The following is a 55036-nucleotide window of genomic DNA, read 5'->3' as shown; positions in this document are numbered from 1 at the left end:
CCAGTGCATCAAGGCCAGCCACGTCTTCAATCTGCTCGACGCACGCGGCGTCATTTCGGTCACCGAGCGCCAGAGTTACATCTTGCGCGTTCGCAATCTGGCCAAGGCCTGCGGCGAGGCGTTTCTGCTGACGCAGGCGGGCGGAATGGCGGCTTAGCTCCAGGCGGTTTCGGCAGGGGCGCTGATTGGCAATGCGCCCTGGCCGCTTGCACCGGCTATTGTCCGCAACGCTTGTCTGACGCCGGGCATCGAGAACGTGCCATGCACCTGCGCTGTAAAACAGGCGCTGAGCGCGAGGATCTGCAGGAATGTCGATGCCGTTTTCATGCTCGTTCAGCCAATAGCTCTCTGCCTGAGCGTTGGTCGCTTCAGCGCTGCGTTCGGTTCAGGGAAATCTTTGATCCAAGGACGGGCGGACCGGCGCGTGTCCGACAGGCGGCTGAATTTTTTCGGAATTCGCTGTTGGACGCCTTGATCGTGCTGGCCCGATCTTGCTGGGAAGGGTGACAGCAGCCGACCGAGTTGCTATGCCCCGCTTACCTTCGCCTCGATGGGGGAGGACGCCGCGAAGCGGCGGCTGTTTCTTGTCGCGTGAGCTCTTTCAATGCCTGACCTGCTTCTAGAACTTCGTTCCGAGGAAATCCCCGCTCGCATGCAGCGCAAGGCGGCCGGCGATCTCAGGAAGCTTTTGACCGACGGTCTGGTCGAAGCCGGGCTGACCTATGAGGCGGCGCGCGAATATTGGACGCCGCGCCGGTTGACGCTCGACATTCGCGGCCTCACCGCCCGCTCGAAGGACATCAGCGAGGAGATCAAGGGGCCCTCGACCAAGGCGCCCGAGGCGGCGGTGCAGGGTTTTCTGCGCAAGGCGGGCCTTGCCTCGATTGCCGAGGCGCATGTTCATTCCGATCCGAAGAAGGGCGACTTCTATGTCGCCCATATTTCCAGGCCGGGCAGGCCGGCGGAGCAGATCATCGCCGAGCTGGTGCCGGGCATCATCCGCACCTTCCCCTGGCCGAAATCGATGCGCTGGGGGCCGGCTTCGGCCAAGCCCGGCTCGCTGCGCTGGGTGCGGCCGCTGCAATCGATCCTGTGCACCTTCGGCCCCGAAACCGAGGAGCCGGTGGTCGTCGATTTCGAGATCGACGGCATCCGCTCCGGCAACGTCACTTACGGTCACCGTTTTCATGCGCCGGGCGCCATCACGGTGCGCCGCTTCGACGATTATGTAGCCAAGCTTGAGGCGGCCAAGGTCGTGCTCGATGCCGACAGACGCAAGGAGATCATTCTTGCCGATGCCAGGAACCTCGCCTTCGCCAGCGGGCTCGACCTCGTCGAGGACGAGGGGCTGCTGGAGGAAGTGTCGGGCCTGGTCGAATGGCCCGTCGTGCTGATGGGCGAATTCGAGCAGGATTTTCTGGCCATTCCGGCCGAGGTGATCCGGCTCACCATCCGCGCCAACCAGAAGTGTTTTGTGACGACGCGCCAAATCTCCCCCCTCGAGGGGGAGATGTCGCCGAAGGCGACAGAGGGGGTCGCCTCGCGTGGATCGGCGGCATCCCCTGTCCGCGATAGGGAGTCGCGTCAGGTCGTGCCGACCCCCTCTGGCCTACCGGCCATCTCCCCCTCAAGGGGGGAGATCAGCCAATCGCCGCTCTCCAATCGTTTCATCCTGACCGCCAATATCGAGGCCAAGGATGGCGGCAAGGAGATCGCCCACGGCAATGGCAAGGTGGTGCGTGCCCGCCTGTCCGACGCGCTCTATTTCTGGAAGACCGATCAGGGCGATCTGCCTGACCTCGACCAGTTGCAGGCTTCGGCGGAAAAATTCGGGCTCGATCTCAAAAAGCCGCTCGACCAGCGCATGGCCCGCCTCGACCACCTCGGCGTCACCTTCCACGCCAAGCTCGGCACGCAAGGCGAGCGGGTGGAACGGATCAAGCGATTGGCTGAGGAATTGGCGCCGCTCGTGGCGAGTTCAATCTCCCCCCTTGAGGGGGAGATGGCCGGCAGGCCAGAGGGGGTCGCTTCGGCTGGCGCGACGCGATCTGGCCTTTCGAAGAAAGAGGAAGTCGGCGCTCCACGCGAGACGACCCCCTCTGTCGCCTTCGGCGACATCTCCCCCTCGAGGGGGGAGATTACCGCGCTGGCGCGCCGCGCCGCCGTCCTCGCCAAGGCCGACCTCACCACCGAAGTGGTTGGCGAGTTCCCGGAACTGCAAGGCGCCATGGGCCGCAAATATGCGCTGCTGCAGGGCGAGCATCCTTCGGTCGCCGCCGCGATCGAGGAGCACTACAAGCCGCAGGGCCCGTCCGATCGCGTGCCGACCGATCCGGTATCGGTCGCCGTGGCGCTCTCAGACAAGCTCGATACGCTGGTCGGCTTCTGGGCGATTGATGAAAAGCCGACCGGATCGAAGGACCCCTATGCGCTCAGAAGAGCGGCGCTGGGGGTGGTCAGGATTTTGGTCGAGAACGGGATCAGAATTCGTCTTAAAACAAGCTGGAGAACGGCGTGGCTACTTTTTGCCGATCAGCGCTGGAATAGGGAACTGGGCGAGGCGGCTATTCGGTTTGCGGATGCTGAAACATTCACTGGTTTGGAGTTTGATGAAGTGCGTTTTGCCGCAATTGCTGCAAGCGTCGACTCGCTCCTCCGTAAGCAGATAGCCGTTTGGTTGCGTACCTTTGACGCTGGCCAAAACGACCTCCTCTCCTTTTTCCAGGACCGCCTAAAGGTCTATCTCCGCGACCAGGGCGCGCGGCATGATCTCATCGACGCCGTACTGGCGGCGGGCTCGCGCCCAATCTCCCCCCTAGAGGGGGAGATGTCGCCGAAGGCGACAGAGGGGGGCGCTGTCCCGCCGGCGTCTCAAGCTTCTGTCGAGGAAGTGCGCTCTACGGCGCCCCCCTCTGCCCTGCCGGGCATCTCCCCCTCTAGGGGGGAGATCGGCCAATCGTCCAACGACGACCTTCTGCAAATCGTCCGCCGCGTCGAGGCGCTCGGTTCCTTCCTCGACACCGAGGACGGCAAGAACCTGCTTGCCGGCACCAAGCGCGCGGCCAACATCGTGGCTGCCGAAGAGAAGAAGAAAACGACGATCGCCGACTATGTTGAGCCGGCTCTGTTCCGGGAGGGCGCCGAAAAAACCTTGTTCGCGGCGGTCAATCAGGCCGAGAGGCAAGCCGGCGAAGCAATTCAAAACGAAGACTTTTCCGCCGCCATGCTGGCGCTTAGCGTGTTGCGCGAGCCGGTTGATTCATTCTTTGAGAAAGTCCTGGTAAACGATGAGGACCAGGCGGTGCGCGCCAATCGCCTGGCATTGCTCGCCCGCATCCGCGCAGCGACTGACCGGGTCGCCGATTTCTCGAAAATAGCCGGCTGACATTCGCGAAAAAATCATCGCTTGTGGCGCTATTTCGGCTGGTCGGGAGCTGCTAGCGGCGCAGGCTGCGGCGCTGCCGGCTCAGGGGTTTTGCTGGCGACCTTTGGGTCGGCTTTGCCGCCCGCGGCGGGCGCGGCAGCGGTGGCCGGCGCGGCTTTGGGCGCGGACGTTGCAAAGGCATCGCCGACAATACCGCCGCGGATGATCATCGGGCTTCCGTCGAAGCCATGGTTCGGCTGGCTCGGGATCGCCGCGACCTTTTCATCGGCGACGTTTTCATTGACGTCAGGCAACTTCTCGCCGAGCGCGACGATCGACGGTGTTTTCGCCCGTTCGAGCGCGCCGGCACTTACAACCGAAGGCGTCGCCGTCGTTTGCCCGAGAAAAACCAGCGACGAGGCCTGTGCCGTGCCGGCCATAAACGCCAAACCAAGCGCTCCAAGGATACGCATCGAAAGCATGATAATTCCCCTTGCCCAACAAGACGGCACCCTAGCCGAGGGCAGTTGATGCCGGCTTGCGGGGAAACATAGCATTTTAGCGATTTGCGATTCGCCAATGCCTGGGCTTGCTCGCCCGGCGTCAGCGTATTAGGCACCCGCATCCGTGAGGTGACGACAGTGGCTGAAATTCGTGCCGTCGGCGAGGCGATGGAAAGGGCGTTGGCGCTGCTCGAGAGCGGCGATGTCGTCGCCATCCCGACCGAGACCGTTTATGGGCTGGCCGGCGACGCGACCAATGGCGTTGCCGTGGCTCGTATCTTCGAAGCCAAGGGCCGACCTCGCTTCAACCCGCTGATCGCCCATATAGCCGATCCGGCGATGGCCGAGCGCATCGCGCTGTTCGACCCGCTGTCGGAAAGATTGGCGCAGGCATTCTGGCCGGGGCCGCTGACGTTGGTGCTGCCGCAACGGCCCGGCAACGGCATTCATCCGCTGGTCACCGCCGGCCTGGAAACGATCGCGCTGCGCATGCCGAAAGGCTTTGGCGGCGAGCTGATCGCCAGGTTCGGCCGCGCGCTGGCGGCGCCCAGCGCCAATTCCTCGGGCAGGATCAGCGCCACGACGGCCGAAGCCGTGGCCGCCGATCTCGGTCCCCGGATCAAGCTTGTGGTCGACGGCGGCGCGACGCCGGTCGGGCTGGAATCGACCATCGTCAAGGTCGAAGCTGGAAAGCTGCGGCTGCTGCGGCCGGGCGGCATTGCCGCCGAAGAGATCGAAGCGGTGGCCGGGACAAAGTTGCTGCGCGGCGCTTCGGGCATCGAGGCGCCCGGCATGCTCGCCTCGCACTATGCGCCAGGTGCGGCAGTGCGGCTCGATGCTGCGGAGGTCGCACCGGGCGAAGCCTTGCTGGCCTTCGGCCGCCGCCGTGCCGAAGGCTGGCGCGATGCAGCCGCCCTGCGCAACTTGTCGGAGACCGGCGACCTACGCGAGGCGGCAAGCAATCTCTTCGCCCATCTGCAGGATCTCGATGGCAGTGGCGCCAAAACCATCGCCGTCGAGCCGATCCCGTTCGAAGGGCTGGGCGAGGCGATCAACGACCGGCTTTCGCGCGCCGCCGCCCCGCGTGACAAGATCGAACGAGCACCATAGTTTCCACCCATGAACGACATTTCCCCCGATCTCGACCCCGCCGTCGTCGCGCGCTTTGCGGCAATCGTCGGCGACAAATATGCGCTGCGCGACCAGCAGGACATCGCGCCTTACCTCACCGAGCGGCGCGGACTTTGGCACGGCAGGACGGCTTTGGTGCTGAGACCGGGGAACGTCGAGGAGGTCAGCAGCATCATGCGGCTGGCGACCGAAACCGGCACGCCCATCGTGCCGCAAAGCGGCAACACCGGGCTGGTCGGCGCCCAGGTGCCGGACGCATCCGGCCGCGAGATCGTGCTGTCACTGTCGCGGCTGAACCGCATCCGCGAGATCGATACACTGTCCAACACGGTGACGGTCGAAACCGGCGTCATCCTGCAGACGCTGCAGGAAGCGGCCGATGCCGCCGACCGGCTGTTTCCGCTGTCGCTTGCCGCGCAAGGCTCCTGCCAGATCGGCGGCAATCTCTCGTCCAACGCCGGCGGCACCGGCGTGCTTGCCTACGGCAATGCGCGCGAGCTCTGCCTCGGCGTCGAAGTGGTGCTGCCGACCGGTGAAGTGTTCGACGATCTGCGCAAGCTGAAAAAGGACAATACCGGCTACGATCTGAAGAACCTGTTCGTCGGCGCCGAGGGTACGCTCGGCATCATCACCGCCGCCGTGCTCAAGCTGTTCCCCAAGCCCAAGGGGCGCGAGGTGGCGTTTGCCGGCCTGTCATCGCCGGAGGCGGCACTGTCGCTGTTCAGCCTGGCGATGGATCGTGCAGGGGCAGCGCTCACCGCCTTCGAGCTGATCGGCCAGAGGCCCTACGACTTCACGCTTGCCCACGCACAAGGCGTGGTGCGGCCGCTGGCCGGCGATTGGCCGTGGTATGTGCTGATGCAGATATCGTCGGGCCGTTCGGCCGACGATGCCAGGGCCCTGATCGAGGAGGTGCTTTCGGCAGGCCTCGAGCAAGGGATCGTCGGCGATGCGGTAATCGCGGCAAGCATTGCCCAGGGCGATGCGTTCTGGAATTTCCGCGAGGTGCTGCCCGAGGCGCAGAAGCCGGAAGGTGCCTCGATCAAGCACGACATCTCGGTGCCGGTGGCGTCAATCCCGCCCTTCATTGAAAAGGCCGCCGGCGCCGTGCAATCGGTCAGTCCCGGCGCGCGCGTCGTCTGCTTCGGCCACATGGGCGACGGCAATCTGCACTATAACATCTCCCGGCCGGTCGACGGCGATGACGAGGCGTTTCTCGGCCTTTACCACGTCATGAACAAGGCCGTGCACGACGTCGTGCGCGCGTTTCATGGCTCGATCTCAGCCGAGCACGGCATCGGCCAGTTGAAGCGGGACGAATTGATCGCGACGGCGCCGCCGATGGCGATCGAGCTGATGCGCAGGGTGAAGGCCGCGTTCGACCCGGCCGGCATCATGAATCCGGGTAAGGTTATCTGATCCTTTCGCCGGCCTGCGCCGGTTCGCATTCCGATAACCATCTGCCCCGGATCAGCAAAATTTAACCGACTTTCTTAAGCGCGAGGATAAGAAGCCCGCGCTAATGTTTCTCCACAAACGAGGCTGGGAAAACCGGCCCGGAGAACCGGAAACACCGGCTCTCAGGAGAAACAGGAAAGGCACGATATGAACACTGGACTGAAGCCAGTCTGGGCCGGCCGCAATATGCGTCTCGACCCATTCCGCCTGCCGCAGGTGGTGAGCTACGCCACGCGCGACGACTATGGCGACGTCACCTTCACCATCGACCAGCGCGGCGCGGTTATCCGCCGCACGCTGGAGATGAGCGGCGTGCCGGCGATCATCGCTCTGCCCGCCAACGCGTTTCGCGGCGTCGCCGCCCGCGCCATGGAGGATCCGGATGGCAATGTCACAGTGACGCTTGAGCTTCTGCACAATGACCCGATGCTGTCGGTGCCGCTGCTGGTGGCCGACGATCTCGACGATGTCGCCGCTGACTGGCGCGCCTGGGCCGATGCCTACCGCCTGCCGATGCTGCTGATCGAGGCCGACGGCATTGCCCGCACGCTCGAAGAATCGCTCGGCGCTGCTATCAAGGCGCTGCCGGCGCAGGAGCGCCGCAAGGGTCGCGTCTCGACCATGCGCCGCCCGCGCTTCCTCGCCCGCCGCCGCGCCGGCGATCTCGGCCTCAGGCTGGTCATCGGCGGCGAGGAGCTCATTTCGCGGGAATAGCATGGGCTTGGCGGGCTTGCGCCGCCCTTCTTTCCTTCTCCCCTTGTGGGAGAAGGTGGCCGAGCGAAGCTCGGTCGGATGAGGGGTGTTCCAGGGAACGCCAACGCCTCATTTCTTCCAACACCCCTCAACCGTCTTGGCGCTACGCGCCAATCCACCTTCTCCCACAAGGGGAGAAGGGAACAGGCCGCTAAACCAGCGGCTTCAGCGCCACCCAAACCGCGCCGCCGATCAGGCCGAGGAAGATCAGCCAGCCGACCTGGTTGTTCGATCTGAACAGCCTCAGGCACTGGTCCGGATCGTCGATGTCGAGCACGGCGATCTGCCGTGCCATATGCGCGCCGGCGGCGATCAGCCCGGCGAGTGCAGGCACCGGTGCCTGTGCCGAGGCGAAAGCAATGGCGAAGCAGACCAGCGCTCCGCCATAAAGTCCGGCCAGCCAGGCTTTGGTGTTGTCGCCGAACAGGCGCGCCGTCGAGCGCACACCGACGATGGCGTCGTCTTCCTTGTCCTGATGCGCATAGATCGTGTCGTAGCCGATCACCCACAGGATCGAGCCGATATAGAGCATGATTGCCGGCCCATCGAGATCGCCGAACTCGACCGCCCATCCCATCAGCGCTCCCCAGGAAAAGGCAAGGCCGAGAACGAGTTGCGGCCAATTGGTGTACCGCTTCATGAATGGGTAGACGGCGACGATGCCCAGCGAGCCGATGCCGAGCGAGATGGCGAAGCTGTTGAACTGCAAAAGCACGGCAAGGCCGCCCAGTGCCTGCACGACAACAAACATCCAGGCCTGCCGGCGCGTGACCTTGCCGGCCGGCAGCGGCCGCGAGCGCGTGCGTTCCACCTGGTTGTCGATGTCCTCGTCGACCAGGTCATTGTAGGTGCAGCCGGCACCGCGCATGGCGAACGCGCCAAGAAAAAACAGCAGCAGATACCAAGGCGACGGCAGCAGCGAGAGCAGCGGATCCGCCGGACGCGGATAGGCGCTCGCGGCAAGGGCAGCCGACCACCAGCATGGCCACAGCAGCAATTGCCAGCCGATCGGCCGGTCCCACCGGGCAAGCTGCGCATAGGGCCACAACCCCCGCGGCAGCACGCGATAGACCCAGTGGCCGCTCGGCGCATCGGCGACGCGGCCCTGGGCCGCTTTCGACTGGACGGTTTCCATTTTGCTGGAGTGGCAGCAGAGGCGAATGCCGTCAAGCGTCAAGCAGCCCCCGCACGCTCGCCACGCGCAATCGGCGCTTCGGCAGCCAAATGTCTTGACCCGTCGCGCGCGGCGCAATAGCGCAGTCCTGGTCTTGGAATGACGAGGAATCTGGGCATGCGTGTTTTGCTGATCGGCTCCGGCGGACGAGAGCATGCGCTGGCCTGGAAGATCGCGGCGTCGCCGCTGCTGACCAAACTCTACGCGGCGCCCGGCAATCCGGGCATCGGCCACGAAGCCGAACTGGTGAGGGTCGATATTGCGGATCACGCAGCGGTGGTCCGGTTTTGCCGCGAGAATGAAATAGACCTCGTCGTGGTCGGGCCGGAAGGGCCGCTGGTCGCCGGCATTGCCAACGACCTGCGGGCCGAGGGCATCCGCGTCTTCGGCCCGTCAAAAGCGGCGGCACGGCTGGAAGGATCAAAGGGTTTCACCAAGGATCTCTGCGCCAGATACGGCATCCCGACCGCCGCCTATGGCCGCTTCGGCGATCTGGCTTCGGCCAAGGCCTATGTCGAGAAGACGGGTGCGCCGATCGTCATCAAGGCCGACGGCCTCGCTGCCGGCAAGGGCGTCACCGTCGCCATGACGCTTGACCAGGCGCTGGCCGCGCTCGAGGCCTGTTTCGACGGCTCCTTCGGCCAGGCCGGGGCGGAAGTGGTGGTCGAGGAGTTTCTCGTCGGTGAAGAAGCAAGTTTCTTCTGCCTGTGCGACGGCACCACCGCGCTGCCCTTCGGTACCGCGCAGGACCATAAGCGCCTCAGTGACGGCGACACCGGCCCGAACACCGGCGGCATGGGCGCCTATTCGCCGGCCCCGGTGATGACGCCGGAGATGATCGACCGAACCATGCGCGAGATCGTCGAGCCGACCATGCGCGGCATGGCTGAAACAGGCGCGCCGTTTTCCGGCGTGCTGTTCGCCGGGCTGATGATCACTGACAGCGGGCCGAAGCTGATCGAATACAACACCCGTTTCGGCGACCCGGAATGCCAGGTGCTGATGCTGCGGCTGAAGGACGATCTGCTCGTCCTGCTCAACGCAGCCGCCGACGGCCAGCTGGCGCATACTTCGGTGCGCTGGCGCGACGAGGCGGCGCTCACCGTGGTGATGGCAGCCAGGGGCTATCCCGGCACGCCGGAAAAGGGCTCGGTCATCCGCGGCGTCGAGGCAGCGGCAGGCGACGGCGTCGAGATCTTTCACGCCGGCACCGCCATCAACGGCGGCGCACTCGTCGCCAATGGCGGTCGCGTGCTCAACATCACGGCGACCGGCCGCACCGTCGGCGAGGCGCAGAAGAAGGCCTACGCCGCGCTAGACCGGATCGACTGGCCGCAAGGCTTTTGCCGCCGCGACATTGGCTGGCTGGCGGTGGCGCGCGAGCAGGCGAACTGATGCTTCGGGCGGGCCTTCGGCCTCAGCGCAAGCCGTGATCGAATTCGGTCGAGACGCTGCTGACCGCATCGGCGGTGGAGACAAATCCTGGCACCGATGCCGCACGCTTTTCGTTTCGCGTCCAGGCGACATATTCGGCAATCCCGCGCGGAAGGCCCGGCGCCGCTTTCGCCGCAGGCATTTGAAAGCCGCTGCTGAACCTGGCTAGGCGCGCCCTGAATACCGCGACCATCTCCTCGAAGCTTGCTGGCGTCACGCTAGCGTAAGCGATGGTGCCGCCGGCGAGCCCGGCTTCGCGTGAGAGCGGCACCGGTATCGAGGTGAGATAATCCGGCTGCACGTCGATCAGGCCGCCGAACGGCCACTGCGCGCGCAATTCCGTGGCGTTCATCGGCGCGACGCTGACGTCGATATCGTTGGGTGTGCCCGCGACCCTGTAAGGGCAGCGGAACCGGCCGCAATTTGCTCGCGCCGAAAACTGCCAGAGCGCATAACCCTGCCAGTTGCCCATCGGAAAATGCACGTCGATGTCGGGCTTGTAGCGCGCATACCACAGCGGCAGCCGCGACAGCAGCTGGTATTTGTATCTGTTGTCGGCGATGTGCCGGGCGGTCGTTCCATTGGTGTAGAGCACCGGAAAGCGGCCGAGCCGCCGATGCACCTGGCGGACGAATTCTTCGGCGTCGTTCAGCGACATCCACTGCGCCGGGTCGTCGTCCTCGATGTCGAGGGCAAGCAGGTCGTCCGGCCCGGGTTCGGCGAACTCGATGAAATGATTGGCCTGGCCGACCGGGTTGCCGGGGCGGGCGAGGTGATAGGCGCCCCATTTCAAGCCAAGCGCCTTGGCCACAACCTTGCGCGTCTGGAACAGCTCACGCGCCACCGCATGGCGCTTCCAAAGCGTCTTGCACAGCCGCGTCTCGGTCTCGTCGCCGAAACAGAAATAGGGTGGCGGCATTCCGTCGGATGCCTTGTTGATGAAGCCGACAAGACGCTTGTCGGTGGCAAGCCTGGTCCAGTCGATGGAATTGTATTCGTAGGCGTCGACGACCAGCGCCCTGTCGGCATCCTTCCACGGTTCGGAGAAATCCGAGGCCTTTGCCGGCGTCAGCATCAGGGTCATTGCGGCCGCGACAAGGAGAAGCGCTGAGCGGACAAGGGGGCGCGCCGGCGTTTTCAAACAGCAGATCCTTGCTGGCCAAAGCCAAATCCTGAACCGCCATGGTTAAGGAAATGCTTCGGGTGCCGAGTGGGCGAGTTGGAGCGCTGGCGAAGCGATCCTTGGTGCTCCTCAAGAGCAAAGCGATGGTTGCGATTGTCAGCCAAATAGCTTCAACGCTGTTGCTATGGGCAGGAACAGTGATGCCGGGCGGCTCTGAAACGAGGTGAAGCCATGCCTGCGATAATACGCGACCGCCTGGTCATCCTTGGCGTCGACAATCAACGCGAAGGCTGCTGGGGCAGCGCTGACGCTACGTCGTAGCGCATCCACGATCAGCGCCGACCCGACCCGCCGCCGCTGGTATCCGGCATCGACGGCCAGCCTGCCGACCAATATCGCGGGCAGAACCGGGTAGCGTGGCAGATGTTTTGTCTGTTCGTCAGGCAAGGACGCGATCGGTATGCTCGACGCCGCCAAAGTGTAATATCCGGCGATCGCGCCGCCATCGCGATCCACGGCAACGAAGCAATTGCCGACTCGGCGTTTGACATCCTGGCTGGCTTGCTCCCGAATGTAGCGGTCGAGCGCCGGTACCCCGCAGCTGAACGCCTTGCGATCATGCGATCCGCCGAGCGGTTCGATAATGACGGCGAAAGTCACCGGGTTTCGACGACCAGCCGTTTGTGGGCGTCGGCAGCCTTGCGCAGTGCCTCATTAGGCTCGGGCGGATTGAGAATCGCCTCCATCATGGCGCGCTGATCTTCGACGGAGATACGCATGATGGTGGTGTTCTCGATAGTACGCTGCGCCGCCTCTTGAGCGGCGGCGACCACGAAGTCGCTGACGCTGCGGCCCTGGATTTCGGCGGCACGTTTCACCACGTCCAGCATATCCGGCGAAATACGGGCTTCGAGACGGGCGGTGCGGGTCTGTTGGTTTGGCATTATCGTCACCCCTGATGCTGCCTTGTACGGGAACTAGCCGTACAAATCAAGTGCGTCGTCCGGCTCTAAGTAATTTTGCATACGAGCCAGCAATTGCAAAATCCGCGTGACAAAGTTTGACGTTTACGTAAAAAGAAGATGGACAGGGAACTCCGAAAGCAGATGATTTTGCATCGGCACAGGTCTTAAGTAGACCTGCCAGACTGGGGAGGGCCAGACTGGGGAGGGCCGGGCTGAGGAGGAGCGAACGCCATGTATCGGGCACCGGTCGAGGAGATCGCCTTCACCCTGAAGCATGTCGCCGGCTTGAAGCCGGCGCTCGATGCCGGCAATTTTGGCGAACTCGGCGAGGACCTTGTCGACGCCATTCTGGCCGAGGCCGGCCGCTTCGCCAGCGAGGAGGTGGCGCCGCTCTACACGGTCGGCGACCAGCACGGCGCGGTGCTCAACGGCGCTGCCGTCACTACCCCGCCCGGCTGGAAGGAACTTTATCGCCGCTGGATCGGCGGCGGCTGGAATGCGCTGTCCGCGCCGGAAGCGTATGGCGGCCAGGCGCTGCCGGCCATGCTCGGCGTCGCCGCGCTCGAAATGTGGAACTCCGCCTCGATGGCGTTCGGCATCGCCCCGACGCTGACCATGGCCGCGGTCGAAGCACTCGACAAGCATGGCTCGCAGGCACTCAAGGTCAAATATCTGGAAAAACTAGTCTGCGGCGAATGGATGGGCACCATGAACCTGACCGAGCCGCAGGCAGGCTCGGACCTGAATGCCTTGCGAACCCGCGCCGAACCGGCCGGCGACGGCACCTACCGCATCTTCGGGCAAAAGATATTCATCACCTATGGCGAGCACGATTTCACCGACAACATCATCCATCTGGTGCTGGCGCGGCTGCCGAACGCGCCGGCCGGCACGCGCGGCCTGTCTTTGTTCCTGGTGCCGAAATTCCTCGTTGGAGACGATGGCGCGCTGGGCAGGCGCAACGACGTCTTCTGCTCCGGGCTGGAGCACAAACTGGGCATCCACGCTTCGCCGACCTGCACGATGATTTATGGCGATGGCTTCGAAGGCAGCAGGCCCGGCGCGATCGGCTGGCTGGTCGGCGAGGAGAACAAGGGCCTCGCCTGCATGTTCACCATGATGAACAATGCGCGCCTTGCCGTCGGCTTGCAGGGCGTCGCGGTCGCCGAGGCGGCGACGCAGAAGGCGCTCGCCTATGCAAACGACCGCCGGCAAGGCAAAGCGGCGAGCTATCGCGGTGCCGGCATGGCGCCGATCGTGCATCACCCCGACATCCAGCGCAGTCTTCTGACCATGAAGGCGCTGACCCAGATTGCCCGTGCCATCTGCTATTCCTGCGCCCACGCCATCGATCTCGCGTCACAGACCGAAAATGCAAAGCACTGGCAGGAGCGCGCCAATCTGTTGACGCCGCTGGCCAAGGCCTTTTCGACCGATGTCGGCGTCGAGGTCGCCTCGCTTGGGCTGCAGGTGCATGGCGGCATGGGGTTCATCGAGGAGACAGGGGCCGCAGCACTTTATCGCGACGCGCGCATCGCGCCCATTTACGAAGGCACCAATGGCATCCAGGCGATCGATCTGGTGACGCGCAAGCTGCCGCTCGGCGGCGGCCGGCATGTGCATGGCTACATCGCCGAACTCAAGGCCGTCGCCGATGCGGTGCGAGCGTCGAACCTTGAAGGCTTCGGCCGCACCGCCGATCGCCTCGACCAGGCGCTCGACGACCTGTCACAGGCGAGCCGATTCCTGCAAGACCTGCAAGCCGAAGGCCGATCGGACGAGGCGCTGGCCGGCGCCACACCCTATCTCAGGCTGATCTCGCTTGCCGCAGGCGGCGCCTATCTGGCGCGCGGCGCGCTTGCCGACCAAAACCGCATCGCGCTTTGCCGGTTCTTCGCCGAGAACCTGCTTGGCGAAGTGGGCGCGCTGAAGGAGCGCGTCGTCGGCGGCGCCGACAGCCTTGCCGTTGCCGGCAAGGCGCTGATTTCAGCCTGACGTTCGCAACGCCCGAAATTCACCAAGGCCCGAAATTCACAAAGGACCAATCCGTGACAGACCACATCCTCGTCGAACGCCAGGGTGCCATCCAGATCATCCGCATGAACCGTCCGGACAAGAAGAACGCCCTGACCCGCGCCATGTACGCGACGATGTCGGCGGCTCTTGCCGGCGGCGACGCCGATCCGGCGATCCGCGTCCATGTCTTTCTCGGCGTGCCCGGTGCCTTCTCGTCCGGTAACGACCTTGCCGATTTCATGGTCGTCGCCTCGGGCGGCGAAAGCGGTACCGAAGTCTGGGATTTCCTGATGGCGCTGGCCAAAGCGGAGAAGCCGATGGTTTCCGGCGTCGACGGCATTGCGGTCGGTATCGGCACCACGCTCAACCTGCATTGCGACCTGACCTTCGCCACGCCGCGCACAATATTCCGGACGCCCTTCGTCGATCTCGGCCTTGTGCCGGAGGCCGGTTCGAGCCTGCTCGCGCCGCAGATCCTCGGCCGCCAAGGCGCCTTCGCGCTGCTTGGCCTCGGCGAGGGCTTTTCGGCCGAGAGGGCGAAGGCCGCCGGGCTGATCTACGAGGTGGTCGAGGAGAGGGAACTCGAAGCATCGGTATTGGCGGCGGCGGGCCAGATCGCCGCCAAGCCGCCGCAAGCGCTGAAGATCGCGCGCGACCTGATGCGCGGCTCGCGCGACGCCCTTGTCGAGCGCATCGGCCAGGAAAGCCAGCATTTCCGCGAGCGGCTCAAATCCGACGAGGCCCGCGCAGCCTTGACGGCCTTCATGACCAGGAAGAAGGCCTAGACCTTCTGGCCTTGTCTCGCACCGTGGACCCGCCGGCAGCAACCGGCGGGTTTTCTTGCCATGATCTCTTTGTCACATCGCCATTTTTTTACATTCGGCCTGGGCCTTTGGCGAAGACGTGTCGATCATGAATGTCTTGCCTTTGGCGTCGGTCATCAACATCATGCAATGCTTGATCGGTTTCGCCATTTTCATCATTTCGGCGCTCATCTTCGCGTCGGGCATCATGGTGCCCATATGCCCATCGGGCATGATCGCCATGACCTCCCCACCCTTCATCACCGTCATTGTCCCCATCGCGTCCTCCGCAAAGGCTTGCGAAGCGAAAAGGCAGGCAAGACCGGCCATCGTGACCAACCTGAGTGAATGCATTGCTTCCTCCTGAATTTGCGCCAGCGGCGCGTTGAGCCCTTCCCTGGTTCGTTCCGGCAAGCTGGAACGTTTCACGCACACGAGATCGTGATAGTGGGAATTGGAAATCCGGCAGAAGCGGCCCGGCCTTGGCCGCCTTCATGACCAGGAAGAAGGGCTGAAAAAATGGGCGCCGGTGCGGAAGCTGCCGATGTCCCCCTTGTGGGGGAGATCGGCGCTCCACCGTCGTGCCCTACGGATAAAGCCTCACCTTGTCCCAACCGCCCTCGGCGTTGCGCGAAAACACCACACGGTCGTGCAGCCGGAACGGACGGTCGTGCCAGAACTCGATGGTCTGCGGCACGATGCGGAAGCCTGACCAGTGTTTTGGCCGCGGGATCTCGCCGATCGCATGGCGCGCCGTATATTCGGCGACCGCCTTTTCCAGCGCGAAGCGGCTCTCCAGCGGCCGCGACTGTTTGGAGGCCCAGGCACCGATCCGGCTGCCGCGCGGACGCGTCGCGTAATAGGCGTCGGCTTCGGCGTCGGTGACGATCTCCACCGGGCCGCGCGCTCGCACCTGCCGGCGCAGCGATTTCCAGTGGAAGCACATCGCCGCTTTCATGCTGCCAAGAATCTCACGGCCCTTGGCGCTCTCGAAGTTCGTGTAGAAGACAAAGCCGCCCTCGTCGAAGCCCTTAAGCAGCACCATACGGACATTCGGCATGCCTTCGGCATCAACGGTCGCCAGCGCCACGCTGTTGGGGTCGTTGATCTCGCTCTTCGTCGCGTCGTCGAGCCACGCCGCAAAGAGCCGGAACGGCTCCGCCGCCTCGGTAAAGTCACCGCTTGTTAACCCGGTTTCGCTCATAGTTTTCCCAAATTTGTCGCCGGCTGGGGAGATTGCCGATTGTCGCGTATCGCGCAAGCTTTTGACAGTGGGCAATGGAGCGTTATCGCTTCGGCCAGCGCCAAAGCCATGATCGTGACAATCATCCTGCCGCTTGCCGCCTGTGGCGGCGGCGGCTTCAGCCTGGAGCAGGCGGAGGTCGACCGCTCGATACTGACCTCGAGCACGCCGGCCTCAGTCACGCCGCTCGATCAGGACCGCGCTTCCGACCAGGCCACGATCCGCAATGCCGTGTCCTCCGCCGACGTCGAGCAACTGGCCGGGCAGGCCGTTCCCTGGGCGAATGCCGACACCGGCTCGCGCGGCTCCATCACCGAGCTGGCGGAATTCAGGGCTAACGGCGAGACATGTCGTCGCTTCACCGCATCGCGCGAAAGCTTCGACGGCGTCGCACTGTTCAAAGGCGAAATATGCCTGGCCGGCGGCAGCATCTGGCGCATACAGGACTTCAAGGCGCTCTGATTTTCCGCCGGCGACATGGTGGTAAGCCACTGGAATTCCTTCCTATGCGAGCGCATATAGGAGGCGATCATGGAACCACTCCTTCTCCAGGGCAGTAAGCATGCGCGACCCCTATGAGGTGCTGGGCGTTGCCAAGAACGCATCGGCCAAGGACATAAAATCCGCATACCGGAAGCTCGCCAAGAAGTATCATCCGGACCAGAATCCGGATGATCCCAAGGCGAAGGACCGTTTTGCCGCCGCCAACCAGGCTTACGAGATCGTCGGCGACGAGAAGAACCGGGCGGCATTCGATCGCGGCGAGATCGACGCCGATGGCAAACAGCGTTTCCAGGGTTTCGAAGGCGCGGCTGGCGGCGCCGATCCTTTCGCCGGTTTCCGCCGGCAGCAAGGGCCGGGCGGCGCGCATTTCGAATTCCGCATGGGCCGTCCCGGCGGTGACCCGTTCGACGGCAACAGCGACATCTTCAGCCAGATCTTCGGCGATGCTTTCACCCAGCAGCGCGGCGCCGGCACCGGCGGCCGCCGTCAGGCCCCGACCGCCGCCGATCTCAACGTGACGCTGGACGTCACCATCGAGGAAGCCGCCACCGCGGAGAAGGTGACGGCGATGTTCCCCGACGGCCGCAAGATGGCGGTCAAGTTGCCGGCCTATGTCGAGGACGGTCAGACCATCCGGTTGAAAGGCCAGGGTGAGCAAGGACCGGGGCAGCCGGGCGATGCGCTGGTCAAGATCCGTTTCCGCCGGCACCCGCGCTACCGCGTCGAGGGCCGCGACCTGCATGTCGACCTGCCGGTGGAACTGGCCGATGCGGTGCATGGCGCCAAGGTGGCGGTCGAAACCCCGACCGGCAGGATCGCGGTCAACGTCCCCCCTTGGTCGAGCTCGGACAAGGTTCTGCGGCTGAAGGGCAGGGGCCTACCGGAAAAGGCCGGCGGTCACGGCGACCTCTACGCACACGTGCGGCTGATGCTGCCGGAAGGCGGCGACGCCGAGCTCGAGGCGCTGATGCGCCGGCGAAAGGGCTGACGGTCGAAAGGCCAGCGCTTGATACCATGTGTGAAAAGCGGGCACTCCGGGGGGGCATGCCCGCGACCATACGGATCACAATGGAAAGGGAACCTCGTTGATGGCCTGGGAAACTGATGGCTGCAAACCTAGGCGCACAGGAACATCATAGAGCCTGCCGCCGCCCAACCGGGGCTTGGTAGGACGAAGTCCAGGTACAAACACTCGTGCAACAGGCGATTCGGCGTTGTGCGTCAGGTTGACCGCGAAGATCTCAAGTTCCTGCTCGTGGCAGATGTCGAGGCAATAGTTCCAATCCAGTCGCAACTCGGCCGACGAGGCCTGAACTGCTGAATTGCCGGAAAGGTGAGGAAGGCGATGAATGTTCTCGTCCATGTGCCACCGATAGAGGTGCAGCGCGCCGGGGGTGAAGGCCGCCGTGCCGGACGTATCGGCGTTCCGTTTGAGCAGGGTAAGGTTCGCCTCACATTCTGCAAGTTCCCCCACCGCGCGCCGGGCCGCCTCCGACATGGATCGTCCGGCCGCAAATCCGAACGCAATCGCGCCACCCCCGACGTGATGAGAAATTGCAGCGACAATGGGGATGGGCAGGTCAAGCGTCAGGAGCAGAAGCCGCAATTCGCGGTTCTGCGTCAGCAGCCAATCGGCGTACTGGGACGCCAGTCCATCCGACAGCGAAGTCAGGTCTATCCGAGGCAGAACCAGCCGATTGTACCACCATATGGCTGTTGCATCGCGCTCCACGACTTCGCAGAAGCCGCGCACGACCGCGTCCTCTATGCTCGATCCCCTCGCAAGACCATTGGAGTCCGCCGGGGGCAGACCTGATGACTCATCGTTGGGATACCCGAGAAAGCACAATCCCGCAGGCACCCAGGCCTCGCTCGTGCTGAAGCGCGGATCGCTCCGGATCCAGTCCAGTGGCTGCGACCTGCGCCAGCGGATCGGGACCGCGCGGCTATCATCGACGTTTTTGTTCCAATGCAGCCGCTCGCAATACTGCGCATCACTGAAAAGTGTGAGTGCAGGCGGCTCGATCACGCGCCCGCGCAATTCGCCGGCGCGGGCGCGTGAGAGTCGCTCATGAGGGATCATCTGGGCGAAATAGGTTTCATCGGCCTCATACCCGCAGGCGGTTACCGCCTCCTGGGTGGTGTTGCCCCACCCTGACACAAAACGAGAAGGTCTGGCCCCTCGGACGGGGCCGACCGCGACCGTGATCGGGCATCTGAGCGTGGGATCGGTGATCACGATGGGGCCGTAAACCAGGCTTGACCCGCCGGCCCCTGCCTCGGACGCCCGCCGCTCCGGCATTATGGACCCTTCACCCAAGCACGGCCCTCACATGTTCAATCCTCTACAGTATCGGCACCAATTGCTCATTCGCACGCTGACACGCACTGGAGTATGATGCAAACTCCTGCGAGACGCTTTGATATCGTCAAGCCGACGTCGAACATAATATAACCCGCCGAGGGAGAGAATGAACGCGGGCGACAGCAATCTTCAGCGACGTCTGACGGCTATCCTGGCTGCTGACATGGTCGGTTACTCGTCGCTGATGGCCCGCGACGAAGAGCGCACCTTCGCGCTCGTCAAACATCTCATGCAGGACGAAATAGAGCCTAGGATCACGCAGCACCGGGGACGGGTTGTGAGAACGACCGGAGACGGGATGCTCGCCGAGTTTCCAAGCGCTTTCGGAGCCGTGCAGTCAGCAGTGGAAGTCCAGGAACTGCTTGTCGGCCAGTCTTCGGGGAAGGCCAGCCAGGAAATTTTTCTCCGGATTGGGATCAACTTCGGTGATATTATTGTCGATACCGATGGCGATGTGTTTGGAGATACCGTCAACATAGCCGCGCGCCTGGAACAGTTCGCCAGCCCGGGCGGTATCTGCCTTTCCGGAAAGGTACACGACGAAGTTCGCGACAAATTTAATCTTCCGTTTGAATATTGCGGCGAACAGCATCTCAAGAACATTCCACGCCCGATTCCCGTATACTCGTTGTTCCAAAAGCCCAAAGGGCTGCCACCTGCATCGACTGCGCAGGTGGCTGGTCCGAGCAAGCCCTCCATCCTCGTTCGCCCGTTCAAGAGCGCGGGCGACGTCCAACCCTATTTCAGTGGCGGCTTCACCGAAGACATCGTCACGGAATTGACGCGCTTTACTCAGCTTACGGTTGCGTCCCATTATACGTCGACGCGGCTCAAGGATGTGGACCTGGTCGCGGATAACGGCGTGGATTTCGTCATCGAAGGCGGGATCCGCCGCATGGGCCGGCGGATGCGCATTACATGCGAGCTGGTCGACGCAACCTCGGGTGAGTGCTTGTGGGCCGAGCGCTACGACGGGGACGAGCAGGACATCTTCGATGTCCAGGACGAACTGATCGGGAAGATCGTCGGGACCGTTATCGGCCGTCTTACGGCCGCAGGCGCCGAGAAGGCGCGGCGTAAACCACCTGCCAATCTCGCGGCCTATGAGTGCGTGCTCCGGGGCAATGCCCTGCCCCTGGGCGACATCGCGGCCGAAATGGAGGCTCGACAGTGGTATCAGCGAGCGATCGAGCTCGATCCATCCTACGGGCGCGCGTACGCAAAGCTCGCCCACTATAAGCAGCTTGAATGGTTTCGTGACATGGGGCCGTCGGATGCGGTGCTTGCCGAGGCTTATGACATCGCCAAAAAAGCGGTGGCGCTTTCCCCCAATGATCCAGTCTGCCTGAACATACTGGGCTGGGTGCTCCTCCACCGTCGTGATTTCGACGTCGCATCTCAGCTATACGCACGCGCGCTCGAACTCAATCCGCACGATCCCGAGCAGGTCTCCTATCAAGGGACTTATCAAACATTTGCCGGCGAGCCCCAAAGTGCCTTGGACTGGTTCGAACGGGCGCGAGTGCTCGATCCCCTGTACGAGCCTTCATGGTATTGGCCGTTCCGCGGTCTTGCCCATTTCATTGCCCACCGTCCGGATAAGGCAGTTGTCGATCTGGGCCGCTCGTCCACCATGCCGACCTGGGTTAAGGTCTATCTGGCCGCAGCGAACGCCCTACTTGGCCGAAGCCAAGAGGCGAAGAGCTACACGTTGCTGGTTCTGCGTGGCGCACCGGAGTTCTCCCGGCGGCGGTTCGCCGCCAAGGAACCTTACAAGCTGGACGGAGACCGCAACACGCTGCTCAACGGCATGCGGGAAGCGGGATTGCCCGAGTAGGGACTGGCGACTATCTGCAGCCAAAGAGCACGGCCGTGGCGAGCTCGTCATGGTAGTGCCTGCCCTGGGCGTATTTGTGATAGTCGTGGAGATAATCGATCAGATCGCTGCGGGTCAGGACCCCCCTCGGCACCTGGGGCACCACCACGTTGATCAAGTTCGGTTCGTCCACGTGAACTTCGACAGACACTCCCGTTTCCACGATGTCTTCCAGCACCAATTTGAGATCACGCTTCAGGTCCGCATACGCGGCAGCATTCGGGATCGCGTCGCCCCCGTCGAGAGGGTCATCCTCGTATTTTATGGCCTGACCATTCAGATCTTCTATCGTCAGCGTCTGCGAATGTGGCGCTGTTCCGGCGGCGGCGGTCCGGACCCTGATGTTGCCGATGGCACGGCCTGCTTCCGGCCGAAGTCTGATAGTATCACCGACGGCGAAAATCTGCCGATCAATGGTAATTGTTAGGGGATCTGTTGAATCCATGGACAAGATACGTGACGAGGCCGGCAAAAGCTTGAGCCAGGCCCCTACGATCGCTGCTCCGATCTCTTGGACTTGCCGACCTGGCTTCAATTCTGCCCTGGGCATCGCCGAGGCTCCCCTCCGAGGTCAATGCAAATAGCCTAAACGCATTTTGCATCTGTCGCAAGCAATGCGCAGGCGGCATGCTCGCATCGACTCGATGTTTTCATGGACAGAAAGCCGTATTGGGAGCATTCTGATCCTCGCGGTATCAGTAACGACAGCCGGAGGGTGTACGAATGATACTTGCTCAACTTCGTGTGCTGTTGCTCGGCTGTCTCCTCGCCGTTGTCGGAACAGCGAGACCGGAAGCGTCAGGCGAGGAGGGCTTCACCGACAGCGGTGACATCGAAAAGACTTTCATCGTCGACATCGCCAGGGCGGCGGAATTACGCAAGGATATCGGCGCGCTAAACAAGTTCATCGCAGGCAAGGGCAAGCTGGAAGCGGTGGATATGCCGGATATCGGTATCAGCATCGTGACGGGGACCTTTTCCGAGAGCGAGATCGAAGAACTGCGCTCCAGGGGATATGAGGAGCCGGATCCTTTCGTGGTGAACCTGTTCGATGGTGCCACCTGCGAGGGGCCGGAACTCCTGGGCATCTCGCCGACTGCGGATGTTGTCCCTCCCAGCGTCTGCAGGGTCGTCGGGTCACCACAGCCGGTGGCTTCAGGATCGCCCACCGTATGGATCATCGACAGCGGAGTGGATTGGAACGTTGTCACCGCCGGGCTCCTCAAGGTTCAGGAAGCCATCGATTGCACGAGCAGCCCATGCCAGACCGTGTCGAGCCTCGACGACACAGTAGGGCACGGGACGATGGTGGCAGCAGTTATCGGCGGAAAGCGTGTCAAGCAGGGCGACCAGTATATAGGTCTGGTTGGTGTCAGCCCCGACGCCCCGCTCAAGATCGTAAAGGCCTTCAGTAAGCTGAAGACCGAAATTTTCGGCCCGCCTCTTCTCGCGCTTCGCCATGTTCGGGACAACGCGGTCGCTGGGGATATTCTGAACTTGAGTTGGGGTGCATTATATCTGGAGAGCACCAGACGCGGAAGCACGTTGCAAGATCTTAAATTTCTCGACGCCCTTCTTTATCAGATCGCCGACCGTCAGGTGCGCGTTGTGGTAGCTGCGGGCAACCCCCGGGAAGACGAAGAGGGCCCTTGGGTACAGTCTTATTTCCCGGCCAATGCGGCGACTTATTTTTCGCCTGTGACGACAGGAAACAAGGTGGGAGCGATATACAGCGCTTCGGCTTCCAACAGCGAATATATTCAGGTGGCAACTCCTGGGAAATGCCAAGGCATCAGCAACGCCTGGTGCGACACGCTATGGCGCGGGGGGGCGTTCGGCGCGTCCTATGCCGAACCGGGCGTCAATGTCCTGTCACTGTGGAAGAGCCGAAAGAACGGCAAGCTCCGGAGGAACATCTGTTCGGGCACATCTTTCGCAGCCCCGGCACTTGCCGGCCTTTTGGTTCGCAACGCGCAGCCGACTAACAAGGCTCTGACAACGGGAAGTCTTAGCCCGAATACGGATCTGCTAGGGTATATGACCGCGGGTACGCCGGTGAACCCAAGTTCGGACGAGCCTAAATGCAACTGACCCGAAGGGCAGCGCTGCAAGGTTTGGCCTTGGCGTCCGCGTTCGGCAGCGTGCGTCTGGCCGGTGCCTCGCTTGTGGACGAAGATCCTCGCCTTCTGCTCGTCCACGTGCGTGGCGGACTCGATGCACTAGCTGCCGTGCCGCCCTACGGCGATCCGCATTTTGCCTCGGCGCGCGGGCCCCTCGTGCCTTTCCCGAACTCTGGCGTCGCCGAGATGCTCAAGCTCGACGGGCTCTTCGCGCTTCATCCGGCGCTCGGGTCTCTCCTGCCCCACTACTCGTGCGGCGAGTTGCTCATCGTGCCCGCGACCGCCATTCCGGATGCGGGTCGGTCCCACGCGACCGCCCAGGCGGCGCTGTTCGACGGCGATATTGACGGCGGCAGCGCCGGATGGCTCGACCGGGCTTCGTCTGTACTGTCGCGCCGGCAGAAGGCGGTGTGGCGGGCCAGACCGGCCGATCGATCGATGGACATGCTGGCCCATCTTGCGCTGGCCAATCCTCGGCTCGAACTCGTCCGCCTCTACGCCGAGGGCACTTGGCCGTCCGGCGCAAAGGGCAGCGAAAGCCTGCTGGAACAACATGCCGCATGCGACGCGGCTCGCTTCGGCGACGCGGCCAGGAGCGCGGCGCTTGCCCTGTCAGCTACGGGCGGACCGCGGATCGCGATGCTCGAGGTGGCCGGCTTCGACACGCATGTGGCGCAGGGAGCGGACTTCGGAAGGCTGGCGCGGAGTTTGAATGGGCTGGCGCGGGGCCTCATTGCATTTGCCCAAGCGTCCGGGCCTGCCTGGAACAGGACGGCGGTGCTGGTGGTCACGGAGTTCGGCCGTTCCGTGGTGCCCAACACCGACGGCGGCACTGATCACGGCGTCGCGAGTGTCACCTTGTTAATGGGTGGCGCCGTTGCCGGCGGGCGAGTAGGCAATCGCTGGCCCGGTCTTGCTCGAGACCTGCTTCATGGCGGAACAGACTTGGCTGCTACGACGGACGTACGATCGATCATAAAGGGCGTGCTGACGGAACACCTGCGTCTTCCTGACCGAGCAATGGCTGAAATTTTCCCAGGCGCTGCCGGGATACCGGCGGTGCATGGACTGTTTATCGGGAGCCGTTGTCCAGGCGGAGGTCGACTGGCTTCGATGTGATCTCCAGCGCGGTTTAGCTTCTTATCCGCGTCGGCTACGGGACGCATCGGACTGCAATAGGCGACGCCTAATCTTAAGTGGCCGCTTCTAAGAAGCTTCCGGAATCACGGCTATTGTGAAGGGTTTCGAATGCCGGCCCCCAGCGCGGTCGCCTATAATGTCCGGTTTAAGGCAATGGCCGAGCTAACTTGAATGGCCGAGATGAGGCGCAAAGCGATCGTCCACGGCCCAAAGTATGGAAGTCGGCTTGGGGTCATGAGCGTGACTTCGGCCGCTGGCCAACGAAACTTCCGCCAAAGGGTCATCTTCCGCCGTGCCACACGGACACTAAGTGTCGGATTTTCCCACCGGCCCACGACCGCAAGGTCAAAGCGCTACGGCGTCCTTTGCACGTCCAAAGGACGCGCGGCACTGCTGAGCAACCGCTTTGTCCCCCGAACTGTCCGCTTTGAACGCTTGAAGGGGCACTGTGGCTGTGCGATAGGCACTCCACAAAGTAGAGAACCTTGCGGAGAGCGCTGACATGGCGGGTGAACGGGGCCTTATGGCCGGCAAGCGCGGCCTTATCCTTGGCATCGCCAACAATCGCTCGATCGCTTACGGCATCGCCAAGGCCTGTGTCGACCATGGCGCCGAGATCGCGCTGACCTATCAGGGCGAGGCGTTCAAGAAACGCGTCGAGCCGCTTGCCGCGGAACTGGGCGCGCATGTCGCCGGCCATTGTGATGTGACCGACCCGGCCAGCCTCGATGCGGTGTTCGAAAATGTCAGCAAGCACTGGGGTGGCAAGCTCGATTTCCTCGTCCACGCCATCGCCTTTTCCGACAAGGACGAGCTGACCGGCCGCTATGTCGAGACGACGCGCGACAATTTCCTGCGTACAATGGATATTTCGGTCTATTCCTTCACCACCATCGCCAAACGTGCCGAGGCGCTGATGACCGATGGTGGGTCGCTGCTGACGCTGACCTATTACGGCGCGGAAAAGGTGATGCCGCACTACAACGTCATGGGTGTTGCCAAGGCGGCACTCGAAGCCAGCGTGCGCTATCTGGCCGTCGACCTCGGCGCCAAGAAGATCCGTGTCAACGCGATCTCCGCCGGCCCGATCAAGACGCTTGCCGCATCTGGCATCGGCGATTTCCGCTATATCCTGAAATGGAACGAATACAATTCGCCGTTGAAGCAGACGGTCACGCAGGAGGAGGTTGGCGATTCCGGCGTCTATTTCCTGTCCGACCTTTCGCGCGGCGTCACCGGCGAGATCCATCATGTCGATTCCGGCTATCATGTCGTCGGCATGAAGGCGGTCGACGCGCCGGATATTTCGACGGTCAAGGACTGACGCCACCGCCTGACCTCTTCCGGAAGACCTGATGTACCCGCTCGTCTATATCGTGCGCCACGGCCAGACGGCGTGGAACGCCGAGGCCCGGCTGCAGGGGCAGGCCGATACCGACCTCAACGAGCTCGGCCGCGAGCAGGCTAGCCGCAACGGGCGTAGGCTGGCCGAACTCATCGACAAGCCCGAAGATTTCGACTTTGTCGCCAGCCCGATGCGGCGCACGCGCGAGACGATGGAGCGCCTGCGCGCGGCGATGAAGCTCGATCCGCACGCCTATCGTACCGAGCCGCTACTCGTAGAATTGAGCTTTGGCGACTGGCAGGGTTTCACCTTTGCCGAACTCGAGGCGAACGATCCCGGTTCGACCAGGCACCGCCGCCTCGATAAATGGAATTTCCAGCCGCCCGGCGAAGGCGCCGAAAGCTACCAGATGCTGCTCGAACGGGTGAAGCCGTGGTTCGACGCGCTCGATCGCCAGACGGTCTGCCTGACCCATGGTGGCGTCATGCGCGTAATGTTCCGCTTCGTGCTGGGGATGTCCGAACAAGATGCGGTCAGCATGGAAGTGCCGCAGGACCGCGTGCTCAGGCTGGACGGCCGGCGCCTGGAGTGGCTTTGAGACCGATGACGTAGCGTATGTTGAGATCAGGTCGGGCCGGCATCAGCTGAATATCGACGCGTCCTACTCGGTCGATCCGGTGTCCGGCAGTTCCATGTCGGTGACGACGTTCTCGCCATTCGTCACGTCGTAGGCGAGGACGATGTCCATGCCTGGCTTCAGCGCATCGAGGTCGGTTTCGGCGTTCAGCTTGTAGGACTTGCCGTCGTCCAGCGTCAGCGTCAGCGCATCCTTGTCGACCTTCTTGATCAGGCCTTCGGTCTGGCCGGCGAAGGCGGCGGTGGAAATCAACAGCGTGGCGGCAACAGCGCCAATCAGGATACGCATCATCGTCCTCTTTAATCATTGCCGGTACAGCGGCTCGGTCCAACGGAACGGAACTGAGCAGAAACCAATCGAATGTGTCAAAACTAAATCCGCGGGATCACAGTTTGACCACTGTGGAAAACGCCAATAGAAGGCAGGCTACAACGCCGCGCGTCCTCCTGGACGCGGAAGGGACGCTGTAGCACTTTTGATTTTGTGCATGATCCTTGCCGAAAATCGCTCCGATTTTCGGGGTCATGCGCTGAGCCGGCTCCGACGCCGGCAGGGCTGGTTCCATGTCGCACAACACGTTCGGCCATCTTTTCCGCGTCACCACCTGGGGCGAAAGCCATGGGCCGGCGCTGGGCTGCGTCGTCGACGGCTGTCCGCCAGGCATCCGCTTCACTCGCGACGAGATCCAGGCCGAACTCGACAAGCGCCGCCCCGGCCAGTCACGTTTTGTGACGCAACGTCGCGAACCGGACGAGGTGAAGGTCCTGTCCGGCTTCATCCTCGATGAGGACGGTGAGACGATGATCACCACCGGCACGCCGGTGTCGATGCTGATCGACAATGTCGACCAGCGCTCCAAGGACTATGGCGACATCGCCCGCCAGTTCCGGCCGGGCCATGCCGACTACACTTACGAGGTCAAATACGGCCTGCGCGATTACCGCGGCGGCGGCCGCTCCTCGGCGCGTGAGACGGCGGCGCGGGTGGCGGCCGGGGCGCTTGCCCGCAAGGTCGTGCCCGGCATGGTGGTGCGCGGCGCGCTGGTGTCGATGGGCGATAAATCGATCGATCGCGCCAATTGGAACTGGAATTTCGTCGGCGACGCTGAAAACCCGTTCTTCACGCCTGATCCGGCGTCCGTCGCCGTCTTCACCAAATATCTGGACGGCATCCGCAAGGCGGGCTCCTCGGTCGGTGCGGTCATTGAGATCGTCGCCGATGGCGTTCCGGCGGGGCTTGGCGCGCCGATCTATGCCAAGCTCGACCAGGACATCGCCGCCGGCCTGATGTCGATCAACGCCGTCAAGGGCGTCGAGATCGGCAACGGTTTCGGGGCCGCCCGCATCACCGGCGAGGAGAATGCCGATGAGATGCGCATGGGCAATGACGGCAACCCGGTCTTCCTGTCCAACAATGCCGGCGGCATCCTCGGCGGCATCTCGACCGGCCAGGCGATCGTCGCGCGTTTCGCGGTCAAGCCGACCTCGTCGATCTTGACGCCGCGAAAGTCTATCGACAAGGACGGCAACGACGTCGAGATCATGACCAAGGGCCGCCACGATCCATGCGTCGGCATCCGCGCCGTGCCGATCGGCGAGGCGATGGTTGCCTGCGCCATTGCCGATCATTATCTGCGTCATCGGGGACAGACAGGTAGGGGAGTAGGGCAGTAGGGCAGTATGTTTATGTTAATGCCCGCCAGGCAGCCATTTTCGCTTTCCCCTACTGCCGTACTGCCCTATTCCCCTACTCCCTGCGAGCGAAGCGAGCACTTATGCCTTACGACCAGAAGAAGATCGTTGAAGCCCTGCGCGCCTTCGAGCGCGGCGAGATCGTCGTCGTTATGGACGATGACGGCCGCGAGAACGAGGGCGACCTGATCGTAGCCGCCGTCCATTGCACGCCGGAAAAGATGGCGTTCATCGTTCGGAACACGTCGGGCATCGTCTGCACGCCGATGCCGCGCGAGGAAGCAAAGCGGCTCAACCTGTCGCCGATGGTCGCTGACAATGATTCGGCTCACACCACCGCCTTCACCGTCAGCGTCGACTTCAAGCACGGCACCACGACCGGCATTTCGGCCGACGACCGCACGCTGACGGTGCGCAATCTCGCCAACGGCAATGTCGGCGCGTCCGATTTCGTGCGCCCCGGCCACATCTTTCCGCTGATCGCGCGCGAAGGCGGCGTGCTGATGCGTTCGGGCCATACCGAAGCCGCTGTCGATCTCTGCAAGCTCGCCGGCCTGCCGCCGGTCGGCGTCATTTCCGAGCTGGTCAACGATGACGGCACCGTCATGCGTGGCCCGCAGGTGCAGGCCTTCGCGGAAAAGCACGGGTTGAAGCAGATTTCGGTTGCCGACCTCATCGCCTACCGGCAACGCAAGGAAACGCTGGTCGAACGTGTCGCCTGTTCGGACATCGAGACGCCCGGCGGCAAGGCACAGGTCTTCACCTACACGCTGCCCTGGGATTCCATGCATCACGTGGCGGTCGTCTTCGGCGATATCCGCGACGGCGTCGAGGTGCCGGTGCGCCTTCATTCCGAGGACGTGGTCAGCGACGTCTTCGGAACCAGCCACAGGCTGGACGCCATCATGAAGGCGATGGGCGAGCGCCAGCGCGGCGTCATCGTCTATCTGCGCGAAGGCTCAGTCGGCGTCGCCCATCAGGAACGCAAGCGGCCGGCTGCCGGCGACCGCGAGGATCATGAAGAGGCGCGCCGGCGCGAAAACGAATGGCGCGAGATCGGCCTCGGCGCGCAAATCCTCAAGGATCTCGGCATTTCCTCGATCAATCTAATCGCCTCGCGCGAGCGCCATTATGTCGGCCTCGAAGGTTTTGGCATCCACATCGCCAAGACCGAGATTCTTTAGGCCATTCTCACGATGCTGGTATGCGTCCGGCCCCGCCTCGGGACCGGACGCGCCGGAAACTATTCCGCAGCGACCGCGGCTGCGTCGCATGCAGCCATGTCGCAGTCCGGCGCGACAAGGCTGCGCTGGCCGGCGAGCACGATGACCAGCGCGATTGTGCCCGATGCCACCGATACCCAGAACCCGTTCTGCGCGCCGAAAGCGTCCACCACCCAGCCGGCGGCGAACGAGCCGAGCGCCATGCCGATGCCGATGCCGGTCATCACCCAGGTCACGCCCTCGGTCAGCACCGCCTCGGGCACGCGCCGTTCGATCAGGCCAAATGCCGTGATGAAGGTCGGCGAAATCGCCACGCCGCTGACGAAGACGGCCAGTGCCAGCAGCGGTACTGTGTCGGCGACGAGCAGCGGCAGCGTGGTAAGCGCAATGATGGCGATTGCGATGGCAAGCTGAATTTGCAGCGGCAGTTTCAGGTTCAGGGCGCCGATGATGATGCCGACGACGAACGATCCGAGCGCGTAGACGCCGATGACGAAGCTGGCGGCCCCTGGCTGGCCAAGCTCCTTGGTGATCGCCACCGTGCTCACCTCCGTGGTGGCGAAGGTCGCGCCGATGAAGATCAGGGCCAAGGTGATGATCTGGACCGGCCGCAGGCGGATTGCCGAGCCGCCTGAACCATGTTCCACCGGTCGGGCTCGCGGTTCGGTCGAGCGCTGCAGGATGAAGGCCGTCGAACCGAAGGCGAGGAACAATGTGCTCGCGAGCACTCCCGCTTCCGGGAAAAGCGCGACGCTCAGCCCTACCGACAGCGATGCGCCGGCGATGTAGACCAGTTCGTCCGCCGCCGACTCGAAGGCGAACGCCGTGTTCAGCTCGGGGCGGTTGCGAAAAATCTCGGTCCAGCGTGCGCGCACCATTGCCGGGATGCTGGGCATGACGGCGGCGAGCAGCGCCGAGACGAATAGCGTCCATATCGGCCAATGCTGATTGGCCGCCGCAATCAGGATCGCGAAAGCGAGCGCGGAAATCACAGTGGTCGGCACCACAATCCGCGTCTGGCCGAGGCGGTCCACCAGCCGTGATACCTGCGGGGCGACGAAAGCGTTGGCCAGCGCATATGTCGCGGAGACGGCGCCGGCCAGCCAGTATTCGCCATCGGTCTGCGACAGCATCGCGACGATCCCGATCGGAGCCATGGCGATCGGCAGCCGGGCAGCGAAGCCGGCGGCGGCAAAGCCCTTGGCGCCGGGCGCGCGAAAGATCTGGGAATAGGGATTTTGCATGGTCTGGCTCCTCGACAACGGCCGGTTCGGCGATTACATACGTGGCGTATGAGTTTAAATAGATCATACGCGGCGTATGTCAATTGGCATACGAGACGTATGTTAATAGGGCCAGAGCATGCATAGACCACGCAAGGAGATGATTGCCGAAACCCGCGCAAAGCTGATCAGGGCGGCGCGCCAGGCCTTCGGCACGCTCGGCTATGCCGAAGCCTCGATGGATGACTTCACGGCATCGGCCGGGCTGACGCGCGGTGCGCTCTATCATCACTTCGGCGACAAGAAGGGCCTTCTCCAGGCGGTCATCGCCGAGATCGACGCCGAAATGGCAGCCCGGCTGAAGGTCGTTTCGGCCAAGCCGGACAATCTCTGGCAGGGCTTTGTCGACGAATGCACCGCCTATATCGAGATGGCGCTGGAGCCGGAGATCCAGCGTATCGTGCTTCGTGACGGGCCGGCGGTGCTCGGCGATCCATCGCAATGGCCAAGCCAGAGCACATGCATCCGCTCGATGACAGAGAGCCTGCAAAGACTGAGCGACGAGGGGACAATTCTCGCCGTCGATCCCGAAGCCGCGGCAAGGCTGGTCAGCGGCGCCTCGTTGCATGCGGCGCAGTGGATCGCAAATTCGAACGATCCCGAAGCGACGTCGAAGAAGGCAGTGAAGGCGTTCAAGGTTCTTCTGGAAGGGCTGCTCAATCGCACCGGCAAGCTGCCTAAGCCTGATCGATCGTCAGCGAAGCAGCCCCAGATTGACCGATCACCGGCCTGAGATCATTCTTTTCGCCGATCCCAGGCGGCTCGCGGTGGGTTCAGCCGACGCCGGTTGCCTAAACCCTGTTGAACATCGCCTCACCAGCGCGCGAAAACATGGCCAAAGCGGCGAGGCGCGCCTATATCGGGGCATGGTCACGAGACTTTACACCCACCCGATTTTCCTCGAGCACATAACACCGCCCGGTCATCCGGAGCGGCCGGACCGTTTGCGCGCCATAGAGCGTGTGCTTGACGACGAGGCCTTCGCGGCGCTCGATCGCGTCCAGGCGCCCGAAGGCGACGAGGCAACCATCCTCTACGCGCATCCGCCCGAATTCGTCGAACGTGTCCGCGCAGCGATACCGGACACCGGCATCGCCCGTATCGACGCCGATACCACCGCCAGCCCAAAGAGCTGGCAGGCGGCCGTGACCGCGATCGGCGCAGCCAACGCCGCGGTCGACGACGTCTTCACCGACCGTGCCGAAAACGTCTTCGTCGCCGCACGGCCGCCCGGCCATCATGCCGAAAAGACCACCTCCATGGGTTTTTGCCTGTTCAACACCGCCGCGATCGCGGCACGCTACGCGCAGAAGAACCATGGCGCCGACCGCGTCGCCGTCGTCGACTGGGATGTGCATCACGGCAACGGCACGCAGGACATTTTCTGGGACGATCCATCGGTGCTCTATTGCTCGACACACCAGATGCCGCTTTACCCGGGAACCGGGGCCGTGAGCGAAACCGGCGCCGGCAACATCGTCAACGCTCCGCTGGCGCCGCAGAGCGGCAGCGATAGTTTCCGCGACGCCTTTCTGTCGCGCATCCTGCCGGCGCTCGACAATTTTGCGCCCGACCTCATCATCATCTCCGCCGGTTTCGATGCCCACCACCGCGATCCGCTGGCCGAGATCAACCTGACCGAGGATGATTTCGACTGGGCGACCGGCCAGTTGCTCGAACGAGCCGGGCGCCATAGCCGCAACCGGCTCGTCAGCGTGCTCGAGGGCGGCTACGATCTGCAGGGATTGGCATTTTCAGTCGCCGCCCATGTCGGGCGGCTGATGAAGGGATAGACGATGGCTGGTGAGACCAACGAGGACGTCAAGGCGATGAGCTTCGAGCAGGCGCTCGAGGCGCTGGAGAGGATCGTCGACGATCTGGAGCGCGGCGACGTGCCGCTCGACCAGTCGATCCGCATCTACGAGCGCGGCGAGGCGCTGAAGGCGCATTGCGACCGGCTGCTGAAGGCGGCCGAGGACAAGGTCGAGAAAATCAGGCTGTCGCGTGACGGCAAGCCGGTGGGGACAGAGCCGTTGGACGCGGATTGAGGCGCGGCCTCGAACGACAATTTTGCTTACCGGCTTTGGACATCATCACGATTGAGGATAAAACTCATCCCGTTTGAAACGGCTCCAGGACGAGAGGAGATTGCGAAGGATGTGCAGAAACATCAAGACCCTGTTCAATTTCGATCCGCCGGCAACCAATGACGAGGTCCGCGATGCCGCACTTCAGTTTGTCCGCAAGCTGAGCGGAACGACGCGGCCGTCTAAACAGAACCAGCATGCGTTCGACCATGCCGTCGAGGCCATTGCCGCCTCGGCGCGCGAATTGCTCGACAGCCTCGAGACGACACAGCATCCGCGCAATCGCGAAGAGGTGGCGGCCAAGGCGAAAGCCAAATCTGCACTTCGCTTCGCCTGAGGGGACCGCGTGAGCTTCTTTCCCGGAAACGATCCGCAGATGGGCGATGCCTTCGCCAGCGATCAGATCGAGCTGATGGTCATTCCGAACGCCAAGGATATTGGCGGATTTCAGGTTCGCCGCGCCTTGCCGACGGCCAGGCGCCGGCTGGTCGGACCCTTCATCTTCTTCGACCGCATGGGTCCAGCCGTTCTGCGAGCGGGCCAGGCGCTCGACGTGCGTCCGCACCCACATATCGGCCTGTCTACGGTGACTTACCTGTTCGACGGCAAGATCAGGCATCGCGATTCGCTCGGCACCGAGATGGTAATCCAGCCCGGCGACGTGAATTTGATGACCGCCGGCCGTGGCATCGTCCATTCGGAGCGCACGCCGGAAGAACTGCGCGGCGCGCCGATGTCGGTTTCCGGCCTGCAGACATGGCTGGCGCTGCCGGACGGCAAGGAAGAAGTCGCGCCGGTCTTCGAGAACACCGCGGCCCTGCGCCTGCCCGAAATCGATGCGGAGGGCGTTAGCGGCCGCGTGATCATCGGTGCGTTTTCCGGACTGCGCTCCCCGGTCGCCACCGCTTCGGACACGCTTTATGCCGATCTCAGGCTGGCGCCGGGTGCCAGCGTGAAAATCCCGGCCGATGCCGAGGAGCGCGCCATCTATACGCTGGAAGGCGAGGTTTCGATATCCGGTGACCGCTTCCCGGCCGAGCGGCTGCTGGTCTTCCGGCCCGGCGACGAAATCGTTGTCTCATCGGAACGCGGCGCCCATTTCATGCTGTTTGGCGGCGCCTCGCTCGGTTCGAAACGCTATATCTGGTGGAATTTCGTATCGTCCTCAAAGGAACGCATCGAGCAGGCGAAAGAAGAATGGAAGACAGGCCGCTTCGATATCGTTCCTGGAGACGAGCAAGAGTTCATCCCGCTGCCCGAAAGCTGATGCGCGTTACCGCCACATTTACATTCGCCGGCCAGCGGCATATTTCACGATGAACAGAAAATCTGACCAGGCTCGCAAACAGTGAACGCAAAGCCCGATACGCCGCTTCTCGACAAGGTCCGCGTCCCAGCCGATTTGCGCACGCTTGCCGAAGGCGACCTGCCGCAGCTGGCGTCAGAGCTTCGCGCCGAACTGATCGACGTCGTTTCCCACACCGGCGGCCACCTCGGCGCCGGCCTTGGCGTCGTCGAACTGACCGTCGCGCTGCACTACGTCTTCAACACGCCGGACGACCGGCTGATCTGGGACGTCGGCCACCAGGCTTATCCGCACAAGATCCTGACCGGCCGCCGCGACCGCATCCGCACGCTGCGGCAGGAGGGCGGCCTGTCCGGCTTCACGCGTCGCGTCGAGAGCGAATACGATCCGTTCGGCGCAGCCCACTCCTCAACCTCGATTTCAGCCGGCCTCGGCATGGCGATGGCGCGCGATCTGTCCGATGGCCGCAACAATGTCATTGCCGTCATCGGCGACGGCGCCATGTCGGCCGGCATGGCCTATGAGGCGATGAACAATGCCGGCGCACTCGATGCCCGGCTGATCGTCATCTTGAACGACAACGATATGTCGATCGCTCCGCCGACCGGCGCAATGAGCGCCTATCTGGCCCGTCTGGCGTCGGGCAAGACCTATCTGGGCTTGCGCGATTTCGGCAAGAAGCTGACGTCGTATCTCGGCGAGCGCGCCGATCGCGCCATCAAGCGAGCGGTCGAGCATGCGCGCGGTTACGTCACCGGCGGCACGTTGTTCGAGGAAATGGGGTTCTACCACATCGGCCCGATCGACGGTCACAACCTCGAGCACCTGATCCCGGTGCTGAAGAACGTCCGCGACAATGCCGACGGCCCGGTGCTGATCCATGTCGTGACCCAGAAGGGCAAGGGCTACGCCCCGGCCGAGGCGGCGGCCGACAAATATCATGGCGTCAACAAATTCGACGTCATCACCGGCGCCCAGGCCAAGGCGCCCGCCAATGCGCCGAGCTACACCAAGGTGTTTGCCGAAAGCCTGATCCAGGAGGCCCGAGAGGACGACCGCATCGTCGCCATCACCGCCGCCATGCCGAACGGCACCGGGCTTGATCTGTTCGGCGAAGCGTTTCCGGCGAGGACCTTCGATGTCGGCATCGCCGAGCAACATGCGGTGACCTTCGCCGCCGGCCTTGCCACGGAAGGCTTCAAGCCTTTCGCGGCGATCTACTCGACCTTCCTGCAGCGCGCCTACGACCAGGTCGTCCACGACGTGGCGATCCAGAAATTGCCGGTGCGCTTTCCGATCGATCGCGCCGGCTTCGTCGGCGCCGATGGTGCCACCCATTGCGGCGCCTTCGACACGACCTTCCTGGCGACGCTGCCCGGTTTCGTCGTCATGGCCGCGGCCGATGAGGCCGAGCTGCGCCACATGGTACGCACCGCCGCAAGCTACGATGACGGCCCGATCGCCTTCCGCTACCCGCGCGGTAACGGCGTTGGTGTCGAGATGCCGCAACGCGGCTCGGTATTGGAGATCGGCAAGGGCCGGATCGTCAGGGAAGGCACCAAGGTTGCGCTGCTTTCCTTCGGCACCAGGCTGCAGGATTGCCTGGCCGCGGCCGAGGAGCTTGGCGCGGCCGGGCTTTCGACCACGGTCGCCGATGCCCGTTTTGCCAAGCCGCTCGACGAGGACCTGATCCGGCGGCTGGCCCGTTCACACGAGATACTGGTGACGGTGGAAGAGGGCGCGGTCGGCGGCTTCGCCAGCCATGTGCTGCAGTTCCTGGCCCATGAAGGGCTGCTGGAGAGCGGCCTGAAGGTGCGCCCGCTGGTGCTGCCCGATACATTTGTCGACCATGCCAAGCCGGAAAAGATGTATGCCGATGCCGGGCTGGACAGCGCCGGCATCGTGCGCACCGTGTTCGTGGCGCTGGGGCATACCGCGCAGGCCCAGCGCGCCTAGCTTTTAGACGCATTCCCGCGACGCCGACGCGATTCAACTTGGCTGCAAGATGCTAGTCTGAATCAATATCTCAAACGCTTGAATCAAATTACCGGCGAACAATCGTAACATGCTGTTTACGCTGCCGTTTGGCGATTTGCTTACCGTGTCCTTTGGCCGTTCTTCAACGCTGCCCTGCTAGAAGGCAACAGGCAGGGGAAAGCAGACCAATGAGATCGCTTTTGGGCGGCATCGCGCTTGCGGCCATCTTCGTCTTGTCGGCTACAGCCGAAACGCGCTACGACCGCAAACTCGAAGAGGCGGTGATGGGCGTCGTCGCCGGCAAGATCGGCGAAATCCGTGGCGGCTTCTCCTACAAGCAGGCGCCGCAATTCGTCGTCGTGCCCGATACCTTGCCGAAGGCGTCCAGTTCCGCTGACCGGCGCGCACACAGGTGTCCGGCGACAGCAGCGACGGTCTGACGCCGGCCGTCGAACGGCGGGTTTCGCGGACCATATTCTAAAGCATGATCCCGAAGAGACTCTAGAAACTAGAACCACATGTCCCGCACACAGCGACCATCTCTCGGCAAATCCTCGAATGTATCGAGACCCTCGAAATGGTCGATCGGGAGATCGGCGACGGCCTCGGGCGGCGCAAGCCTCACATTGACGGCGATGCGGTAGCGCCCAGCCGCCTCGGGATGCAAACCGCGCCAGGCCAGGACGCAAGCGCAGGTTGGGCAGAAGAGAATCTCAAGCGAAGGATGAGCCTTTCCGACGCGCCGATAGGCGCTTACGGGCCCGGCAAGGCGGATGCGTTCGTCGACATAGTCGTAAGCCCAGAGCGTGCCGTAGCGACGGCAAAGTGTGCAATTGCAGGCAGTGATCGAACCGGGATCGCCCTCCAGGGTCCAGTGGGCTGCGCCGCAGTGGCAGGTTCCCGTCAGCATGTTCCTCCTCCACGTTTCGACGGCTAAACGGCATCTCTTTCTTAGCATTGCGTCGGGTCTCGTGCGAGGCTCGACAAACAGCGCAGCGGCTTGATGCGCTCACCGCCTTTCCAACTATGCCTTGTCTGATCGCCAAATTCCTTGCCATCATCGTTGGCTTTCGCCATGAAGGCCGATGACTTCCCTTCCGCCAGCCAGCATACGCCAGCGGCTCGACGAATTGCTCGTCCAGCGCGGCCTGTTTGCCAGCCGCTCGCGTGCCCGCGACGCGGTCGAGCGCGGCACCGTGACGGTCGATGGCATCGTCGCCCTCAAGCCGGGCCAGGCCGTTCTGCCTGAGTGCAACATCGTCGTTGACGATCCGGCGCAAGGTTACGTGTCGCGCGCTGCACTGAAGCTGAAGGCTGGTCTCGACCATTTCGCCCTCGACCCCACCGGCAACGAAGCGCTCGATGTCGGCGCCTCGACCGGCGGCTTTACGCAGGTGCTGCTCGAACGCGGCGCGGCGCATGTCACGGCGATCGATGTCGGGCACGGCCAGATGCACTCCGACATTGCCGGCGATCCGCGCGTGACGGTAATTGAAGGCCTGAATGCGCGCGAACTATCGGCCGCCGATCTCGGCGGCCGTGTGCCGGATTTCATCGTCTCGGATGTCAGCTTCATATCGCTGAAACTGGCGCTGCCGCCGGCGCTTGCCTTGGCCAGGAATGGCGCAAAAGCTGTGTTTCTGGTCAAGCCGCAATTCGAGGCCGGCCGCGAGGCGATCGGCAAGGGCGGCCTGCTGAAGGACCCCTATGATGCGGCGCGCATTGCCGGCCTGATGCAGGACTGGCTCGATGCCATTCCCGGCTGGCGCTCGCTGGGGCTTCATCTGTCACCGATAGAGGGCGGCGACGGCAACCGCGAGTTCCTGCTCGGCGGCATCAAGGACGTCGAGACCCAGAGGCGATGAGCACCCGTTTCACGATCGCAAGGTTGGGCTCGCAGGGCGACGGCATCGCCGAGACGGAAACCGGCGAGGTTTTCATTCCGTTCGCGCTGTCGGGAGAGGTCGTCACCGCCGCGCGGGAGAAAGATCGCGCCACCTTGATGTCGGTCCTTGAGGCTTCGCCGTTGCGGGTCGATCCGCCGTGCCGGCATTTCGGCGCGTGCGGCGGCTGCGCCGTCCAGCATCTCGAGACTGAAGCCTATCACCGGTGGAAGCGCGAAAAGGTCGTGCATGCGCTGAAGAGCAAGGGCATCGCTTGCGATGTCGGGGCGCTGGTGCCGTGCGCGCCGCACACACGCCGCCGTGTCGTCTTCACCGCCCGGCGGAGCGAGGCGGGAATGCAGTTCGGCTTCGTTCGCGCGCTGTCATCCGAGATCATCTCGATCGAGGAATGCCCGATCTCGGCGCCGCAGATCGTCGCTGCGCTCGACCGTTTGAGGATGCTTGCCGGACTGATCTGCACCACGACCAAATCGTTCCACATGACGGTGACGGTGACCGGTTCCGGCCTCGATGTCGCGGTTCACGATTCCGGCAAGCTCGGCGAGAACCAGCGCCGCGTCGCTTCCAACTTCGTCATCGCCGAGCGGCTAGCCAGGCTGTCGGTCGACGGCGAGGTCATTATCGAACCAAACAAACCGGTCGTCCTGTTTGGTGGCGTCGCCGTCGCAGTGCCTCCGGGCGCTTTCCTGCAGGCGACCGAGGCTGCCGAACAGGCGATGGCCAACATTGTCGTCCAGCATTTCGCGCGCGCCAAAAAGGTCGCCGATCTCTTCGCCGGCTGCGGCAGCTTCGCGCTGCGCCTAGCCGCAAGATCGGAGGTTCATGCGGTGGAAGGCGATGCGGCAGCACTCGCGGCGCTCGACCGGGCATTCCGTTTCGCCAGCGGCCTGAAGCGGGTGACCGGCGAACGTCGCGACCTGTTCCGGAGGCCGCTGACATTCAAGGAGTTGAATGCCTTTGACGGCGTTGTCTTCGACCCGCCTCGCGCCGGCGCCGAGGACCAGTCGAAGCAGATCGCGCGCTCCGACGTGCCGCTCGTCGCCGCGGTGTCTTGCAATCCGGTAACGCTGGCGCGGGACCTACGCATCCTCATGGACGGCGGCTACGCCCTGAAGAGCGTGACGCCGATCGACCAGTTCCTGTGGTCGCCGCATGTCGAGGTCGTGGCGCTGTTGGAGAAGCCGAGACGAAGGCGCTAGCAGCCAGGGCCTGAAACGCGCACCAAAAAAGCACATTTTGAACGCACGTCGTTCAGACTGTGCTAGGGAATTGCCATGAGCACCGCAGCCTTCGAAATTTCGGCATGGCGCTTCGGCGAGGAGCGGGCGCGTTTCTCTCGCCAAGGCGGGTCGCTGAACTGCTAGGGGTTAATATGACAGAACTGGCGGGGCTGACCGGTCTCGCGCGCAACACGCTTGCCGCCAAGTCCGGTGCGCGCAAGGTCGACGCCGCATTGAGTCCCATCGTCCGTATCCTGGCGACGGCCGGCGAGATGGCCGGTGATGAACATCGTGCGGCGATCTGGTTCAAGCATCAGCCGATCCCCGGTTGGGCCGGAAAGACCGCCTACGATCTGGTTCGCGAAGGCAAGACGGACAAGGTGCTTGCCTATCTGGAGGCAGTCCGCTCCGGCATCTATGCCTGAAACCAGGCTGACCCTGTGGCGCGCTTTTGTGCCGCGCTGGGCCGCTGTGAGCTGCTATGCTTCTTGCACGCGTTCGTATCCGGCCGCCTTCGCGGCCCTGACGAACTTGCGGTCAAAAGTCGCGAAGCCAGCGCAGTGAGCGGACTTGCCCAGATGCAGCGCGTCAGCGAAATCCAACCCCTGTTCCGAGAGGTCGAGCGCGGACGACACGACCGCCCCGTCTTCCACCTCTACCGTGGGAAGCCCGCTAAACACCCGTAGCGTACGGGCGATTTCAAGCGGCGCAAAACCGTAGGCGCTGCGCAACACCCATTCGACTTCCAGCATCACCGTGACGGCGACAAAGACCGGCTGGCTATCGATCAGCGCCCGGGCGCGGGAAGACTGCGACGGGTGATCGCCCGTCAGGTAGCGGACGATCAGGTTGGTATCAATTGCGAGCATGGCGCCGCCGCGCTTCGGCGAGCACGCCCGCGTCCATTTCTTCCAACGTCTTCGGCCTGCCGCTATAGCGCAGCGATCCAAACACGTCCTCTGGCCGCGTCTCGGCGAAGACTGGCGCAGGCTTCAGTAGCACGCCCTCCGGGGTATCCTCGACCAGAAGGCGTGTGCCGGCATGCCATTCCCTCCGTTTCCGGATCGCGCTGGGCAGGATGACCTGTCCCTTGGTCGAGACCGTAGTTACGAGCTTCTCTGCGGCAGCCATCTCGGCACGTCCTTAGGTGTAAGACGAATGTAAGATAGTCGAAGCTCTCGGCAAATTCAAGGCGCAAGCTACTCCTACTTAAAGCGATGACAAGGCAGTGGGCGGCGGGGATTGGTTGTTCCGGAGCGGCGATAATTCGGCGTCAACTCCATCAAACCCTGGTGCCGCCGACTGTCATCTGGTTCATCCTGAGATGCGGCTGGCCGACGCCGACCGGCACGCCCTGTCCGGCCTTGCCGCACATGCCGATGCCGGTGTCGAGCTTCATGTCGTTGCCGATCATCGCCACACGATGCATGGCATCCGGCCCGTTGCCGATCAGCATGGCGCCCTTGATCGGTTGCGTCACCTTGCCGTTCTCGATCATGTAGGCTTCGGTGCAGCCGAACACGAACTTGCCCGAAGTGATGTCTACCTGGCCGCCACCGAACGACACGGCATAGATGCCGTTCTTGACCGAGGCGATGATCTCGTCCGGCTCCATGTCGCCTGCTGTCATGTAGGTGTTGGTCATGCGCGGCATCGGTTCGTGCGCATAACCTTGGCGTCGCCCGTTGCCGGTGGCTTTCATGCCCATTAGCCGGGCGTTCTGACGATCCTGCATGTAGCCGACCAGCTTGCCATCGTCGATCAGCACGTTATGGGCCGATGGCGTGCCCTCATCATCGACGGTAAGCGAGCCACGCCGCTCGGGCATGGTGCCGTCGTCAACGACGGTGACGCCTTTCGCTGCCACCTGCTGGCCAAGCAGGCCGGCAAAGGCCGACGTCTTCTTGCGGTTGAAATCGCCCTCCAGCCCGTGGCCGACCGCCTCGTGCAACATGACGCCCGGCCAGCCGCTCGACAGCACGATGTCGAAAGTGCCGGCAGGTGCTGGAACCGCTTCGAGATTGACCAGCGCTTGCCGCAATGCCTCCTTGGCCGCGTGCCGCCAGCTGTCCTCGATCAGGAATTCACCAAAATCCTTGCGGCCTCCCATGCCGTAGGAGCCGCTCTCCTGGCGGTCGCCGTCGCCGACCACCACCGACACGTTGATCCTGACCAGCGGACGGATGTCGCGCACCATCTGGCCGTCGGCGCGCACGATCTCGACATGCTGCCAGGAGGCGGCGAGCGACGCCGTCACCTGCCTGACGCGCGGATCCTCGGCCCGCAGCCATGCATCGATTTCCTGAAGCAGCTTGGCCTTGGCCTCGAAGGAAGGCGAGGGGATAGGGTTTCCGTCGCCGTAGAGATGGCGGTTGGTGCGGGCAGGCGCTGCGGCAAGCGTACCGGAATAGCCGCTCTTCACCGTCGAAACGGCATCGGCGGCGCGCAGCAGCGAGGCTGCGGAGAGATCGCTGGAATGGGCGTAGCCGCTGGCTTCGCCGGCGACGGCGCGCAGGCCGAAACCCTGGTCGGTGTTGAAATTCGCGGTCTTCAGCTTGCCATTGTCGAACATCAGCGATTCGCTTTCGCTATATTCGAGAAACAGTTCGCCGTCGTCGGCGCCGTTAATAGTCTCGGCAACGATTTGCTTGATGCGATCGTCGGAAATGTCAAATTGGCCGATCAGGCTGTTCATGGCAGGTCCATTCGCAGGAGGATTGTTTCCCACGATGTAGGCGCGAAGGCCCGCACAGACAATCTGAAATGAGATTTGCCGTGACCTCGGCCGGTCAACATCACTGGATCATGCTACAAGACCCAGTCTCAAGGCAGGGCGGCGAAGCCGTCGGCGAAACCCTTGAGGTCGACGGGAATGCCGATGCCCTCTTCCGGCGTCTGGAAGACGATGAAGGTGGCGGACGTACCGGTCTTCAGCGTGTCGAGCAGCGGCTTTTCCAGGATGACCTCGGCATAGCAGCCGTCCTGGAAACAGCGCACGAAATAGGCGCGGCCGATATCCTTGCCGTCGACATTGAGGCCGAGGCCGTTGGGCAACAGGACGCCGAGCGGCGCCAGCACACGCAGGATTTCGGCCTTGTTGTCGGCTGTGCGCAGCACGACAACGGAAAGACCCATTTCCGGACGGTCCTCGGCGACGACGTTCTGCATCATCACGCATTGTTCGGATGTAGCACCGGCGGGCGTATCGCAGATGATCGACCACGCCCCATGCGTTGACTTCACCGTGCCGCTTGGCTGCGCGGCATTGGCCAGGCCGGCGCCGGACAAGGCTATTGCGGCGGCAACAAAGATGACCTTCGCCAAGGTTCTCGAAAGCCAAGGGTTCATGACGGCTCCATTGCGAATCACGGCACTTTAAGCCGCACTAAACCCAAGTAAAGGACGAGACCCCAGCGATCTGCCCCGACACAGGCGACAATGCGCTTTTCAGTGCCAATTTCGCCCTAATTGCGACGGCTCCGCACGCCGCGCGGCTCATTCTACCCGGATGCCGCTCCGGTGATTCGCGGCAAGCAGTCACCGCACGAAGCCACAGCCGCGCTTGCGCGCAAAAATGCCGCACGGGTTCCGGCGCTCCTTTCTTGCGGAGGCAAATAGAGTATGGTTTGAACCAGCCTTGAATTGTCCGGGATTCCCGTCCCGGCATTGTTCGACATTCTTGCGGTCCGATCGCGAGGAACTGGGAGATGACGAGGGCGATGAGAAAATTCCTGGCAACCGCCAAAATCGTAGCTAGTGCCGCCGCCACGTTGTTTGCCGCTGCATCCGCTCATGCAGCCCAGCCCCAACCTTGGGAAACCAGTTTTCAGCCTCCGGCAACCGACATTATGCGGCAGATCGAGTGGTTCGGGAACTACTCTTTCGCGTTCATCATTGTGATCACCGCCTTGGTGCTTTTCCTGATCGCCTACTGCATTTTGCGGTTCCGGGCGAGCGTCAACCCGACGCCGTCGCGCACCAGCCACAACACGCTGATCGAGGTCATCTGGACTGTCGGTCCCGTGGTCATCCTGCTCTGTCTCGCCATTCCCTCGTTCCAGCTGCTGACCGCGCAATACACGCCGCCGGAAGAAGCCAAGCTGACCGTCAAGGCGACCGGCAATCAGTGGAACTGGGACTACGAATACCAGGTCGACAACACGCTTTCCTTTAATTCCGCGATCCTTCAGGATGCCGACAGGGCTGCTGCCGGCAAGGAAGATCGCGCCGAGTATCCGCGCCTGCTCGCCGTCGACAATGAGATGGTGGTGCCGGTCAGCACCATGACCCGCGTGCTGGTGACGGCGACCGACGTCATTCACGCCTTTGCCATGCCGTCCTTCGGCATCAAGACCGACGCGGTGCCGGGCCGCATCAACGAGGTCTGGTTCAAGGCCGACAAGGAAGGCCTCTATTACGGCCAGTGCTCGGAACTCTGCGGCAAGGACCACGCCTTCATGCCGATCGCCATTCGCGTCGTCTCCGATGCACAATACAAGACCTGGCTGGCGGCAGCCAAAACCGACCTTCCCGGCGCCAACAAGGCGCTGATGGCCGAGGTCGATGGCACGAACAAGGTAGCGGCCGCCGGCAATTGATGCCGCGACCAGAAAAGATTCAGGGAACGGAGCCGACCATGGCGCACGCTGCAGCTCACGACGACCACGACCACAAGCCGTATCATGGCTGGGTCCGGTGGGTGTATTCGACCAACCACAAGGACATCGGTACGCTTTATCTGATCTTCGCGATCATGGCGGGCTGCATCGGTGGCGCCTTGTCGGTCGTCATGCGCATGGAATTGCAGGAGCCGGGCATCCAGATATTCACTGGCCTGGCGCAGATGGTCTACGGCATGAATGGCGACGCCGCCATCGACGGGGGCAAGAGCATGTACAATGCTTTCACCACCGCGCATGCGCTGATCATGATCTTCTTCATGGTGATGCCGGCGCTGATCGGCGGCTTTGCCAACTGGATGGTGCCGATCATGATCGGCGCGCCGGATATGGCCTTCCCGCGCATGAACAACGTCTCGTTCTGGCTGCTGCCGCCGGCTTTCATCCTGCTGATTTTCTCGGCCTTCGTTCCGAGTGCGCCCGGCGCCTACGGCGTCGGCGGCGGCTGGACGCTTTATCCGCCTCTGTCGACATCGGGCCAGCCCGGACCGGCCATGGACCTGGCGATTCTGTCAATCCACATCGCCGGCGCCTCCTCGATTCTTGGCGCCATCAACTTCATCACCACCATCTTCAACATGCGCGCGCCCGGCATGACCATGCACAAGATGCCGCTGTTCGCCTGGTCGGTGCTGATTACCGCCTTCCTGCTGCTGCTGTCGTTGCCGGTGCTGGCCGGCGGCATCACCATGCTTTTGACCGACCGCAATTTCGGCACCACCTTCTTCGCCCCGGACGGCGGCGGCGATCCGATCCTGTTCCAGCACCTGTTCTGGTTCTTCGGCCATCCGGAGGTCTACATTCTGATCCTGCCGGGTTTCGGTATCATCAGCCATATCATCTCGACCTTTTCGAGGAAGCCGGTGTTTGGCTATCTCGGCATGGCCTATGCGATGGTTGCCATCGGCGCGGTGGGCTTCATCGTCTGGGCCCACCACATGTACACGACGGGCCTGTCGCTCGACACCCAGCGCTATTTCGTCTTCGCCACCATGGTCATCGCGGTGCCGACGGGTGTGAAGATCTTCTCGTGGATCGCCACTATGTGGGGCGGGTCGATTTCGCTCAAGACCCCGATGCTGTGGGCGATCGGCTTCATCTTCCTGTTCACTGTTGGCGGCGTCACCGGTGTGCAGCTGGCCAATGCCGGCCTCGACCGCCCGCTGCACGACACCTATTTCGTGGTCGCGCACTTCCACTACGTGCTGTCGCTGGGCGCGGTCTTCGCCATCTTCGCCGGCTGGTACTACTGGTTCCCGAAGATGACCGGCTACATGTATTCGCCGGTGATCGCCAACACCCACTTCTGGGTCACTTTCGTCGGCGTCAACCTGGTCTTTTTCCCGCAGCACTTCCTCGGTCTCTCCGGTATGCCACGTCGTTATATCGACTATCCGGATGCCTTCGCCGGCTGGAATATGGTGTCGTCCTACGGCTCGTACATCTCGGCTGTCGGCGTCGTCATCTTCCTGTTCGGCGTCTTCGAGGCGTTCCAGAAGAAGCGGGTCGCCGGCGCCAATCCTTGGGGCGAGGGTGCGACTACGCTGGAATGGCAGCTGCCTTCGCCGCCGCCGTTCCACCAGTGGGAACAGTTGCCGAAGATCAAGTAGGCGGTTGCCTCCTTAATACGGAACCGCCGGCCGGCCGGCGGTTTTGGCCAACGGAATGATGGACTTTAAGTACGCATGGCCCTTGCCGAAGACAGACTGATTGACGAGCCGGGCTTCCGCATGTCGGAAGCGACGGCGGGCGATTTCTTCGCCCTGCTGAAGCCGCGCGTCATGTCGCTGGTAGTGTTCACCGCGTTTGTCGGCATGGTCGCCGCCCCGGTGACCATCAATCCGCTGCTGGCGGTGATCGCGATCCTGGCTATTGCCATCGGCGCCGGCGCCTCCGGTGCGCTCAACATGTGGTATGACGCAGATATCGATGCGGTGATGACGCGCACCGCCGGCCGTCCCGTGCCGGCCGGCCGCATCCGGCCAGGCGAGGCATTGAGTTTCGGGCTGGTGCTGTCGGTTCTGTCGGTGATGACGCTCGGCGTGCTGGTCAACTGGTTGGCAGCATCGCTTCTGGCCTTCACCATCTTTTTCTATGCCGTCATCTATACGATGTGGCTGAAGCGCTGGACGCCGCAGAACATCGTCATCGGCGGGGCTGCCGGTGCCATTCCGCCAGTCATCGGCTGGGCGGCGGTAACCGGATCGGTCAGCCTCGAAAGCTTGGTGCTGTTCCTGGTCATCTTCCTGTGGACGCCGCCACATTTCTGGGCGCTCGCGCTGTTCAAGTCGGAGGACTATGCGAAGGCAGGCATTCCGATGATGCCGAATGTCGCCGGCCAGGCCTCGACCAGACGCCAGATCTTTGCCTATGCGCTGGTCCTCGCGCCGGTTGGCGTGCTGCCCTGGGTTCTCGGGTTCACCACGCCGGTCTATGGCATCCTTGCATTGCTGCTCGGCGCCGGCTTCGTCTGGTATGCGTGGAAGGTGCTGCAAATGGCCGATGACGACCGGGCGATGAAGCCGGCCAAGGCCTTGTTCGGCTATTCGCTGCTCTATCTCTTCGCCATCTTCGCCGCCTACCTTGGCGATTGTGTCGTCTCGCGCGCGCTGACCATTGGTGGAGCATGAGCATGGCCGAAAAGAAGCTTGAACTGGTCACGCTGACCGAACGTCAGCAGAAGGCCCGCCGCAATCGCTCGGCCGCAATCGGTTTCGCGCTGGCGGCGCTGGTCGTCATATTCTACGTCGCGAGCATCGTGAAATTTGGTCACAGTTTCCCCGGCTCGATGTGAGCTCACAATGACCAGGCAAACAGTCACCGATCCTACGAAGAAAAACACGAACCGCGTCGTCGCTGGCGTCTGCATCGCGTTTTTCGGCGGCATGATCGGCATGGCCTACGCCGCGGTACCACTCTATGCGATGTTCTGCCAGGCGACAGGCTACGGCGGCACCGTCAAACGGGCGACCCAGCAATATGCCGATCGGGTGCTCGATCGCGACATCACCATCCGCTTCGACGCCAACACCGCCGGCGTTCCCTGGCAATTCCAGCCGGTCGCCCGCTCGATCACCATCAAGATCGGCGAAACCGCCGAGGCGCATTTCAGCGCGACCAACAAATTCAACCGTCCCATCACTGGACGCGCCACCTTCAACGTGCAGCCGGAACTGGCCGGACCTTACTTCAACAAGGTCGAGTGTTTCTGCTTCACCGACACGACGCTGAAGCCGGGCGAGACACTGGACATGCCGGTCGTCTTCTATGTCGATCCCGACATCGTCAACGCGCCGGAATTGAAGGATCTGACGACGATTACCCTGTCCTACACGATGTTCCCGGTCGACAAGACCAAGCCGGTCGCATCATCGGTGCCGGCCGACGGCCGCCGCAACAAGATTTCAGATACCGAAGCAAGCCTCGGGGGTTGATATGGCAGACGCACACGCAAAACCACAACATGACTACCACCTTGTCGACCCGAGCCCGTGGCCTTTCCTGGGCTCCGTCGGGGCGCTGGTGACCGCGTTCGGCGGCGTCTGTTACATGCAATACCTCAAGGGCGGCGATTTCCCGATCTTCGGTTTCAATGTCGCCAATCCATGGCTGTTCTTCATCGGCCTGCTGATCGTCATCTACACGATGTTCGCCTGGTGGTCGGATACGATCAAGGAAGCGCATGAGGGACACCACACCCGTGTCGTGTCGCTGCATCTGCGCTACGGCATGATCATGTTCATCGCCTCCGAGGTGATGTTCTTCGTCGCCTGGTTCTGGGCCTTCTTCGACGCCAGCCTGTTTCCGGGCGAGGTCCATCAATACGCCCGTACCGCCTTCACCGGCGGCGTCTGGCCACCCAAGGGCCTCGAAGTTCTCGACCCTTTCCATCTGCCGCTCTACAACACCGTCATCCTGCTTCTGTCAGGTACCACGGTGACCTGGGCGCACCACTCGCTCATCCACGGCGACCGCAAGGGCCTGATCAATGGCTTGGTGCTGACCGTCGGCCTCGGCATGCTGTTCACCATGGTGCAGGCCTACGAGTACATGCACGCGCCGTTCGGCTTCAGGGATTCGATCTACGGCGCCACCTTCTTCATGGCGACCGGCTTCCATGGTTTCCACGTCATCATCGGCACGATCTTCCTGTTGGTCTGCCTGATCCGCGCCATGAAGGGCGACTTCACGCCCAAGCAGCATTTCGGCTTCGAGGCCGCCGCCTGGTATTGGCACTTCGTCGACGTGGTGTGGCTGTTCCTGTTTGCCTCGATCTACGTCTGGGCATCGAACGGCGCGATGATCGAACCGCACTGAGATCGAGCTGAGGAAATCGACAAGGCGGCTGCGGCGACGTGGCCGCCTTATCTTTTGCGGCAAATGCTCCTAGGATGGACCTCATGAGCGACGACAAGGCGATCTGGCCACCAATCGATCCGATCTCGGCCGGCTTGCATGGCCGCTGCCCCCGCTGTGGCGAGGGCAAGCTGTTCTCCGGGTTCCTCACGGTCGATGATCGCTGCTCCAATTGCGGCCTCGATTATTCCTTCGCCGATGCCGGCGACGGGCCGGCGGTGTTCGTTATCCTGATCATCGGCTTTATCGTCGTCGGCCTGGCGTTGTGGATGGAGGTGACGCTCAATCCGCCGCTCTGGCTGCATCTGCTGCTGTGGATTCCGCTGACGCTGGTGCTTTGCCTGGCGGCGCTCCGGCTGATCAAGGGCGTGCTGCTGACGCTGCAATACCGCAACAAGGCGGCCGAGGGCCGGCTGGACCGCGGCGAATGAGCGAGGCATCCGGTTCGGTGGCCGGCCGGTCGCGGCCGAAGCGCGCATTGGCACTCGGCCTGGGTATCGTCGTGTTTTTGATCCTGCTGGCGCTCGGCACCTGGCAGGTTCAGCGCCTGCACTGGAAAGAGGGCCTTGTCCAGACGATAGACCAGCGCACGCATTCGGCGCCTGTGCCATTGGCCGAGCTCGAAAAGCGGTTTGCTGCCGCCGGAGACGTGGACTACACGCCGGTGATAGTGACCGGCACTTTCCTGCATCAAGACGAGCGGCATTTCCTCGCCACCTGGGAAGGCCAGTCCGGTTTCAACGTCTTCACGCCGCTTCAGCTCGACGATGGCCGTTTCGTGCTGATCAACCGCGGCTTCGTGCCTTACGATTTCAAGGACCCGACCAAGCGGCCGCAGGGGCAGGTAACGGGCAAAGTGACGGTGACGGGGCTCGCCCGCAACCCGCTGCCGGCCAAGCCCTCGATGATGCTTCCCGACAATGATCCGCAGAAGAATATCTTCTACTGGAAAGATCGTGACGCGATGGCCTCGAGCGCTGGCCTGCCGACAGGTGCGGCGCTGGTGCCGATCTTCATCGATGCGAACGCCACGCCCAACCCCGGCGGGCTGCCAGTTGGCGGTGTCACCGTCATCGACCTGCCGAACAGCCATCTGCAATATGCGATAACCTGGTACGGCCTTGCCGCCGCCCTTGCCGGCGTCCTGATCTCCTGGCTCCGCCGCCCGGCGAAAGACCAATGATCGCCGCCACTACCCTTGACAGGGCAGGGCCGCGCACCTCATTTCGCGCCTTGAGCTCAGAAGTCATAGTCCGATCAACCGGCCTACAATCAGCGTAAGATGCAATCATGCTTCACACAAAGCCGCCGCTGACCATCCGGCTCTGCCAGCCCCGCGGTTTCTGTGCGGGCGTTGACCGTGCCATCCAGATCGTCGTGCTGGCGCTGAAGAAATACGGCGCGCCGGTCTATGTCCGCCACGAGATCGTGCACAACCGCTACGTCGTCGAAGGGCTGCAAAGCCTCGGCGCGGTGTTCATCGAGGAGCTCTCCGAGATCCCGCCCGAGCATCGCCAGAGCCCGGTCGTCTTTTCGGCGCATGGCGTGCCGAAATCGGTGCCGGCCGACGCCCAGTCCCGCAACCTGTTCTATCTCGACGCGACTTGCCCGCTGGTCTCGAAAGTCCATAAGCAGGCGATGCGCCATCAGCGGCTTGGCCGCCACGTGCTCTTGATCGGCCATGCCGGGCATCCGGAGGTGATCGGCACAATGGGCCAGTTGCGGGACGGCGCGGTCACTCTGATCGAGACCGAGGCCGACGCCGCAAGCTTCGTGCCTGCAGACCCGCAAGCGCTCGGCTTCGTCACCCAGACGACGCTGTCGGTCGAGGACACCGCCGGTATCATCCGCGCCCTGCAGCAGCGTTTTCCCGAGCTGCACGCGCCGGCGGCGGAATCGATCTGTTATGCCACCACCAATCGCCAGGAAGCGGTCAAGGAAACAGCGGCCGGCGCCGATCTCTTCCTGGTTGTCGGCGCACCTAACTCCTCCAACTCGCGGCGCCTGGTCGAAGTGGCCGAGCGCGCCGGCGCCTCGATGTCGCTTCTCGTGCAGCGCGCCTCCGAAATTCCGTGGAATGAGATTGCCGGCATTTCGACGCTCGGCCTGTCGGCGGGCGCCTCGGCGCCGGAGATCATCGTCGACGAGATCGTCGATGCGTTCAGGCAGCGCTTCGACGTGACCATCGAGCTGGCCGTGACGGCGACGGAGACGGAGGACTTTCCGGTGATGCGGGTGTTGCGCGATGTCGAACTGACGGCTGCCGACATGGCCTTCGTCAACGGGGCCGCGTAGCAACGATGGCGGTCTACACCGACGTCAACGAGGGCGAGCTCGGCGCATTCCTCAGGAACTATCCGGTCGGCGACCTCTTGTCCTACAAGGGCATCGCCGAAGGCACCGAAAACTCGAATTTTCTTCTGCACACCAGCAGCGGCTCCTACATCCTGACGCTTTACGAGAAGCGCGTCGACAAGGCTGACCTGCCGTTCTTTCTCGGCCTTATGGCCCACCTCGCCAGAAAGGGCATTTCGTGCCCGCTCCCGGTCACCGCACATGATGGCGGTGTGATCGGAACACTTGCCGGCCGGCCGGCGGTCATCATCACCTTTCTCGAAGGCCTGTCGCTGCGGCGGCCGACGGCTGCGCATTGCGGCGAGGTCGGCAAGGCGCTGGCGGCACTGCATCTCGCCGGCGCGGATTTTCCGATGACCCGCCCCAACGCCCTTGCCATCGATGGCTGGCGCAAGCTGTGGAATGCCGCCCGCGCCCGCGCCGACGAGGTCGAGCCGGGACTGGCGGCCGAGGTCGATGCCGATTTCGCCGATTTCGAGCGGAACTGGCCGAACGGTCTGCCGCAGGGCATCATCCATGCCGATCTTTTCCCGGACAATGTGTTCTTCCTCGGCGAGAAACTGTCCGGGCTGATCGACTTCTACTTCGCCTGCAACGACCTCTATGCCTATGACGTTGCCACGTGCCTCAACGCCTGGTGCTTCGAGAAGGATTTTTCTTTCAATCTGACCAAGGGCACGGCGTTGCTTGCCGGCTACCAAAGCGTGCGGCCGTTGAGCAGTGACGAGAAAGCTGCGCTGCCGATGCTGGCGCGCGGTTCGGCGCTGCGCTTCATGCTGACCCGGCTCTATGACTGGCTGACGGTCCCGGACGGCGGGCTGGTGATGAAACGCGACCCGACCGAGTATATCCGCCGGATGCGCTTCCACCGGGCGATCAACTCTCCTTCCGAATATGGACTGACATGACCAAGCGCGTTGAAATCTTCACCGATGGTGCCTGTTCGGGCAATCCCGGGCCTGGCGGCTGGGGCGCAATCCTGCGCTTCAACGGCGCAATCAAGGAGCTCCATGGTGGCGAGGCTGCCACCACCAACAACCGTATGGAACTGTTGGCGGCCATCTCGGCGCTTAATGCGCTCAAGGAGCCCTGCGCCGTCGATCTTTATACCGACAGCAACTATGTCAAGGACGGTATTTTCAGCTGGATCGACGGCTGGAAGCGCAACGGCTGGAAGACGGCCGCCAGGCAGCCGGTGAAGAATGCCGAGCTGTGGCAGCAGCTCGACGCGGCGCGTAACCGCCATCAGGTCACCTGGCATTGGGTCAAGGGCCATGCCGGCCATCCTGAGAACGAGCGCGCCGACGAATTGGCGCGGCTCGGCATGGCGCCTTTCAAGAAAGGCCTCGTCAAGACTGCGGCGCCAGAACCAGGTTCGCAGTCAAAGCAGCCGGCGGCCACAAAGGCGCGGCGCTCGACGCAAAGCTATTGAATTCCGGCTGCGGGTCCGCTCTCTGGCAGGAAGAGCTGTTATCATGCCGATTGCATACTACATCACGCATCCCCAGGTTCAGGTCGATGCCAACGTTCCAGTGCCGGAGTGGGGACTGTCCGACATCGGGCGAGCGAGAACATCTGCAATGCTCGATCAGCCGTGGGTTGGGTCGATCCGGCGGATCGTGTCGTCGGGTGAACGCAAGGCGATAGAAACCGCCGGGATACTCGGAAGGCATCTCCGCCTTGCAGTCGAGGTGAGGGAACGGATGCATGAGAATGACCGATCGGCAACCGGTTTCCTGCCGCCATCGGAGTTCGAGGCGGTCGCCGACCAATTCTTCGCCAATCCAAACAGCAGCATTCGTGGATGGGAGCGAGCTATCGAAGCCCAGCGTCGTATTCTAAGCGAGGTAGACACTGTGCTACGCACCGACGCCGCCGTCGACGTTGCTTTCATAGGTCACGGAGGTGTCGGAACGCTCCTGCTGCTCTCTTTGAGCGGTCGGGAAATCAGCCGCGAGGCGGATCAGCCAGCGGGCGGTGGGAACTACTTCGCATACGATATCAGCGCGCGTCGCGTTATCCATGGATGGCAGCCGATCGACAGGCCGACGCAGCGCCGCGACGGTTAATTACCTATCGGATCAGCAGGGCGGTGCCGAACAGTCCGATGGCAAACACCGTATGCGACACAAGATTGAGGGCGCGGACCTGCATCGGATTGGGGCGCTTCGAAGCGGCCCAGCCGGCGCCCATGCCGGGCGCCAGCAGAAACCATCCGGCGCCGACGGTGACGATACCGAGCATAAAAGCCGGCAGGAAGGTCGGCGCGGTGAGCCAGGCCGTTCCGGCCAGCACGACCAGTATGATGCCGTAGACGATGCCGACAGCATAATGAAAGGCCCAGCCAAGTACTGATTCATGCGGGTAGGGCGAGGCCTCGCCAATGTCGTCATGGAAGACCTCGCCTTCCCTGAGATGCCAGACCCAGCGGCCGACCAGCCCCCAGTTCGGCCGCGGTTGAGCAAACGCCTTGCTCAGGAAAATCGCCCAGACATCCATAAGCGCGGTTGCGCCGATGCCGATCGCGACGCTGCGCCAGACGATGTCAGACATAATCGAGGTCCCCAAAAGCAAGCAGTCCCGAAGAGCCGACGCATGGTCCCGAAAACCGGGTCGGCTTTCGGAAGGATCATGCGCCGATGCAAAAGTCAGCGTCCTTTGGACGTTGAGCGCTCGAAGGCGCCCTTTGCCGTGCCTGGCCTAGGCTGTCGCCAGGACGGAAAGCTGTCCGAGAATGTGAGCCGCACCGGATTCGTCGACGCCGGGCTTTGTCTCGACATTGAGTGCGGTGACCTTGCCGTCATCGACGATCATCGAAAAACGCTTCGAGCGTAGCCCCATGCCGCCGCTGGAGAGGTCGGCGTCGAGGCCGACCGATTTGGCGAAATCGCCATTGCCATCGGCAAGATAAAGGATTTTGCCTTCACCGCCGCTGAAGCGGGCCCAAGCCCCCATGACGTGAACATCGTTGACCGAGACAACGGCGATAGTGTCGACGCCGCGCGCCAGGATGGCGTCGTAATTGTCCAGGTAGCCGGGCAGATGATTGTTGCTGCAGGTCGGCGTGAAGGCGCCTGGAACGCCAAACAGCACGACCTTCTTTCCTGAGAATATCTCGCCCGTCGTGATCGGCCTTGCACCGTCGGCGGTCATTGTCTTGAAGGTCGCATCGGGCAGTTTGTCGCCAACGGAGATCGTCATGATGGTCCTCGCTTGGAAATGGAAGGGAGCTCCTTGCGATAGCGAATTAAGGCGCGCCCGGCAACCGTCCAGACGTTGGCATCACGGGAATGGCAACAGGCCTTCGACCGCGCCTGCGGCACTTGTCAGTGTGTAGTGCAGGCCGCCATCGGTTGGCGTTGTCGACGGCCTGTCGAGGATCGGTACAGTAAAGATCAGCTTGCCATCCTTTTCGCTGCGTGCCGGGGCACCGAACATGTAGTCGCGTTCGCCGGCAACGAAGAAGTCGGCGCCCTCGGGGCTGCCCGGAAAGCTCGCTTCGACAATCAGCGTTTCGTGGTCGCCCGGCAGTACGTTTATGCCGAAATCGGGCGTTGCCGTGGCGGGCAGGGTTGCAAGGCCCGCCTTGACCAGTGCCGCATCCTCGGCGTTGTCGGGATCGGCGCCGGGATCGACGGTCAGCCTTGTCTGCACCGGGATGCAGATGGTTTCGCAAATGCCGAGGAAGATGTCCGCATCGATGACGGCCGGTTGGCCGGGCGCTGCAAGCGTGAACGTCACCGGCAACGAAACCGGGTGGTCGTAGCCGGCCCATTTGCCATAGCCGTCATCGTGGCGCTGCGGCGGCGGAAACGAAAGCGTCGCGTCGGCAATGTTGGTGCTGGCCGAGACGTCGATCTGTGGCGGCACGCCCGCATCGCCCGGATCGCGCCAATAGGTTTTCCAGCCGGGCTTCAGCGCAATGTCGAGGACGCCCTGGAGACGTCCGGCCTCGTCGGCTTTGCCGCTTGTTACCAGCCGCACCCTGCCGCCTTCGCTGTTGTACCAGGCCGACGAGGAGGCTGAGGCGGGGAAGCCGGTCGCCGATCCAATGGCCACACCAAGCAGCAGGATTTTCAAGCTTTGCATGGCGATGATTTGATCGTCCGTTGATGGCCGCGCAATGATTTCATGACGCCGCCGGCATCATATTTGCGTGACCTTCGGCTTTTGAGCCTGATCAAATCGGGCGCCGCCCATCTTTTCGACGCCCCGGAAACGCGTTACGCTGTGGCCATGGATTTGTTGCGCCATAAAAGGACGGCCGCAGGACCCGGCTTTCTCGACGATCAGTTCCTGATTGCCATGCCCGGCATGAAGGACGACCGCTTCACGCGCTCCGTCATCTACATTTGCGCGCACAGCGACGAAGGCGCGATGGGGCTGATCATCAACCAGACGCAGCAGATGCTGTTTCCGGACCTGCTCGTGCAACTTGGCATCATGAACGAGCTGGAGGCAATTCGCCTGCCGCCGCCGGCGCGCGACTTCGTCGTGCGCAATGGCGGACCGGTGGATCGCAGCCGCGGCTTCGTTCTGCATTCGGGCGACTACCGGGTGGAATCCTCGCTCGCCGTGTCCGATGATGTCTGTCTCACCGCGACCGTCGACATATTGCGCGCCATCTCCTCCGGCCGCGGACCCCGGCGGGCTCTGATGGCGCTCGGCTATGCCGGCTGGGGTGCAGGCCAGCTTGAAAACGAGATCGTCGAGAATGGCTGGCTGACTTGCCCGGCAAGTGCCGAGCTTCTGTTCGACGCCGACATCGATCGCAAATATGACCGGATCCTCGCCTCGATCGGCATCGATCTCGCGCATCTCAGCCTGGCTGCCGGTCACGCCTGAGCCTCATCACGTCCCCGAAACTTGTCACGCTTGAGTGAGCGGATACTGTTCCTTCAGCGTCTTCAGCACCTGGTCGCCCGGCATCGGCGCGCCGAACATGAAGCTCTGCACGTATTCGCAGCCCATCTGCCGCAACTCCAGCGCATCGCTCTCGTC

General features: G+C 62.9%; 58 protein-coding genes and 2 pseudogenes (2 of these 60 only partly in view). 40 read left to right on the top strand and 20 right to left on the bottom strand.

The window, feature by feature from the left end; genetic code table 11:
- Together NKJ73_RS24785 and NKJ73_RS24780 are read left to right on the top strand one after the other, a co-directional pair.
- Positions 1 to 157 (top strand): annotated as a pseudogene (locus NKJ73_RS24785) (glycine--tRNA ligase subunit alpha) (its annotated part extends 26 nt beyond the left edge of the window); the annotation flags it as partial.
- Positions 158 to 604: 447 nt separating this feature from the next.
- Complete coding sequence (locus NKJ73_RS24780; RefSeq protein WP_352571414.1) at positions 605 to 3385, top strand: glycine--tRNA ligase subunit beta; 2781 nt, start codon at positions 605 to 607, stop codon at positions 3383 to 3385.
- A 29-nt stretch (positions 3386 to 3414) separates the two neighbouring features.
- Here the strand turns inward: NKJ73_RS24780 and NKJ73_RS24775 are convergent, their stop codons facing one another.
- The gene (locus NKJ73_RS24775) at positions 3415 to 3846 is read right to left on the bottom strand and encodes a hypothetical protein (protein ID WP_352571413.1); all 432 of its coding nucleotides are present in this window, start codon (positions 3844 to 3846) and stop codon (positions 3415 to 3417) included.
- A gap of 159 nt (positions 3847 to 4005) precedes the next feature.
- Between NKJ73_RS24775 and NKJ73_RS24770 the strand changes: the two genes are divergently transcribed.
- From NKJ73_RS24770 to NKJ73_RS24760, 3 genes are all read left to right on the top strand, one after another.
- On the top strand, positions 4006 to 4977 hold the full coding sequence (locus tag NKJ73_RS24770) for an L-threonylcarbamoyladenylate synthase (RefSeq protein WP_352571412.1): 972 nt from the start codon (positions 4006 to 4008) through the stop codon (positions 4975 to 4977).
- 9 nt (positions 4978 to 4986) lie between these two features.
- The gene (locus NKJ73_RS24765) at positions 4987 to 6417 is read left to right on the top strand and encodes an FAD-binding oxidoreductase (RefSeq protein WP_352571411.1); all 1431 of its coding nucleotides are present in this window, start codon (positions 4987 to 4989) and stop codon (positions 6415 to 6417) included.
- Between the two features lie 186 nt (positions 6418 to 6603).
- The gene (locus NKJ73_RS24760; protein ID WP_352571410.1) at positions 6604 to 7170 is read left to right on the top strand and encodes a DUF6101 family protein; all 567 of its coding nucleotides are present in this window, start codon (positions 6604 to 6606) and stop codon (positions 7168 to 7170) included.
- A gap of 190 nt (positions 7171 to 7360) precedes the next feature.
- On the opposite strand, the gene ubiA is transcribed toward NKJ73_RS24760, so the two are convergent.
- Entirely contained in the window at positions 7361 to 8344 is a 984-nt protein-coding gene (gene ubiA / locus NKJ73_RS24755) for a 4-hydroxybenzoate octaprenyltransferase (RefSeq protein ID WP_352571409.1), read from the bottom strand.
- 156 nt (positions 8345 to 8500) lie between these two features.
- Here ubiA and purD point away from each other — a divergent pair, with 156 nt between their 5' ends.
- Positions 8501 to 9778 (top strand): phosphoribosylamine--glycine ligase, encoded by a 1278-nt coding sequence (purD, locus tag NKJ73_RS24750; RefSeq protein WP_352571408.1) that lies wholly within the window; start codon positions 8501 to 8503, stop codon positions 9776 to 9778.
- A 22-nt stretch (positions 9779 to 9800) separates the two neighbouring features.
- Here the strand turns inward: purD and NKJ73_RS24745 are convergent, their stop codons facing one another.
- From NKJ73_RS24745 to NKJ73_RS24735, 3 genes are all read right to left on the bottom strand, one after another.
- A complete protein-coding gene (locus NKJ73_RS24745; RefSeq protein WP_352571407.1) occupies positions 9801 to 10901 on the bottom strand; it encodes a glycoside hydrolase family 25 protein in 1101 nt (366 codons plus the stop codon).
- A gap of 195 nt (positions 10902 to 11096) precedes the next feature.
- Positions 11097 to 11600: a GNAT family N-acetyltransferase gene (locus NKJ73_RS24740; RefSeq protein WP_352571406.1), complete on the bottom strand. Its 504-nt coding sequence runs from the start codon at positions 11598 to 11600 to the stop codon at positions 11097 to 11099.
- Positions 11597 to 11884 carry a type II toxin-antitoxin system TacA family antitoxin gene (locus NKJ73_RS24735; protein ID WP_352463862.1) on the bottom strand — a complete coding sequence of 96 codons (288 nt, stop codon included), beginning with the start codon at positions 11882 to 11884 and terminating at the stop codon, positions 11597 to 11599. The genes NKJ73_RS24740 and NKJ73_RS24735 overlap by 4 nt, the downstream gene beginning before the upstream one ends.
- A 252-nt stretch (positions 11885 to 12136) precedes the next feature.
- Here NKJ73_RS24735 and NKJ73_RS24730 point away from each other — a divergent pair, with 252 nt between their 5' ends.
- Together NKJ73_RS24730 and NKJ73_RS24725 are read left to right on the top strand one after the other, a co-directional pair.
- The gene (locus tag NKJ73_RS24730; RefSeq protein WP_352571405.1) at positions 12137 to 13900 is read left to right on the top strand and encodes an acyl-CoA dehydrogenase family protein; all 1764 of its coding nucleotides are present in this window, start codon (positions 12137 to 12139) and stop codon (positions 13898 to 13900) included.
- Positions 13901 to 13953: 53 nt separating this feature from the next.
- Positions 13954 to 14706, top strand: a complete 753-nt coding sequence (locus tag NKJ73_RS24725; protein ID WP_352571404.1) for a crotonase/enoyl-CoA hydratase family protein — start codon at positions 13954 to 13956, stop codon at positions 14704 to 14706.
- Between the two features lie 72 nt (positions 14707 to 14778).
- Here NKJ73_RS24725 and NKJ73_RS24720 read toward each other — a convergent pair whose 3' ends face one another.
- On the bottom strand, positions 14779 to 15054 hold the full coding sequence (locus NKJ73_RS24720; RefSeq protein WP_352571403.1) for a hypothetical protein: 276 nt from the start codon (positions 15052 to 15054) through the stop codon (positions 14779 to 14781).
- A gap of 256 nt (positions 15055 to 15310) precedes the next feature.
- Positions 15311 to 15928 carry a pyridoxamine 5'-phosphate oxidase gene (pdxH, locus tag NKJ73_RS24715; RefSeq protein ID WP_352449910.1) on the bottom strand — a complete coding sequence of 206 codons (618 nt, stop codon included), beginning with the start codon at positions 15926 to 15928 and terminating at the stop codon, positions 15311 to 15313.
- Positions 15929 to 15967: 39 nt separating this feature from the next.
- Here pdxH and NKJ73_RS24710 point away from each other — a divergent pair, with 39 nt between their 5' ends.
- Complete coding sequence (locus NKJ73_RS24710) at positions 15968 to 16429, top strand: RT0821/Lpp0805 family surface protein (RefSeq protein WP_352571402.1); 462 nt, start codon at positions 15968 to 15970, stop codon at positions 16427 to 16429.
- A 100-nt stretch (positions 16430 to 16529) separates the two neighbouring features.
- Positions 16530 to 17459: a DnaJ C-terminal domain-containing protein gene (locus NKJ73_RS24705; protein ID WP_352571401.1), complete on the top strand. Its 930-nt coding sequence runs from the start codon at positions 16530 to 16532 to the stop codon at positions 17457 to 17459.
- A 75-nt stretch (positions 17460 to 17534) separates the two neighbouring features.
- On the opposite strand, the gene NKJ73_RS24700 is transcribed toward NKJ73_RS24705, so the two are convergent.
- Positions 17535 to 18773, bottom strand: coding sequence for a YcaO-like family protein (locus NKJ73_RS24700; RefSeq protein WP_352571400.1), 1239 nt, complete (start codon positions 18771 to 18773; stop codon positions 17535 to 17537).
- A gap of 169 nt (positions 18774 to 18942) precedes the next feature.
- Between NKJ73_RS24700 and NKJ73_RS24695 the strand changes: the two genes are divergently transcribed.
- Positions 18943 to 20673: an adenylate/guanylate cyclase domain-containing protein gene (locus NKJ73_RS24695; protein WP_352571399.1), complete on the top strand. Its 1731-nt coding sequence runs from the start codon at positions 18943 to 18945 to the stop codon at positions 20671 to 20673.
- A 10-nt stretch (positions 20674 to 20683) separates the two neighbouring features.
- Here the strand turns inward: NKJ73_RS24695 and NKJ73_RS24690 are convergent, their stop codons facing one another.
- Entirely contained in the window at positions 20684 to 21262 is a 579-nt protein-coding gene (locus tag NKJ73_RS24690) for a hypothetical protein (protein WP_352571398.1), read from the bottom strand.
- Positions 21263 to 21435: 173 nt separating this feature from the next.
- Between NKJ73_RS24690 and NKJ73_RS24685 the strand changes: the two genes are divergently transcribed.
- The 4 genes from NKJ73_RS24685 to NKJ73_RS24670 all read left to right on the top strand — a co-directional run bounded on the left by NKJ73_RS24685 (position 21436) and on the right by NKJ73_RS24670 (position 25915).
- Entirely contained in the window at positions 21436 to 22803 is a 1368-nt protein-coding gene (locus NKJ73_RS24685; protein WP_352571397.1) for a S8 family serine peptidase, read from the top strand.
- The gene (locus NKJ73_RS24680) at positions 22794 to 23951 is read left to right on the top strand and encodes a DUF1501 domain-containing protein (protein ID WP_352571396.1); all 1158 of its coding nucleotides are present in this window, start codon (positions 22794 to 22796) and stop codon (positions 23949 to 23951) included. The genes NKJ73_RS24685 and NKJ73_RS24680 overlap by 10 nt, the downstream gene beginning before the upstream one ends.
- Before the next feature lie 523 nt (positions 23952 to 24474).
- A complete protein-coding gene (fabI, locus tag NKJ73_RS24675) occupies positions 24475 to 25296 on the top strand; it encodes an enoyl-ACP reductase FabI (RefSeq protein WP_352571395.1) in 822 nt (273 codons plus the stop codon).
- 31 nt (positions 25297 to 25327) lie between these two features.
- Positions 25328 to 25915, top strand: coding sequence for a histidine phosphatase family protein (locus tag NKJ73_RS24670; RefSeq protein WP_352571394.1), 588 nt, complete (start codon positions 25328 to 25330; stop codon positions 25913 to 25915).
- 63 nt (positions 25916 to 25978) lie between these two features.
- On the opposite strand, the gene NKJ73_RS24665 is transcribed toward NKJ73_RS24670, so the two are convergent.
- Positions 25979 to 26242, bottom strand: a complete 264-nt coding sequence (locus NKJ73_RS24665) for a DUF1344 domain-containing protein (RefSeq protein ID WP_023716902.1) — start codon at positions 26240 to 26242, stop codon at positions 25979 to 25981.
- 275 nt (positions 26243 to 26517) lie between these two features.
- Between NKJ73_RS24665 and aroC the strand changes: the two genes are divergently transcribed.
- Together aroC and ribB are read left to right on the top strand one after the other, a co-directional pair.
- Entirely contained in the window at positions 26518 to 27627 is a 1110-nt protein-coding gene (aroC, locus tag NKJ73_RS24660; RefSeq protein WP_352571393.1) for a chorismate synthase, read from the top strand.
- Positions 27628 to 27728: 101 nt separating this feature from the next.
- Positions 27729 to 28829 carry a 3,4-dihydroxy-2-butanone-4-phosphate synthase gene (gene ribB / locus NKJ73_RS24655; protein WP_023674113.1) on the top strand — a complete coding sequence of 367 codons (1101 nt, stop codon included), beginning with the start codon at positions 27729 to 27731 and terminating at the stop codon, positions 28827 to 28829.
- 59 nt (positions 28830 to 28888) lie between these two features.
- On the opposite strand, the gene NKJ73_RS24650 is transcribed toward ribB, so the two are convergent.
- Positions 28889 to 30112, bottom strand: coding sequence for an MFS transporter (locus tag NKJ73_RS24650; protein WP_352571392.1), 1224 nt, complete (start codon positions 30110 to 30112; stop codon positions 28889 to 28891).
- A gap of 118 nt (positions 30113 to 30230) precedes the next feature.
- Here NKJ73_RS24650 and NKJ73_RS24645 point away from each other — a divergent pair, with 118 nt between their 5' ends.
- The 7 genes from NKJ73_RS24645 (at position 30231) to NKJ73_RS24615 (ending at position 35961) form a co-directional block, all read left to right on the top strand.
- Positions 30231 to 30884 (top strand): TetR/AcrR family transcriptional regulator, encoded by a 654-nt coding sequence (locus tag NKJ73_RS24645; RefSeq protein WP_352571391.1) that lies wholly within the window; start codon positions 30231 to 30233, stop codon positions 30882 to 30884.
- Positions 30885 to 31017: 133 nt separating this feature from the next.
- A complete protein-coding gene (locus NKJ73_RS24640) occupies positions 31018 to 31944 on the top strand; it encodes a histone deacetylase family protein (protein ID WP_352456880.1) in 927 nt (308 codons plus the stop codon).
- 3 nt (positions 31945 to 31947) lie between these two features.
- The gene (locus NKJ73_RS24635; protein ID WP_031211056.1) at positions 31948 to 32199 is read left to right on the top strand and encodes an exodeoxyribonuclease VII small subunit; all 252 of its coding nucleotides are present in this window, start codon (positions 31948 to 31950) and stop codon (positions 32197 to 32199) included.
- Positions 32200 to 32308: 109 nt separating this feature from the next.
- Positions 32309 to 32575: a DUF2277 domain-containing protein gene (locus tag NKJ73_RS24630; protein ID WP_023716908.1), complete on the top strand. Its 267-nt coding sequence runs from the start codon at positions 32309 to 32311 to the stop codon at positions 32573 to 32575.
- 9 nt (positions 32576 to 32584) lie between these two features.
- Entirely contained in the window at positions 32585 to 33505 is a 921-nt protein-coding gene (locus NKJ73_RS24625) for a pirin family protein (RefSeq protein WP_023674119.1), read from the top strand.
- 81 nt (positions 33506 to 33586) lie between these two features.
- A complete protein-coding gene (gene dxs, locus NKJ73_RS24620) occupies positions 33587 to 35500 on the top strand; it encodes a 1-deoxy-D-xylulose-5-phosphate synthase (RefSeq protein WP_023674120.1) in 1914 nt (637 codons plus the stop codon).
- A 209-nt stretch (positions 35501 to 35709) separates the two neighbouring features.
- Positions 35710 to 35961 carry a hypothetical protein gene (locus tag NKJ73_RS24615; protein WP_352571390.1) on the top strand — a complete coding sequence of 84 codons (252 nt, stop codon included), beginning with the start codon at positions 35710 to 35712 and terminating at the stop codon, positions 35959 to 35961.
- Between the two features lie 68 nt (positions 35962 to 36029).
- On the opposite strand, the gene NKJ73_RS24610 is transcribed toward NKJ73_RS24615, so the two are convergent.
- Positions 36030 to 36431 (bottom strand): GFA family protein, encoded by a 402-nt coding sequence (locus NKJ73_RS24610; RefSeq protein WP_023674122.1) that lies wholly within the window; start codon positions 36429 to 36431, stop codon positions 36030 to 36032.
- A 175-nt stretch (positions 36432 to 36606) separates the two neighbouring features.
- Between NKJ73_RS24610 and NKJ73_RS24605 the strand changes: the two genes are divergently transcribed.
- The 3 genes and pseudogenes from NKJ73_RS24605 (at position 36607) to NKJ73_RS24595 (ending at position 39070) form a co-directional block, all read left to right on the top strand.
- On the top strand, positions 36607 to 37386 hold the full coding sequence (locus tag NKJ73_RS24605) for a TlyA family RNA methyltransferase (protein WP_023674124.1): 780 nt from the start codon (positions 36607 to 36609) through the stop codon (positions 37384 to 37386).
- Positions 37383 to 38624, top strand: coding sequence for a class I SAM-dependent RNA methyltransferase (locus tag NKJ73_RS24600; RefSeq protein WP_352571389.1), 1242 nt, complete (start codon positions 37383 to 37385; stop codon positions 38622 to 38624). Before NKJ73_RS24605 ends, NKJ73_RS24600 begins: the two co-directional genes overlap by 4 nt.
- 75 nt (positions 38625 to 38699) lie before the next feature.
- Positions 38700 to 39070: pseudogene (locus tag NKJ73_RS24595) on the top strand (antitoxin Xre/MbcA/ParS toxin-binding domain-containing protein).
- Positions 39071 to 39124: 54 nt separating this feature from the next.
- Here NKJ73_RS24595 and NKJ73_RS24590 read toward each other — a convergent pair.
- From NKJ73_RS24590 to NKJ73_RS24575, 4 genes are all read right to left on the bottom strand, one after another.
- Positions 39125 to 39514 carry a type II toxin-antitoxin system VapC family toxin gene (locus NKJ73_RS24590; protein WP_023674128.1) on the bottom strand — a complete coding sequence of 130 codons (390 nt, stop codon included), beginning with the start codon at positions 39512 to 39514 and terminating at the stop codon, positions 39125 to 39127.
- The gene (locus NKJ73_RS24585; protein ID WP_023674129.1) at positions 39501 to 39776 is read right to left on the bottom strand and encodes an AbrB/MazE/SpoVT family DNA-binding domain-containing protein; all 276 of its coding nucleotides are present in this window, start codon (positions 39774 to 39776) and stop codon (positions 39501 to 39503) included. The genes NKJ73_RS24590 and NKJ73_RS24585 overlap by 14 nt, the downstream gene beginning before the upstream one ends.
- 151 nt (positions 39777 to 39927) lie before the next feature.
- Positions 39928 to 41340 (bottom strand): metalloprotease TldD, encoded by a 1413-nt coding sequence (tldD, locus tag NKJ73_RS24580; protein WP_352571388.1) that lies wholly within the window; start codon positions 41338 to 41340, stop codon positions 39928 to 39930.
- Between the two features lie 128 nt (positions 41341 to 41468).
- A complete protein-coding gene (locus NKJ73_RS24575) occupies positions 41469 to 41993 on the bottom strand; it encodes an invasion associated locus B family protein (protein WP_023674131.1) in 525 nt (174 codons plus the stop codon).
- A 371-nt stretch (positions 41994 to 42364) separates the two neighbouring features.
- On the opposite strand from NKJ73_RS24575, the gene coxB reads away from it, so the two are divergent.
- The 12 genes from coxB to NKJ73_RS24515 all read left to right on the top strand — a co-directional run bounded on the left by coxB (position 42365) and on the right by NKJ73_RS24515 (position 52104).
- On the top strand, positions 42365 to 43243 hold the full coding sequence (gene coxB, locus NKJ73_RS24570; RefSeq protein WP_352456886.1) for a cytochrome c oxidase subunit II: 879 nt from the start codon (positions 42365 to 42367) through the stop codon (positions 43241 to 43243).
- A 38-nt stretch (positions 43244 to 43281) separates the two neighbouring features.
- Positions 43282 to 44934, top strand: coding sequence for a cytochrome c oxidase subunit I (gene ctaD / locus NKJ73_RS24565; protein WP_031211058.1), 1653 nt, complete (start codon positions 43282 to 43284; stop codon positions 44932 to 44934).
- A 75-nt stretch (positions 44935 to 45009) separates the two neighbouring features.
- Positions 45010 to 45954, top strand: coding sequence for a heme o synthase (locus NKJ73_RS24560; RefSeq protein ID WP_352456887.1), 945 nt, complete (start codon positions 45010 to 45012; stop codon positions 45952 to 45954).
- Positions 45951 to 46118 carry a cytochrome c oxidase system small membrane protein gene (locus NKJ73_RS24555; RefSeq protein ID WP_502905402.1) on the top strand — a complete coding sequence of 56 codons (168 nt, stop codon included), beginning with the start codon at positions 45951 to 45953 and terminating at the stop codon, positions 46116 to 46118. The genes NKJ73_RS24560 and NKJ73_RS24555 overlap by 4 nt, the downstream gene beginning before the upstream one ends.
- Before the next feature lie 7 nt (positions 46119 to 46125).
- Positions 46126 to 46758, top strand: a complete 633-nt coding sequence (locus tag NKJ73_RS24550) for a cytochrome c oxidase assembly protein (protein WP_023674136.1) — start codon at positions 46126 to 46128, stop codon at positions 46756 to 46758.
- A gap of 1 nt (position 46759) precedes the next feature.
- Positions 46760 to 47641, top strand: coding sequence for a cytochrome c oxidase subunit 3 (locus NKJ73_RS24545; RefSeq protein WP_023674137.1), 882 nt, complete (start codon positions 46760 to 46762; stop codon positions 47639 to 47641).
- 83 nt (positions 47642 to 47724) lie between these two features.
- The gene (locus tag NKJ73_RS24540; protein WP_031211059.1) at positions 47725 to 48111 is read left to right on the top strand and encodes a DUF983 domain-containing protein; all 387 of its coding nucleotides are present in this window, start codon (positions 47725 to 47727) and stop codon (positions 48109 to 48111) included.
- Positions 48108 to 48863 carry an SURF1 family protein gene (locus NKJ73_RS24535; protein ID WP_352456888.1) on the top strand — a complete coding sequence of 252 codons (756 nt, stop codon included), beginning with the start codon at positions 48108 to 48110 and terminating at the stop codon, positions 48861 to 48863. The genes NKJ73_RS24540 and NKJ73_RS24535 overlap by 4 nt, the downstream gene beginning before the upstream one ends.
- Positions 48864 to 48970: 107 nt before the next feature.
- Positions 48971 to 49975 (top strand): 4-hydroxy-3-methylbut-2-enyl diphosphate reductase, encoded by a 1005-nt coding sequence (ispH, locus tag NKJ73_RS24530; protein WP_352456889.1) that lies wholly within the window; start codon positions 48971 to 48973, stop codon positions 49973 to 49975.
- 5 nt (positions 49976 to 49980) lie between these two features.
- Positions 49981 to 50943: a homoserine kinase gene (locus NKJ73_RS24525; protein WP_352456890.1), complete on the top strand. Its 963-nt coding sequence runs from the start codon at positions 49981 to 49983 to the stop codon at positions 50941 to 50943.
- Positions 50940 to 51467 carry a ribonuclease HI gene (gene rnhA / locus NKJ73_RS24520; protein WP_023674142.1) on the top strand — a complete coding sequence of 176 codons (528 nt, stop codon included), beginning with the start codon at positions 50940 to 50942 and terminating at the stop codon, positions 51465 to 51467. Before NKJ73_RS24525 ends, rnhA begins: the two co-directional genes overlap by 4 nt.
- Before the next feature lie 43 nt (positions 51468 to 51510).
- Positions 51511 to 52104, top strand: coding sequence for a histidine phosphatase family protein (locus NKJ73_RS24515; protein WP_352456891.1), 594 nt, complete (start codon positions 51511 to 51513; stop codon positions 52102 to 52104).
- A 4-nt stretch (positions 52105 to 52108) separates the two neighbouring features.
- Here NKJ73_RS24515 and NKJ73_RS24510 read toward each other — a convergent pair whose 3' ends face one another.
- From NKJ73_RS24510 to NKJ73_RS24500, 3 genes are all read right to left on the bottom strand, one after another.
- Positions 52109 to 52588 (bottom strand): DUF2938 domain-containing protein, encoded by a 480-nt coding sequence (locus NKJ73_RS24510; RefSeq protein WP_352571387.1) that lies wholly within the window; start codon positions 52586 to 52588, stop codon positions 52109 to 52111.
- A gap of 147 nt (positions 52589 to 52735) precedes the next feature.
- Positions 52736 to 53236, bottom strand: coding sequence for a peroxiredoxin (locus tag NKJ73_RS24505; protein WP_023674145.1), 501 nt, complete (start codon positions 53234 to 53236; stop codon positions 52736 to 52738).
- An 81-nt stretch (positions 53237 to 53317) separates the two neighbouring features.
- Entirely contained in the window at positions 53318 to 54124 is an 807-nt protein-coding gene (locus NKJ73_RS24500; RefSeq protein WP_023674146.1) for a protein-disulfide reductase DsbD domain-containing protein, read from the bottom strand.
- Between the two features lie 147 nt (positions 54125 to 54271).
- Between NKJ73_RS24500 and NKJ73_RS24495 the strand changes: the two genes are divergently transcribed.
- Positions 54272 to 54880, top strand: a complete 609-nt coding sequence (locus NKJ73_RS24495; protein WP_031211061.1) for a YqgE/AlgH family protein — start codon at positions 54272 to 54274, stop codon at positions 54878 to 54880.
- 24 nt (positions 54881 to 54904) lie between these two features.
- Here the strand turns inward: NKJ73_RS24495 and NKJ73_RS24490 are convergent, their stop codons facing one another.
- On the bottom strand, positions 54905 to 55036 hold the end of the coding sequence (locus tag NKJ73_RS24490) for an EAL domain-containing protein (RefSeq protein ID WP_023674148.1). It continues 2757 nt past the right edge of the window; the window shows 132 of its 2889 coding nt (coding positions 2758-2889); its start codon lies beyond the right edge, outside the window — the gene reads right to left on this strand; the stop codon is at positions 54905 to 54907.

The sequence above is a fragment of the Mesorhizobium sp. M0074 genome (genome assembly GCF_040322975.1).
Classification (GTDB): domain Bacteria; phylum Pseudomonadota; class Alphaproteobacteria; order Rhizobiales; family Rhizobiaceae; genus Mesorhizobium.
The sequence above is the reverse complement of the archived record's forward strand: the minus strand, read 5'-3'. Positions and strand labels throughout refer to the sequence as shown.

Bases quoted from the DNA above. Each gene is read 5' to 3' on its own strand.
- NKJ73_RS24630 (WP_023716908.1), top strand. From the start codon at position 32,309: ATGTGCAGAAACATCAAGACCCTGTTCAATTTCGATCCGCCGGCAACC.
- NKJ73_RS24525 (WP_352456890.1), top strand. From the start codon at position 49,981: ATGGCGGTCTACACCGACGTCAACGAGGGCGAGCTCGGCGCATTCCTC.
- NKJ73_RS24585 (WP_023674129.1), bottom strand. From the start codon at position 39,776: ATGGCTGCCGCAGAGAAGCTCGTAACTACGGTCTCGACCAAGGGACAG.
- NKJ73_RS24720 (WP_352571403.1), bottom strand. From the start codon at position 15,054: ATGGCCGGTCTTGCCTGCCTTTTCGCTTCGCAAGCCTTTGCGGAGGAC.
- NKJ73_RS24650 (WP_352571392.1), bottom strand. From the start codon at position 30,112: ATGCAAAATCCCTATTCCCAGATCTTTCGCGCGCCCGGCGCCAAGGGC.
- ispH (WP_352456889.1), top strand. From the start codon at position 48,971: ATGCTTCACACAAAGCCGCCGCTGACCATCCGGCTCTGCCAGCCCCGC.
- NKJ73_RS24640 (WP_352456880.1), top strand. From the start codon at position 31,018: ATGGTCACGAGACTTTACACCCACCCGATTTTCCTCGAGCACATAACA.
- NKJ73_RS24540 (WP_031211059.1), top strand. From the start codon at position 47,725: ATGAGCGACGACAAGGCGATCTGGCCACCAATCGATCCGATCTCGGCC.
- NKJ73_RS24635 (WP_031211056.1), top strand. From the start codon at position 31,948: ATGGCTGGTGAGACCAACGAGGACGTCAAGGCGATGAGCTTCGAGCAG.
- NKJ73_RS24745 (WP_352571407.1), bottom strand. From the start codon at position 10,901: ATGACCCTGATGCTGACGCCGGCAAAGGCCTCGGATTTCTCCGAACCG.
- purD (WP_352571408.1), top strand. From the start codon at position 8,501: ATGCGTGTTTTGCTGATCGGCTCCGGCGGACGAGAGCATGCGCTGGCC.
- NKJ73_RS24665 (WP_023716902.1), bottom strand. From the start codon at position 26,242: ATGCGTATCCTGATTGGCGCTGTTGCCGCCACGCTGTTGATTTCCACC.
- NKJ73_RS24495 (WP_031211061.1), top strand. From the start codon at position 54,272: ATGGATTTGTTGCGCCATAAAAGGACGGCCGCAGGACCCGGCTTTCTC.
- NKJ73_RS24780 (WP_352571414.1), top strand. From the start codon at position 605: ATGCCTGACCTGCTTCTAGAACTTCGTTCCGAGGAAATCCCCGCTCGC.
- ctaD (WP_031211058.1), top strand. From the start codon at position 43,282: ATGGCGCACGCTGCAGCTCACGACGACCACGACCACAAGCCGTATCAT.
- NKJ73_RS24765 (WP_352571411.1), top strand. From the start codon at position 4,987: ATGAACGACATTTCCCCCGATCTCGACCCCGCCGTCGTCGCGCGCTTT.
- NKJ73_RS24545 (WP_023674137.1), top strand. From the start codon at position 46,760: ATGGCAGACGCACACGCAAAACCACAACATGACTACCACCTTGTCGAC.
- NKJ73_RS24670 (WP_352571394.1), top strand. From the start codon at position 25,328: ATGTACCCGCTCGTCTATATCGTGCGCCACGGCCAGACGGCGTGGAAC.
- tldD (WP_352571388.1), bottom strand. From the start codon at position 41,340: ATGAACAGCCTGATCGGCCAATTTGACATTTCCGACGATCGCATCAAG.
- NKJ73_RS24575 (WP_023674131.1), bottom strand. From the start codon at position 41,993: ATGAACCCTTGGCTTTCGAGAACCTTGGCGAAGGTCATCTTTGTTGCC.
- NKJ73_RS24760 (WP_352571410.1), top strand. From the start codon at position 6,604: ATGAACACTGGACTGAAGCCAGTCTGGGCCGGCCGCAATATGCGTCTC.
- NKJ73_RS24705 (WP_352571401.1), top strand. From the start codon at position 16,530: ATGCGCGACCCCTATGAGGTGCTGGGCGTTGCCAAGAACGCATCGGCC.
- fabI (WP_352571395.1), top strand. From the start codon at position 24,475: ATGGCGGGTGAACGGGGCCTTATGGCCGGCAAGCGCGGCCTTATCCTT.
- NKJ73_RS24735 (WP_352463862.1), bottom strand. From the start codon at position 11,884: ATGCCAAACCAACAGACCCGCACCGCCCGTCTCGAAGCCCGTATTTCG.
- NKJ73_RS24730 (WP_352571405.1), top strand. From the start codon at position 12,137: ATGTATCGGGCACCGGTCGAGGAGATCGCCTTCACCCTGAAGCATGTC.
- NKJ73_RS24590 (WP_023674128.1), bottom strand. From the start codon at position 39,514: ATGCTCGCAATTGATACCAACCTGATCGTCCGCTACCTGACGGGCGAT.
- pdxH (WP_352449910.1), bottom strand. From the start codon at position 15,928: ATGAGCGAAACCGGGTTAACAAGCGGTGACTTTACCGAGGCGGCGGAG.
- aroC (WP_352571393.1), top strand. From the start codon at position 26,518: ATGTCGCACAACACGTTCGGCCATCTTTTCCGCGTCACCACCTGGGGC.
- NKJ73_RS24510 (WP_352571387.1), bottom strand. From the start codon at position 52,588: ATGTCTGACATCGTCTGGCGCAGCGTCGCGATCGGCATCGGCGCAACC.
- NKJ73_RS24615 (WP_352571390.1), top strand. From the start codon at position 35,710: ATGAGATCGCTTTTGGGCGGCATCGCGCTTGCGGCCATCTTCGTCTTG.
- NKJ73_RS24775 (WP_352571413.1), bottom strand. From the start codon at position 3,846: ATGCTTTCGATGCGTATCCTTGGAGCGCTTGGTTTGGCGTTTATGGCC.
- NKJ73_RS24505 (WP_023674145.1), bottom strand. From the start codon at position 53,236: ATGACGATCTCCGTTGGCGACAAACTGCCCGATGCGACCTTCAAGACA.
- NKJ73_RS24645 (WP_352571391.1), top strand. From the start codon at position 30,231: ATGCATAGACCACGCAAGGAGATGATTGCCGAAACCCGCGCAAAGCTG.
- NKJ73_RS24605 (WP_023674124.1), top strand. From the start codon at position 36,607: ATGACTTCCCTTCCGCCAGCCAGCATACGCCAGCGGCTCGACGAATTG.
- NKJ73_RS24600 (WP_352571389.1), top strand. From the start codon at position 37,383: ATGAGCACCCGTTTCACGATCGCAAGGTTGGGCTCGCAGGGCGACGGC.
- NKJ73_RS24500 (WP_023674146.1), bottom strand. From the start codon at position 54,124: ATGCAAAGCTTGAAAATCCTGCTGCTTGGTGTGGCCATTGGATCGGCG.
- NKJ73_RS24535 (WP_352456888.1), top strand. From the start codon at position 48,108: ATGAGCGAGGCATCCGGTTCGGTGGCCGGCCGGTCGCGGCCGAAGCGC.
- NKJ73_RS24690 (WP_352571398.1), bottom strand. From the start codon at position 21,262: ATGCCCAGGGCAGAATTGAAGCCAGGTCGGCAAGTCCAAGAGATCGGA.
- ubiA (WP_352571409.1), bottom strand. From the start codon at position 8,344: ATGGAAACCGTCCAGTCGAAAGCGGCCCAGGGCCGCGTCGCCGATGCG.
- ribB (WP_023674113.1), top strand. From the start codon at position 27,729: ATGCCTTACGACCAGAAGAAGATCGTTGAAGCCCTGCGCGCCTTCGAG.
- NKJ73_RS24555 (WP_502905402.1), top strand. From the start codon at position 45,951: ATGAGCATGGCCGAAAAGAAGCTTGAACTGGTCACGCTGACCGAACGT.
- NKJ73_RS24680 (WP_352571396.1), top strand. From the start codon at position 22,794: ATGCAACTGACCCGAAGGGCAGCGCTGCAAGGTTTGGCCTTGGCGTCC.
- NKJ73_RS24610 (WP_023674122.1), bottom strand. From the start codon at position 36,431: ATGCTGACGGGAACCTGCCACTGCGGCGCAGCCCACTGGACCCTGGAG.
- NKJ73_RS24560 (WP_352456887.1), top strand. From the start codon at position 45,010: ATGGCCCTTGCCGAAGACAGACTGATTGACGAGCCGGGCTTCCGCATG.
- NKJ73_RS24515 (WP_352456891.1), top strand. From the start codon at position 51,511: ATGCCGATTGCATACTACATCACGCATCCCCAGGTTCAGGTCGATGCC.
- NKJ73_RS24700 (WP_352571400.1), bottom strand. From the start codon at position 18,773: ATGCCGGAGCGGCGGGCGTCCGAGGCAGGGGCCGGCGGGTCAAGCCTG.
- rnhA (WP_023674142.1), top strand. From the start codon at position 50,940: ATGACCAAGCGCGTTGAAATCTTCACCGATGGTGCCTGTTCGGGCAAT.
- NKJ73_RS24695 (WP_352571399.1), top strand. From the start codon at position 18,943: ATGAACGCGGGCGACAGCAATCTTCAGCGACGTCTGACGGCTATCCTG.
- NKJ73_RS24550 (WP_023674136.1), top strand. From the start codon at position 46,126: ATGACCAGGCAAACAGTCACCGATCCTACGAAGAAAAACACGAACCGC.
- NKJ73_RS24685 (WP_352571397.1), top strand. From the start codon at position 21,436: ATGATACTTGCTCAACTTCGTGTGCTGTTGCTCGGCTGTCTCCTCGCC.
- coxB (WP_352456886.1), top strand. From the start codon at position 42,365: ATGAGAAAATTCCTGGCAACCGCCAAAATCGTAGCTAGTGCCGCCGCC.